Source organism: Dethiothermospora halolimnae, from assembly GCF_037577855.1.
Classification (GTDB): domain Bacteria; phylum Bacillota; class Clostridia; order Tissierellales; family VENL01; genus Dethiothermospora; species Dethiothermospora halolimnae.
Window position 1 is genome coordinate 1 of sequence record NZ_JBAKFX010000032.1, and the last position, 47011, is coordinate 47011.

Consider the following 47011-nt stretch of genomic DNA (forward strand, 5'->3'; position numbering starts at 1 on the left):
CCTCTATTTACATCTGCCTACAGGTACAAAATCCATGTATGTAGAGGCTCCATGTCAATGGCGAATCGGGAACGAAGAAATTATACCTTTTTCAAATTAAATGCGACAACTTACTTGACAAACACCGAGATGTAGCTTTATCAGAATCAACGGTTAACCTATCTCCACTTATCTCGACTTTTATTTCTTTATTAGGAGATACTACATAATTTAATGTATTACTCTTTATTTTATTTAATATTGTTTTTATATCAACATCATCTACACCTTCTTGAGCTAAAAGCTCATGGGTTACAGCAATACTTAATATCCTACTGATACTCTCATTAAAAGCTTTTTTAACAGTATCATCATCTATTCGTCTAGATTGCAATCTTAAAAGACTTGCTATTGTTTGAAGATTATTCTTCACTCTATGGTGTATTTCTTTTATTGCTACAGATTTAAGTATCAATTCTTTTTCCTTTTCTCTAGCTTCTGTTATATCCTTTATTAGCATGTTCACCCCAACTACTTTTTCTTTTCTCTTCATTATCGCATATTTTATCTGTAAAGATAACCTTCCTATTTTAACTTCAGACATTTCATAAGAAGCTTCTTTGATTATTTTATCAAAAGGTGTTTTATCTAATACTAAATTATCAAACCTCATTCCTCTAATAGCATCTTGATATCCTAACTTTTTATATAGTGCCTTGGCTCCTGGGTTTACATAGGTTGCTATTCCTTCTTTATCAAATATAATAATGGCCTCATTTAGATAACTTATTATATTTTTTGTTTCTTCCATAGATACCAAAGTCTTAGTAAGTTCTTCAGTAGTTTGAGATAATATTTCCATTTGACGATTCTTTTTAATATTATCAGTTAAATCTTGTTCCATTATTAATACTCCGATTACCTCTTCCTTATCGTTTTTTATTGGTATGGTACTTTGTACTACTTTCTTATTTTCTTGGGTTATAGCCTTTAAATCTCTAGTAGGTATTCCTGTATTTAATGTTCTAAGGGTTGCAGGTTCATTTTCTCTTAAAGCCAGTTGACCAATAATTGATTCTTTGTACATAGATTTATTATTCGATGGTTTGCTCTGGGCTAGTACTACAGCCATATTAGAATCTTTAGTTAGGCAATCTAAAAAAATATCCGCACCTACAAGATCTGCTATATGAGGTAAGACTTCCTTTATTTTTTCCAACTTTTGAATGTCCGATATTGATAAGTTGGTATGTTCCTTACACATAGTTTGAAACATTTTTATCTCTCCTATAAAAACTTATTTATCTTAACTATTATTTATTATTATTGCCTCCGCAACATTCTTCATTGGACACCTTTTATCCATACTGATTTTTCTTATCTTATTATATGCTTCTTCTTCTGTCATTCCATCTTTTATAAGAATTCCTTTGGCCTTTTCAATTAACTTTCTATTGCTTAATTTTTCTTTACTCTCTTCTGCTTCTTTTTTCATCTTCTCTATCTCTTCACTTTTTGAGATAGCTACTTCAATAGAAGGTAAAAGAGTTCTTTCATTTATCGGTTTTACAACATAACCCATAACTCCCATTTGTTTTGCACTTTCTATAAATTCTTTGGTACTATAGGCTGTTAATAAAACAACACATTTAGCCAAATTTTCTTCTTTTATCACCTTTGTTGCTTTCAAGCCATTGAGTAAGGGCATTTTTATATCCATTAAAACTAGGTCTGGATTAAACTTGCGACATAACTCTATTGCATCAAAACCATCTGAAGCTTTTCCTACCACTTTGTAGCCAGCTTCTTCTAATATTTCACAAATATCCATTCTAGTAATAGGCTCATCTTCGGCTATTACTATAGTCTTTTCCATCATTTTTCCTCCCTTAAGGTATATATTGATATAATATTTTAAAATACTAAATATTAAGTTTACTTTTCTTCTAATAATGCTCTTATATTATTTATGCCTTCATTATTGATAGAACTTACTTCAAACATTTTTTTCACACCAGCCATCCTTAAATATTTAATAGCTTGATTAACATCTTTGTTTTCACAATCTATTTTAGTTACAATCCCTACCACCGGCTTATTAAACATTGATGCAAAGCCCGGTGGAAATACTAGCTGATCACTGGTTGAGTCTTGAACTAAACCTATAATATCACAATCAGATGAAGATACTATTAGTGCATTATAAAATCTTCTATTCTCTATATATTCCCCTGGGGTGTCTAGTACTCCATTTTTATACTCTATAGCTTGGGTTTTTTTATATTTTATATTTTTTTTATTAAGTGATTGGGTTAATGTAGTTTTTCCACATCCAGTTTTTCCTATCAGAATAATCTTTTTCATAATTTCCTCCTAAGATCTAGTTATACTAGTAGATGTAAAGGATAATATATTTCCTAAGGTATTTAAAACTTCCTTTAATGCTGATTCAACACTTGATACATCTCCTATTATAACAACTGACCCACTAAATCTATCGAGAAATCCTATTTCCACATCAGCAGTTTTCGTGGCAATATCTGATGCTATAATCGATGCTTCACTGGGAGTAATAGTCAGTATCCCTATAGCATCACTATATTCATCGCTAAGTCCTAACTTACCATATATATTAGGGTCTGGATTGGCTATTAAGTGGGCCAATGTAACCTGTTTTCCAGGTACATACTCCTGAACAACCCTCTGTTTTTCCTCTTGTATCATAGTATCAATCCTTTATTGAGTATAATTGCTACAAAAAAAGCCTACAAGAAGATACAAATAATCCTCTTGCAGGCTCCGTTGCCTATATATTTCGTGCACCCCGTTGTGCAATCTCTTACTTTATGTTAATATTATATCAAAATATATCTGATCTTGCAATAATAAATTTTACTTAACTTGCTCTAAAGAATATCCCTCTTCAGTTAACAAGTTAATAATACCATTTTCCCCAATTAAATGACCTGCTCCAACTACTATAAAGTATGTGCTATCATTTTCGTCTTTTAAGTATTTTATGACTGTATCTGTCATATGTCTATCTCTGTCTTTCCAGAATACCGTATTATATTCCTTTGTAAATTCATCACTATTGTCGTCTTTATCAGCTCCAAGAGCTTTCTCAAACTCCTCTACATTACCATTTTTCCAAGTCTTTAATAAGCTTTTTAGAGCTTTAACTGTTTCATTTTCATTTGTATCTTTTTCTTGCTCTTCTTTATTTGTATCTTTGTTATCTTCACTTTCTTCTACAGTTCCCTTTTCCAGTCCATTTAACAACTCTAAAAGTTGATGTTCCTGTAGTTCTGGTGAAAGGCTGTTAAACATATCAAACTGAAATTTAGCTCCTTCGATTTCTTTTATATCTTTATTTTCCATAGCTCTTGTTAAGAAATACATATCTACTCCCATAACAGCTTGTAACTCTCCACCTTCAGTTATATTCATGCCACTTAATGCAAGGGTTACATACCATGGCTTAAGGTAATCAAACTGATTGGGATTCATGCCAAACTCTTCAAGTACATTATTTAATTTTTTATATGTCTCCTCTGATACATGATCCTTTATAGTAGTTCCATCTTTATATATACCAACTTCCGCTAAATAGCTTTGTACTGCACTTTGATCTAGTATATTTGCCTCAACTCCAAGATATTCAGCCTCTTTGTATGCTTTTTCAATTTTAGTACTCAAAGGATAAATATCACTATTAGCTAAATGAATTGAACCTAATAGATAAACTTCACTGTTATCATCATATATCCTATACATTATTCCTTTAGAGGCTCTACCAGTTTCTCTTATTATCTTTTCATATACCCTTTTAGCTAATGCTATAGCTTCTTCTCTAGTACAAATAGCTTTAGGGGCTAATATTTCTTCTGACTTTCCATTTAAAATATTTTTCCCATTAAGGTATGTAATGGCACTAATAGCTTCATTAGAAACATTATCTATATCTTTAAATTTTAGCTCATGTTCTATATCTAAAGATAAATCAGGTTGAGCTGCCTTTATTGTATTATAAAAACCTTTAACCATCTCTTCTCTTGTAATATTATCTTTAGGTAAGAACTTATTATCTTCTACCCTGTCAATTATTTTAACACTATATGCCTTTGATACATCAACACTTTCTGTATCATTAAATGGCTTCTCTTTTACAACCTGTATTTCTTTATTAGTTAATTTCTCATAAAGTTTAACTAATAAACTTACAAATTCTTCCCTTGTAATACTTTTCTTTAAACTTTCATAAGAACCTTTGGGTATCATCTTATATGAATCTGCCCATTTAACATCATTAATTGCCCAAGTGCTTGCCTTTTGTATTTCCTGTGCTTTATTGATACCATCTTCATTATTTCCATAAGCCATACTACCAAAACTTCCAAAGATTATACCAACAATAAGTAAATAAGATAGTAACTTTGATTTCATTCTCATATAAATCCCTCCATTTTTATCTATTGTATACCTCGAAAAGCTATGTATACTTTAGCATTTATTTTTCATATTGTCAATTATTTCTCAATTAAACAATAAAAAATAATTAAGGTATAAATTTATTTAAATAAATTTATACCTTAATTATCAGTTTTTACTCTATGGTTAACTTCTAGTTGATTATAGAATTTTATTCTTTATTGGTAGATTTGTATTCTCCTAACTTATCATTATGAACCCTGTCTATTAAATCCAAAACCTTTTCTTTTATAATATCTCTAGTTTCTCTAAAACCTTCTATTGGTCCTCCTGATGGGTCTTCAAGACCCCAATCTTCTTGATGTTTACAAGGTACATATGGGCAAGTTACTCCACATCCCATTGTAATTAATATATCTATTTCCTCAGGAATATCTGTTAAAAGTTTAGGATAGTGTTTTGACATATCCACCTCAGCCTCTTCCATGACTTTCACAGCTTTAGGTTTTACTTCTGGATAGTCCTCTGTGCCTGCTGAATATACTTCTAAAACATCACTTCCTAATCTTTTAGCCCATCCTTCTGCCATCTGGGACCTGCAAGAATTATGGATACACACAAATGCTACTTTTTTCTTCATTTATATCTCTCCCTTATCTTTTATTTGGAAACCAATGTTTCGTGTTGTTTGCTATTTTAACAAGGGTTAACATAAGAGGTACTTCCACTAATACTCCTACAACGGTGGCTAGAGCAGCTCCTGATTGTAACCCAAACAGTGATATAGCTACAGCAACAGCTAGTTCAAAGAAATTACTTGCACCTATCATTGCCCCTGGAGCCGCTATATTATGGGGTAACTTCCATAACTTTGACCATCCATATGCAAGAAAAAATATGAAAACTGTTTGTATTATAAGAGGTACTGCAATAAGCACTATATGGAGGGGATTATTTAATATAACCTCTCCTTGGAATGAGAATATTGTTATTAGTGTTAATAACAGTCCTATTATAGTTACATTATCAAATTTCTTTAAAAATACATTTTCAAAATAATCTATGCCTTTACTTTTAACTATATATTTTCTTGATAAATATCCTCCTATAAAGGGTATCACTACAAATAATACAACTGAAAGAAACAAAGTATTGTATGGTACAGTAACATTACTTACACCTAATAATAGTGCAACTATTGGAGTAAATGCAAATAATAATATTATATCGTTTACTGCAACTTGTACCAATGTATATGCAGGATCTCCTTTAGTTAAATGACTCCATACAAATACCATTGCTGTACATGGTGCTGCCCCAAGCAATACTGCCCCCGCTAAATAATCCGATGCTAAATCCTCTGGTATTAAATTTTTAAATACTATTTTAAGGAAAAATGCTGATATTAAATACATTGTAAAGGGTTTTATTAACCAATTAGTAACACAAGTTATTGTAAGTCCCTTTGGTTTTTTAGTAGCCTCTACTATACTTGAAAAGTCTATCTTTAACATCATTGGATAAATCATAAACCATATAAGTATTGCCACCGGTATAGACACTTTAGCATACTCAAATCTACTTAACATTTCAGGAAACTCAGGAATAAACTGTCCAATGGCTACCCCTATAACTATACATAAAGCTACCCACAATGTTAAATATCTACCGAAAAAATCTAATCCTCCACTTTGTTTTTTACCTTCTTGTGTCATTTTCTTTTCCTCCTTATTTGTTTTTTATACTGCAACTACTTTTTACATTATTGCAAATACAGTTCTCCTTATAAGATGTTAACTTTTTAATAAAATTAACTATTTCTTGGGACGTATCATTATTTATTGAATAAATTACCCACTTCCCACTTTTCTTTGAGTTTACCAGACCTGCGTGTTGCAATATCTTCATATGATGGGATATTGTCGGTTGGGTCAAATTTAACCCTTCCATAATATCACAGGCACATAATTCCCCACATGAGAGCATATCTAATATAAGCAATCTATTTTTATCAGATAATGCCTTAAATATTTCTATCTCTTTATCCAAATTAATCCCTCCATTTAGTTTATATAGATACATATCGATATGTCTATTCGTAGAATAATATAAATATCGATGACTGTCAATATATTATTTGTTAAAGTTAGGTTAAATATAACAAAGCCTTTAAATCATTATCCATATTATTCTTTGACCCATTAAAATTCCCACGACAATCAGATAAGATAAAAAAAATATACATATCAAATAATTCAATGGTGAAATGCCATTTTTTAAAACTTTAATTTTTAGGTTTTGGTAATTACACTTGTTTAATGGCAACTTTTAAGTAATTTTGTACAAGAAAGCTATACACTGAATTAGACAAAATAAAAAATCACCGTTGTTATCTCGGTGATTTTTTGTCTAAAGATTTAGAATTATTGATAAATCTTTAAGTATTTTGGGTTTATATTTAGCGGTATTTGGAATAATAATTAGCCCTTTAACTTATATGCATCTAGGTTTATAGTTCTCCTACATTGTGAAGCGACATAATTATCATGAGTTACAATAATAACTGTTTTTCCCTGCTTATTTAGTTTTTTTAGTAATGAAATTACTAAGTCTCGATTTTGTTCATCTAGTGAACCAGTTGGTTCATCTGCTAATATTAAATCACTCTCTTGTAATATTAATCTCATAATAGCGACCCTTTGCTGTTCTCCACCACTAAGTTGATATATTTTCTTTTTCTTAAGATTTGTAAACCCAAAATCCGAAATCAAATTATTTATCCGTTTATTTTTTTCTCTTTTGTTCAATTTTTTATAAGTTAAGGCTAGTTTTAAATTCCATAATACAGTTTCGTCGTCAACGAGACCATAGTTTTGGAATAAATAGCCTATTTTATTTCTACGTAACAACATTGCTTTTTTAGAGTTAATTTGTGGGTTTTTATGATTATAAATATATAGATTTCCTTCATCTTTTCGAGAAATAAGACCTATGATATTTAACAGAGAGGTTTTACCACTACCACTAGCACCTACAATGGCAATCATTTCTCCTTCTTTTACTGATATATTAATATCAGATAAAACTGTTACTTTTCCAAATGATTTAGTTATATCTTCTAGCTTTAATAATTCCATTCTTTACGCTCCTTTTACAATTTCACCAACATCTTTATTTATAATTTTCTTATAAAAATAAATAAGAAATATAAAATCTACTGTTATAATTATTAAATATATATACATATTATATTTAAAAAAGTAGACTGGCGCAGCAAATAGTAATAATAAAACAGAAATCAATATATTGTTTTTAAGTGAAGCAACAATATTAAATCCCATTATATACTCTATGCTATGTTTTTTTCGATTAATCATTATGTCAATATAATTTGAAATATATAACATAAATAGTACCGTTACTAGAAATAAAATAGCAAATACCATAGATTGATACATAATAAACTGGTAATTATGAATTGTGGTCATAAAAGGAGTTAATAAAGTTGATGCACTTAACAATTTATTTAATCCATATTGACTTAGTTTTTTAGAAAAATCATTTCTATCATTTAAATCAAAACTTATTTTCCCATTTCCTAATAAATTCAGGTAATAAGTACTTCCCAAGTTACCATTATCCACTATAATGATAGAATCCTTCAACTCAGTTTCTGTCCCAAGTAATTTGTAACTTTGATTGTCTGAAATATAAATAATATCAATATTATTTATTTTATTCTCAACGTTAGTTGAGATTTTATTGAATTTATTGTAATTTAATAAATCTTCATACTGCTTTATATAGTAATTTTTAATTTCAGCTTCTCTATCTTTATATTTTTGTGGCACCAATATAGATGGTTTCTTTATATCCAAGCTATCTATATAATTTTGTTGAATATCTTTCAATTGCATAAATTTATTTATATATCTTTCATTTAAAACAATGTAGTTTTCTTTATAGGAATTTAATACACTCTCTTTTGTTAAATTAAAATCCTCTATGTAAGAATCAGTTATGTTTGGATCTATCAGTAATGCTTTGCTTTCTCTATCATAAAAATTATATAGTTCCTTAGCATTTTTTCCAACATTCTCTAGTAAGTTTGGATTATTATAAATTTTATCATACTCATCTACGTTAAATCCATTAGATGTAAAATAACCATCTAATTTTTTATATTTTTTAACATATTCCATACTGCTTTTATAATTTTCATAGTTTGTTATAAATGTCGAAACAGAAATAGTAACAGCTAGTATTAAAATAAACTTTGTGATTTTTAATGTATAATTTAACTTGTCAGAGTATATCTTATTTTTTATAATAGAACTTATATCTATAAATTTAATACTAATTTTAGTAATAAAGAGCATACCTATATTTACAAAAATGGCGCAAACTAAAAATAAAAACAAACCAATAAAATAAAGAATAATAACTTTATCCATAATATAAAGATAAATAAAGTGTATAGCCATAATTATCAGTGCAATTAACACTTCTAATATCAAAAACTCTTTGAACACATCTAGTATCATTCGAGAAGATGAGTAGCCAAGTATTTTCTTTATTGCATTTTCTTTATTTCTCATAAATGTATATATAAACAATATTAGTTGAGTTAATAAAACTAATGTTATTATATTTAAAAAGTTATATTTTATAATTTGTGTATACTCTATTTGGCTTTCTTTATAATCTATTATATTTATTTCTAAGTTTGTAGCAATATTCATAATTTTTTTTCGTGATAAATCAGTATAAAACACACCAGTGCTATCTATAAAGTCTGCTTTAGTTAAACTATAGTACTCAAAAATTTTATTCTTTTTATTAGATTCCATTTTGGGAATATCATTAACTTGACTATGGTATATTTCATATACAAACTCATCATTTTTTGCTATAGGTATTTTAATAATCTGTAAGCATCTAGTATCATTTTTCAGATAATTTCTTTGAAAATACTCATAAAATTTCTTTAGTGAATTTCCATTGGCATGCTCTATTTGATATGACTCCAGATTAGAGTCTCCCACATTATTCAATGCGTAAATATCATAAATCGATTGATTGAATACAAAAGATAGTAATAGCAATTGACCTAATAAAAAAATAATTAAAAACTTTTTCATAACGCCTCCATTTTTTATCAAAAAAAGAATTGGATTTATAGATCATGTATTTTTAATTAAAATTCAAACTAATTCCTTCTGTAAAAGTCATAATGTGATGTTTCATTAGCATACCACTTTCTATCTGCTTGCTTATAAGCTCTGTCGTTTTTCCACCCACTAGTATATTTATTTCCTCCTACTTTAACAGTAGCTTTTACTTTATACAATCTGCCGTCATCAGGTCTGCGATCAAAGATTTTTGAATATACTTTAGTATCAGTTTGTCCACCATCGTATATCAAATCACCACCTGCAAGTTTTTTAGCAAAAACAAGTGTAGAGGATAAAATCATTACCATAGAAATACTAAGTATAGCAGTTCTTTTGAAATTTTTCATTTAAAGCCTCCTTTAAATAGTTACTTGTAATACTATAATCCAATTCTTTTTTGACCTTAGTATAATATTAGAATTAAATTTATGTAAAACTAATTCTTAATAAAAGTAATAATATCATTTAAAATAGTGAAAGTCAAGCACTTTTTATAATATATGGATTTTAATACTTTAGTTGCCAGTAAGAAAATCACATGTGTAAAAAGTTTTTATTATACATATTTTACCGCCAGTGGGTTCAAGAGACTCATATATCCTAAAAAACAATACACTTCCTCTCCCCATAATATTTTTATAATGTGAACATTAGAATTCTTCCACTTTGTTACTGCCACCTTCAAGCTATTAACCCGGCAACATGCCGCAGAAACATAAAGGTCACTGACATTATGCCAGTGACCTTCCAATCTCAAAAGCTTTTTCTTTTAATTTTTTATTTTCCGATACACTATCTTTTTCAAAACATTTAGTTGCTATAAGTCGCAAATGTTTTTTCAGTCCCATAGGTTTTAATGCTTTTTCTAGATACCTAAAATATCTTCTAAAAAATATATTAAATGGAGCTGCTTGTGTATACAACATAACAAGTTTTTTATCCCCAAATCGTGGTCTATGATTCTTATCAGTTAATGGAAAAAACCTGTCTAATAACAATTTTACTTGACCTGATACCTGATAGATATATACAGGGGAGCCTATAACGACCACATCAGCATCTTTAATATCAGCATATACTTCAACCATATCGTCTTTAATACAACATACACCATTTTCCCTACAATACAAACATCCTTGACAACCTTTTATATTCATATCATTTAAGTAATATATTTTTATTTCTGCTCCTTCTTTCTTAGAGCCATTTATAACTTCATTTACTAATTCACTTGTATTCCCTTTTCTCCTAGGACTACCTACAAAAGCAACTATCTTCTTCATAACTTCATCCTTTCCATAAAATCTATTATTCTATTTTCAAAAGAATTTCTTTTACTGTTTTCAGCGATATAGATAAATCTGTTATGTCATTATCCTCTAAGTCTAATAACTTACTTTTCAGATTATTAGTAACTGATTCTTTATGTTTTTCAATAAGTTCTTTTCCCTTTTTAGTTAATTTAATATTTATATACCTTTTGTCCTCTTCATTTCTTATTTTCTTTATCAGCTTTTTATTTATTAACTTTCTTACTATAGGGGTCATATTAGGTTTGGAAATGCATAACTGTTTACCAATTTCCGATATTGACAATTGCTCTGAATCCTCAATAAGAAAAAGGACTTGAAAATGGGATTGGGATAAGCCAATATTTTCATTATATTTATCAGGTCTTATTAATTTCTTACTAAACACAGGTAATATAGAAAATAAGCTATCCACAACTGATTCAAAATCTTTATTCTCCATACTTTCACCTCAGCAAATTAATATAACACATATAATAGTTATGATATCATAACTATTATATGTGTTATATTATAGAATCTTTTATAGAAAGTCAACTATTATAAAGAATAAAGGCAACTTTATTGCCTCTTTGTTCTGTGCAGAGTGCAAGGAGCAGGGAGTTGGTGAACCCATAAATATTTTATTAAAATACGGGCCTTTTAAAACCTTCTCCTAAAATTTCAGCAGTATCTATAATAGACATAAAGGACTTTTTATCAACATCATCAAGTATTTTTTTAACTTGAGCCAACTGTCTAGTTGATACCACGCAGTAAATTATCTTTCTTTTCTTTCTCGTATATGCTCCTGCCCCATCTATAAATGTGACACCTCTCTTTATTTTCTTCATTAGCGCTTTTGATACTTCCTCCTCTTTTTTGGTGACAATTAAAAGGAGTTTCTTCTTATCAAAGCCTACCATAATCTTATTCATAACAGTTGTGGCTATAAATATACTTATGAGAGTATATATTGCCAACACATAGCTATCAAAGGTAGCATTTAATAATACAATAACAGCATTTAACATAAAAAATACTGAAGAAACACTTATTTCGAAACGCTTTTTTAAAATAATAGCTACTATGTCAGTACCTCCTGTTGATGCTCTATTTCTAAAAATAAGTCCACTACCGATGCCATTAAATAATCCTCCATAGATAGCCGATGCCAAAGTATCATTTACTCTAATTGTTGTACTAAGAGACTCTGTAAGTATTAAGAAAAAGGATAAACTTGCCATACCTATAATACTTACAAATGCAAAATCTTTATCAATCTTTTTAAGACCTATTAAAAAAATAGGTATATTTAATAATAGTAAAAACCAACCCGATGGTAAACCAAGTAAATATTGAAAAACTATAGCTAACCCCGATACTCCAGCTGCTAAAAGGTTATGGGGTATAATAAATAAATTTATTCCCAATGCTATAATAAACGAACCTACAATTATTAAAAAGATCCTTGATAGGTTTTCCTTAGATAAAATTTTTTTAGTCATTTAAGCCCCCCCAATTTAATAAGTATATCCTATAATATTACACCCTATTATTCCTTTACCCAACAAAAGTTCTATTAAAATCTCTATTAAGGGTTTCACTAAAAGATAATTTCCATTAAAATATAGATATGTTTATATGAAAGTTTGTTATGGACACTATAAATATAATTTAATATAGAGAGTGTATTCTATTTTCAAGGAGGTAAAAAATGATTAAACGTACATTAGAACAAATTCAAAATATGGTTATGGGCCATGGACTTAAAGCAAAGGATAAAAATATTTCTATTAACGGAGTTTCCATAGACACTAGAACTATTAAAAAAAATCAACTTTTTATTCCTATTAAGGGTGAACGATTTAATGGACATAAATTTATACAAAGTGCAATTGATAATGGTGCCATAGCATCATTATGGTGTGAATCCGAACCAAAACCTGATGTTGATATTCCATTAATATTTGTTAAAAACACAGTTGATGCTATTCAAAGATTATCAAAAAAATATAGAAATCAACTGTCTACTAAAATCATAGGTATAACTGGAAGTAACGGAAAGACTTCTACTAAAGATATATTATCAAGTATATTAAAAACCAAGTATAAAACCCACAAGACTTATGGCAATTTAAATAATCATTTGGGGGTTCCATTAACTTTATTATCAATGGATGAAGATACCGAAATGGCTGTCATTGAAATGGGAATGTCCAGTTTAGGTGAAATTGAAGTATTGACTAATATAGCTACTCCCGATGCTGCTATTATAACTAATATAGGTGAAGCACATCTTCAAGACTTAAAATCAAAGGAAAATATTATTAAAGCAAAATTAGAGATTGTTAAGGGTTTAAAAAGAGATGGGCTGTTTGTATACAATGGTGATGACCCAAGACTATCTTCTGCCGTAGACCAACTAAATTTAAAACAGAAAACAAGAACCTTTGGAGAAAATTCCTCTAATGATTATGTACTTAAGGCTATTTCCATTGATTATAAGGGCCTTTCCTTTGAGATCCCTAGTCAAATGTCTCCAACACTTTTTCTACCTATGCTAGGTAGTCATCAAATATATAACGCAACAGCAGCTATTGCTGTGGCTAAACATTTTGGTATATCTTTTGGTTCAATAAAAGAAGGACTTAAAAATGTTAATTTAACTAAAATGAGAAGTGAACTTATCCATGGAGATGGTTTTGACATACTAAATGATTCATATAATGCTAATCCTCCCAGTACAAAAGCGGCCCTTGATACCATATATCCTTTAAATAATTATAAACAAAAAATAGTGGTTTTTGGTGATATGCTAGAATTGGGAGACCAGGAAATCCATATGCATGAAGAGATTGGCGATATAATAGACTTAGATAAAATAGATTATTTTTTTACAATAGGTACCCTTGCAAAATATGCTGCAAAGAAAGCCCAAACTAAAACAGATAAGAATATAATCTTATCTTTTACTAATAAAAATAAATTAGTTGAAAGTATTAAGGATGTTTTAAAAGATAACTCCCTTATCTTATTAAAGGGATCTAGAGGGCTGGCTTTAGAAGAAGTAGCCGAAGCTTTATTAAATAAAAAAAATTAATATGACTTTATATACAAAATATTTTTGTCAGTATAACTAAAAAAAGTATCAAATTTCATCTCCCTTTAGTGGAACACTAATATGGGAGGTGATTTTTTGATAAATAATGATATCAACGAAAATGGATTAGGTAATTTAGAACTTGCCCACCTTTCTTCCGAAGAATTAAAGAAAATTAAAGCTATTGAAAATGAAATAAATAAAAACTATCATGGAGATAAGGTTGCTTTAATGGCCCTTAACGCAAATAAAAAATTAAAATAGAACATTTAGAACAAAAAGCGCCGTTGGCGCTTTTTTGTTCTATGCAGAATACAAGGTACAGGGAGTTGGTGACCTATAGTATATCTAGGAGTCTAAGCTATTAAATCTTTTATCTCAGTTTCATTTCTTCCCCTATGATATTATTCCATGTATTAAATATTGGTCTTATTATTTGAGGCCCTACTTTAGATATAATTACTAGTCTTGAAGTATCCTTTTCTTCATTTACCCTTTTAAAGTCAACTAACTTATTTACTACATCAACTTGGTTCCAGCCATCTTCTAATCTAAAAAAACCTTTTATTCTATATGTGTCCTTCTTTATATTATCTAGAAATTTATTTAGGTCTTCTTTTTTAACGGTTCCATCAAATGTTAAATTTAAAGTCTTCGGTTTATTTTCTGGTGTATTAGTTGTATCTTCAGACCCAATCATACCTGTTTCTAATAAATCTTCATCTAAAAAATTATAATCTATCTTTCCAAAGGCTGATGTTTGTATTTTAACCCTATTATTTATTTCTTTTATTTTTTCTTTAATTCTATTAGCAGTATCATTATCGATTAAATCAGTCTTATTTATTATAACTAAGTGACAATGCTTAAGTTGTCTTTCCACTGTTTCTATGTCATCTAACTGTTCTAAAAAATTAACTCCATCAACTAGACAAATAGCTCCTTTATATTCATATAAATCTCCCTTTGTTACTTCGATTCCCTCTAGGATTTCCCCTATATTAGAAGGGTCTGCCAAACCAGAACTCTCTACAAATAAATATTCAATATCCCTATCTGCCATTTCATTCATAGCCTCAACAAAGGATATCTTAAGACATGAACAAAATATGGATCCTCTATTTAGTTCAACTAATTCCATTCCATCTTTTTTTATAATCTCCCCATCTATACCAATTTTACCAAACTCATTTTGAATGATTCCAATTTTCTTTCCTTCTAAATCTTTTAATACATTAGTTAAAAACGTAGTCTTTCCAGATCCTAAAAATCCAGTTAAAATATATAACTTTATTTTTTCTTTCATTTTTATCCCTCCATTTTTAAGATTGGTTTAGTTGGGGATTATGAATCCCTCAAAAGCTAAAAGAGACTTCGAGTTTCCAACAATTAAGTTTGATTACGAAACTCATAATTAAGTAACTTCCAGTAATAAATTAAAATTAGCATATTAGAAAATTCTAATATGCTAATTCCCTTATATAATATTCCATTGTATAGTCATTGTCAACCCTGTTTATATTGTCCACTGATTATGGATAATACCTACTAAATACCACTCATCATTATATTTTTCATATACTAATCTTAGACTTTGCCAATCCATTCCCTTATACTCCTCTTCAAAATAAGGAAAATAATATTCTACCACTATGGGATTATCGTATATTTTAAATTGATTTTCAAGCATATTTCCAGAGCTTAAAACTTTGTTATATCCAATTTCATCAGCTTCAGCAAAATCCTTATTGTATATAAACTCACTATAATAATCTCTAGGAGTAAGCTTTATCTCATTTCCCTTCCCATCATAATGGCCCCAAAGATAACTTTTATCATTTTTAAAGAAATTTTTCATCTCCTCTTTACTAAATACTATGTCATCATCAACGGATACATGGGTATATGGTGTAAATCTAACTCCCTTTTCTGGATGAACATACTTGGCTAGTTTTTCAAATTCTTTATTTTTAATAAAATTAATAACCTCATTGGACTTTGCACTTATTATTTCCTTTGCCTCTTCAGGAGGAATAATATCTACAGTTTCATTTTCCTTATTCTCCTCTTCTTTATTTTCTTTTTCATCATTATTTTTCTCTTTGTTTTCTTCTTTATCATTATTTTCGTTATCTTGCTGATTATCTTGATCCTTTTCTTCTATAACATCTTTATTATTTTCTTCATCCATGTTATTACCATTACTACAGCCTACCAAAACTGAAAAAACTAAAACAACTATGACTATTAGTATCTTCTTCTTATTAATAATATCTCTCCTCTCTTAAATAATTATCTTAACCCTTTGGTATCAATTTATCTCTTATTAATTTAAATACCACAATTTATCTATACTAATCATTTCCTATTTTTTCTAATAAAATAATATATTATATCCCCAATTACTCCAACTATAATACTTCCTATAGTTATATTGAAAAAGGAGACTCCCCCTACTAACCCTGAAAGCTTATATCCCTTGCTTATAAAATTGATCATAAGACCAAAACCAATTATTACTCCTAAAGTGGCTATTATTGGTGTTATTTTTCCTCCATAATAACCTGATAAGCAAATACCAACTGATGGGATTAAAGCTAGAATTAAAAGAGTAACTCCTTCTTCTGTTATATCAACTTCACTTAACTTTAAGTCAGAAAAAATCATGTACAGAGCTATAATAATGCCTGCTATTACAAAAAATAATGATATAAATATTTTTAACCAGTTTTTATCTTTCTTTTTTGGCATATCTTTAAATAAAATATTATCTCTCCTTTATTAATCCTTCTTATCAGTTATCACCATATGTTGTTTCTCCACATCCGATAGAGCTTTAAATACTTCAATTATAATTTCATTTGAAATTTCTTTACTTTTTCTGTTATAAAAAGATATAGCATGTTTTTCCCGTTTGTTTGCTTCTATAAGCAAGAGTTGGTCTGTATTATGTTTTGTATAATCTGGTTTACGCAACTTTGGTAGTTCTTTAAATCCACCTAATCTTTTATGTATCTTTGCATGCATAAACTCTATATTACTTAAGTCCTTTAACATCTTTTTAACCTTTTTATCTTTAGCTAATTTACTAGCTTCCCTATAGAATTCACCATTAAATACTTCTAATTTCATAGCTTTATCTAATATTTTTAAGCTTTCAGCATTTAATTTATCTTCATCTACATCATATATGTCCTTTTTTTTATCTATATAAATAATATCTACCCCACAAAAAGGGCAGTTTATTATATTTTCTTTTTTATTCTCATTAATAAAAGTTGAATTATTTAAATTGTAACTATTAGCTGTTATATTCATTCCACATATTAAACATTTTGTATTATCCATGATTATATCCCCCTATTCTATTTTATACCTTTACTAAAGTATATTATAACATAGTGGTAATAGTGAAAACAAAATGAAATGTATAAGGTGCAGAGAACAGGGAGTTGGAATTCCCATGAATATATGTGGGGCTTCAAAGACTGTATTTTTCAATAGGCTATAGGATTATGAATCCCCCAGCAACAACAAAAGTTATTAATCCTCCCGTAACTAATAAAAAAAGTTTGGATATATATCCAAACTTTTTTTATTATACTTCAACAGTTTCTAATACTAAAATATCTTCTTCAAAGCTAATATCTAATTCATTTAAAAGATCTGACTTACTTTTACCTACACTATGGGGTACTTCTAATATAGCTAGTTTATAACCATCTTTAACCTTTTGTTTTGCTTTATCCCTAAACCAATCTACATATATACATATTCTACTATTTAAATTAAAACCTCTAGAACAAAATACTTCTGTTTGCTCTAAATCTTCTAATTCATCAATTGTCTTTACAGAACTATTTGTTAGGATCTTTTCTATTTTTTCTTCAACATCTCTGTATGCTATTAAAAATACTGTATATTTATTAGACATGTTAATTTCCCCCTTTGTTATTATATTAACTATTTATACTATAATATCATACTTAACAGAAAGAACAAAGGTACTTTTGGTGCTTCTTTATTCTGTGCAGGGAGCAGAGATTGGTAATAATCTGGGGGATTACGAATCCCCCAGTAACTAATGTGGGTAAATTGGTAATAAAAAAAAGATTAGCTAAAAGCTAATCTTTCTCCCTGCTCTCTGTACCCTGTACTCTGCACTACAATTGGTGCCCAGAGGCGGAATCGAACCACCGACACGGGGATTTTCAGTCCCCTGCTCTACCGACTGAGCTATCTGGGCAAATGTGGTGGGCCTTCAGGGATTCGAACCCCAGACCTACCGGTTATGAGCCGGGCGCTCTAACCAACTGAGCTAAAGGCCCACATTTTAATATATTGGCTGGGACGGCAGGACTCGAACCTACGCATGCTAGAGTCAAAGTCTAGTGCCTTACCGACTTGGCGACGTCCCAATACTTTTCTAACGACCTTTATTATCTTAGCACAGACATATAATTTTGTCAACACTTTTCAACAAAATATTAACCGTATATTTTCTTATGATTAATAAAACAATAAATAGTATGAATGAGTTTAACTCTTTTAAACTTAACTATTAAATAACTATTATAGTTCCATAGCTAGGAGGGCAATGTTATGCAAGATGATCATAAAAAGCAACAGGAAGATATGAAAAAACATTTAGAAGAAAAATTATATAGTAGAAACTTTACTAAATTTGGTCTAGATATGAACCCAGTTGTATCAATAATAGCTGGATTAATTATTTTAGGATTCTCAATGTATGCCCTTAGTGATTTAGATAGGGCAAATAAAGTATTTGATGCTATAAAAACCTTTATTGTTTCCAAAGGATCTTGGTTATTTATATTATCTAGTAACTTTTTTATAATAACCTGCTTATTCTTTGCCTTTTCAAGATTAGGAAGTGTAAAGATAGGTGGAGTTCATGCTGAGCCTGAGTTTTCAAACTTTGCATGGTATTCTATGCTTATATCCGCCGGCATGGGTATAGGTCTAATGTTTTGGGCAGTTGGAGAACCTTTATATCATGCTGTAGACACCCCACCTATTTTTGAAAGCAATAATTCAGTAACCCAAGCTATGTCCACAACCTTCTTCCACTGGGGAGTCCATCCTTGGGGAATATATGCCCTTTTATCCCTAGCATTATCATTTTTTGCATATAATAAGGGACTTCCCCTTTCACTAAGATCAGTATTTTATCCTATATTGAAGGATAGAATTTTTGGTGTTATAGGGGATATTATTGATGTTTTGGCCGTTGTTGCTTGTCTATTTGGTTTAGCTACTTCCCTTGGTTTAGGTGCCCAACAGATAAATAGTGGTTTAAATTATTTAACTGGAATAGATATTAGTGTTACAGTCCAAGTAATATTAATTGCCATTATAACCTTTATGGCCACACTATCGGTTGTTTCTGGCATAGATAAAGGGGTTAAGTTTTTATCTGAGTTAAATATAAAAATAGCTTTTGTTTTTATGGTAGCAGTATTATTCCTTGGTCCTACCCTATATATATTAAAGGTTTTTGCTAACTCTTTAGGATTATATTTTAATGACTTTATTAAGTCCTCTTTCTTTATATCATTAAATGATAGCACTTGGCAGGGAGATTGGTCTATATTTTACTTATCTTGGTGGATATCCTGGTCTCCATTTGTTGGAATGTTTATAGCTAGGGTTTCTAAAGGAAGAACTGTAAGGGAATTCGTATTGGCAGTATTAATAGTTCCTTCTCTGCTCTCTTTTATTTGGCTTTCAGTATTTGGAGGTACTGCAATACATATAAATAATATAACCGACGGAAATTTATTTCAAGTGGTAAATGATAATTTGCCAATAGCATTATTTGAAATGATAAACAATTTAAATATACCTTTGATATCAGGTGTCATTAAAGTTATATTATCCCTTCTGGGAACAGTTTTAGTAATATCCTTCTTTGTTACATCAAGTGATTCTGGCTCATTGGTTGTTGATAATATTACCTCTGGGGGAAAACTTGATTCCCCAGTACCCCAAAGAGTATTCTGGGCATGTATGGAGGGACTTGTGGCGGCTATATTACTATTAATAGGTGGAAAGAAAGCCCTCTCTGCATTACAAACCGCCGTTATTAGTACAGGGCTACCCTTTGCCATAATTCTTACTATGATAAGTATTATGTTATTTGAAAGTGTTCATCACTCTTATAAAAAACAAACTAACATTAAGAGAATTAGGGAAATAAAGAAATACTATAAAAAAGTTATAGAAAGTAATGAGAAAGATAAAGAATAGGTGTATATTTTACAACTCATAGCATCGACAAAGTAAGCAAAAATGGTAGTCATCCCGCAGGATTTGTGAAAATATAGAATAAGGGAGAAAATCGCTTGAATTCCACTGTCTGAGCGTAGCGAGTTTGGAATTCTATTTTCGACCGTTTCTCTATATTTTCCAAATCCGAGGACTGGCGGACATTTTTGCTTACTTTGTCTAAATGCGGTTGAAAGGCAGACTGAGGTGTATATTTTACACCTATTTTTTATTTATATAAATTATATTGTTTAAGAGATAAAAAAAAGCGTATAAATAAGATAACTGCTTAATTAACTATATTTAAAAGTATTTATGTGTAAAATAAAAGAATATACATCAAAGTAAAGGAGATGAACTAATTGAGATTACCATTTAAGATAGCTTTTAGATTTCTAAAGTCCAATAAAGCACAAACTATATTTATTATATTGGGGATTGCCGTAGGGGTCTCGGTCCAAATCTTTATAGGTTCATTAATTCAGGGCCTTCAAAAAAGTTTAGTAGATAAAACAATAGGTAACTCGTCCCAAGTAACCATTACAAATAAAAAGGATAAAGGATTAATAGATAACTATAATGATATAATTAAAGAAATTAAAAATAGTGAGGATGAAATTACTGCAATATCATCAAGTGTTACTTCATCAGCTTTTCTAAAAAATAATAAGGATTCTTATTCAATATTACTTAGGGGCTTTAACTTAAATCAAAATAATAAAATATATGATTTTAAGGATAAGCTAGTTAAGGGAAAGCTTCCTAAAGATAAAAATGAAGTGGCTATAGGTATTGATTTAATAGAAAAATTAAATATAAATTTAAATGATAACATTAGTATATTTACTCCTTCAGGAAAAAACCATAACTTAAGTATCGTTGGTATATATGACTTTAATGTAGCTAATATAAACGAATCTTGGCTTATAACATCATTGGAAACCTCCCAAGAAGTTTTTAATTTAGGAAATAAGGTTACTTCCATAGAAATGCAGGTAGATGACGTTTTCCTGGCGGATACAGTAGCAAATAATATAAAGGATATACTTACTAGAGAAGATATAAAAATAACAAACTGGAAGGAACAAAATCAGGAGCTTCTAAGTGGATTATCAGGTCAAAGTATGTCTAGTTATTTAATACAAGTATTTGTATTATTATCAGTTGTACTAGGTATAGCAAGTGTATTGGCAATTAGTGTAGTTCAAAAGTCAAAACAGATAGGAATATTAAAAGCCATGGGCATAAAAGATAAGACTTCAAGTTTTGTTTTCCTTTATCAGGGATTGATACTCGGGGTAATAGGGTCTTTAGCTGGAATTTTATTAGGCTTAGGGCTATCCTTTGCTTTTACTAAGTTTGCCACTAACCCAGATGACACTCCTATAGTAGAATTATATATAAACTATAATTTCATTATATTCTCTGGATTAGTTGCTATTTTATCAGCTACTTTAGCAGCTTTAATACCTGCTTTTAAATCATCAAAATTAAATCCTATAGAGGTGATTAGAAATGGATAATATCGTAACTTTAAAAAATATAAATAAATATTACGGAAAACAGGTTAAAAATCAAGTTTTATATGATTTGAATCTAGATATTAAATATAATTCCTTTAACTCGATAATCGGTTCCTCCGGTAGTGGCAAAAGTACACTATTAAATATAATTGGAACTCTAGATAATCCTAATAGTGGTGATGTTTATATAGATGGAATCAAAACAAATACTATGGGTAAAAATAAACTAGCTGAGTTAAGAAATAAAACCATAGGTTTCATATTTCAGTTCCATCACTTATTACCAGAATTCACTGTGCTTGAAAATGTTTTGATGCCCCATTTAATAAAGGACACTAAGCCTAGTAAAGAGGTTACTAAGCGGGCCAACCATCTTCTTGATCTTGTGGGACTCTCTGAGGTGAAAAATAATAAATCCACAGAACTCTCTGGAGGACAACAGCAAAGGACAGCAATAGCTAGGGCTCTTATCAATAAGCCAAAGTTAGTACTAGCAGATGAACCCACAGGTAATCTAGATTCTGTTACCTCTGAAAAGGTATATGATTTATTAAAAAAAGTACAAAAAGATTTTGAAACCACTTTCATAATTATAACCCATGATAAAAAAATAGCCGAAAGAACCGATAGAATCATAGAAATAAAGGATGGAAAAATCAAATAAGGGGAAAAACTATAATTTTTCTCCTTCCTTTTTTCCTAAACTCTATTAAGAATATATATCTGAAAACTCTATGTTTATTCTTTCAACTTTTTTATTGTTACCTTCAACTTTATTTTCTTCGCTATTTATGTGAACCTTATCATCAACTAGTTTAGCTGGAAGTTTTATTATAAACTTAGCTCCTTTACCATACTCACTTTCTACACTAATTTTGCCACCATGGGATTCTACTATTGTTTTAACAAGTGATAATCCTATTCCACTCCCCTCTTTTTTTCTTGTCAATAGGGAATCAACTTGCCTAAATCTATCAAATACTTTATCTAGCATATCCGAGGGTATACCTCTACCATCATCTTCTACCGTGATAATAACATAATCCCTCTCATCATATACATTGACCATTATATTACCATTATCCTCTGAAAATTTTATTGCATTGGATAATAGATTTAAAACCACCCGCTCTATTTTTTCTATATCCACAGCAATTATTTTTTCCTCTGTATCAGTGTCAAATATAATATTTAAACCATTGTTTTCTGCATGTTCAGAAACAGATAAGGTTATATCTTCAATAATACTTACAATGTTATAATTTTTATATTCTATATTCATAAAACCAGAATCAAACTTTGTAATATCTATTAAGTTGTTCATTAGCTTTAAAAGCCTATAACAATTTTGTCTAATCATTTTCATCGTTTTATTAGTTTTTTTATATTCAGGACAGTCTCTTATAGGTTTATGAACTGCTTCAAATAGTTGAATCCCACCTAATATAATATTTAGAGGTGTTTTTAGTTCATGGGATATATTGGCAAAAAATTCAGTTTTCAACTTATCATACTCAACAGTGTTTTCTAGCAACTGTCTATTTTCCTCCAATAGTTGTTTTAATTTTCTTTCTGACTCTTTTCTCTCTGTTATGTTTCTTATAATTGCCAAGAAAGCTGTCCTTCCATTATAATTCAATTGACTACTGGTAACTTCTACTTCAACCATTTCTCCTTTCAATGTCATACCCTTTATTTCTGTTGGTGGAATAGACTTATTTGATTTAATAGAAGTGACTTTATTCCTATGTGTTTTTATCTGTTCTTTATCAACAAAATCATATATATTTTTTCCAATTAAATCATAGGAATCCTTAGCTTGAAACAACTTAGCGGCGGATGTATTAGCATATGCTATTTCATTGTCTACATGAATAATAATAGAGTCTGGAGATAGCTCCACCAGTTTAGTATAGGCTTCTTCCATCGTGGTACTTATCTTTTTATATTTACTTTTTTCTATTAAGTCGTTTATGACTAATGTCATAATAATCAAGGCTACTGTAGAAAATATCAGTATTGCAGAATATATTTCTATAGCAAGAATTGTTGATAATTTAAATATAAACTTTCCTATTATTGCATTAAATATCATTAATCCACAAAACGGGATTATCATTTTTTTGATATTAATAGTATCTATATCTTTTTTAGTATTATTTGTCTTATGTAAAAAAGAACCCAACAAATAGGGTAATAATATTCCTAATAGTACTGCTTTCCAAGCTATTACCCCTCCTAAATGCCATTCAAATATTATTGGGAATGCTATTGAAATTAAACTATATTTCCATCCCAAAGTATAGGACACAAAATAAATTGGGGTCTCTATCAAATCAAAAAACCAATTATTATATCTAAAAGGTAATGATGTACTTAAAAGAGCTAAGCAGCCATGGGTTATTGCAGATATTAATAGTACATGTTTCTTATTCTTAGTTTTAGTGAAAGTAAAATCCTGCAACTTCACTGACAAATATATCACCGTAACAAAACTTGTAATATTAAAAAAAAATCCTATTAACATTATTCCCCCCCTTTTAACAGCCAATATATGACCCAATAGAACAAAACTATACATAATTTTATTATATCAGATTTTTATACTTTTTAGAAAAATTATATTTTTTTTGAAAAAGGACTCCTATTAAAAAGAGTCCCCTTTTTTATTTATCATAAATTTCCCTTCCCATTAATATTCCCATGACAGAAGCCATCATAAGACCTCGAGTCCATCCGCTAGAATCTCCAAGACAATGTAAGTTTTTAATATTAGTTTCTAATTTATCATTCATATTTATTCTATTACTATAAAATTTCACCTCAGGTCCATATAACAAAGTTTCTGAACTGGCAAAACCAGGAACAACCACATCCATAGCTTTAATGAAATTAAGTATATTAGTCATAGGCCTATAGGGTATAGCACTTGTTAAGTCCCCTGCAATAGCATCAGGTAATGTAGGGTTTACATTGGACCTCCCAAGTTCCTTTTCCCAGGTTCTTTTCCCGTCGAGTATATCACCATACCTCTGAACCAATATACTTCCATTTCCCAACATATTAACTGTTTCTGATATCTTCTTTCCATATTCGATAGGTTGATTAAATGGTTCTGTGAAATTATGGGAGCTAAGGATCGCTAAATTAGTATTATCGGACTTTAAGTCCTTATAAGAGTGTCCATTTACTATAGCTAGATCATTATCATAGTTTTCTTGACTCACAAATCCACCGGGATTTTGACAAAACGTTCTAACTTTATCCTTATAGGGTGCTGGATATCCTATAAGCTTAGATTCATACAACACATTATTGACTTTTTCCATAACTTCGTTTCTAACTTCAACTCTAACTCCTATATCTACTGTCCCAGATTTATGATTAATATTATGCCTTATACACATATCCTTAAGCCAGTTTGCCCCCTTTCTTCCAGTGGCTATAACTATTTTTTCTCCATATACTCTTTCGATACTATTTTTAGTTTTAAGGTCAGAGATAATAACTCCCTTTGATATATCATTTTCAATAATTATATCTTTTGCTAGGGTATTAAACTTAATATCTACTCCAGATTCTATTAGATATTTTTCTATTTTATAGTAGATATCTTGGGCTTTCTCTGTACCAAGATGTCTAATAGGGCAGTCTACTAACTTTAATCCTGCCTGTATTGCTTTTCTTCGTATATCTTTAATTTCTTTATTATTTTCTATTCCTTCAATCTTTTCATCTGCTCCAAACTCTAAATATATCCTATCAGCATATTCTATAAACTCCATAGATTTATCATAGCCTATAAGACTAGGTAAATCCCCTCCAACTTCATAACTTAAAGATAGTTTCCCATCTGAAAAAGCTCCAGCTCCAGAAAATCCAGTTGTTATATCACAATAAGGTTTACATTGTACACATTTCTTTGTTTTTTCCTTAGGACAATGTCTTTTTTCTATGTTATTTCCCTTTTCAATCATTAATATTTTTTTGTCAGAATTTTTCTTAACTAATTCAAGTGCAGTGAATATTCCCGACGGGCCGGCTCCAATTATTATTACATCATACTTCATAAAATCAACTCCTCGTTGTAAGTTTTACGAATTATTATTAATTTAAACTCTATGTAGTTCATGTTTATCCGAACTTTTTAGTGTATCCATTAATTATTGTACAACATTTTGCTGATTTTGACTAGATTTTTCGCAAAAAAAGGATTAGCTAAAGCTAATCCCTTTTACACTATAACGGCTTATTACCTACATCCTTTAAATCTTTAACTATTAACTATCTATTTAATTCCATAAAAATCTTTTCTGGAGTTGCTGGAAGTTCCCTTACTCTAACTCCACATGCATTATATATGGCATCGGTTATAGCAGGTGGCACCGTGTTAACCACAACTTCTCCAACTGACTTTGCTCCATATGGTCCTGTTTCATCATATCCATCTAATATCTCAACTGTAATGTTAGTAATATCTTTTCTCATAGGTATCTTATATTCCATAAGATTATCGGTCATAAGTCTTCCTTCCTTAGAATATTTAACATCTTCTATAAGAGCAAGACCCATCCCCTGCATTAAACCTCCCTCTGCCTGTATTCTAACAAGCTTAGGGTTTATAGCTGTTCCACAGTCAACCACACCAACATAGTCGACAACTTCAGTTTTACCAGTTTCTAGATCCACTTCCACTTCAGCAAAGCCAGCCATATATGGTGGTGCTGCTTTTTTAGGAACAAAGGAACCGGTTACACTAAGCTGGGTATGGGGAGCATCATATGTCATCTTTCTAGAAAATTCACTTAGACTCATGGATTCATTGTTATCAATTCTTTTTATCTTATCGTTTTCAAGTACTAAGTTTTTACTATTGGTATCTAAATACTTAGCTCCATACTCTAATATTTCATTAAGCATTTTTTCTGCAGCATCTATTACTGCATTCCCTGTGGTGTATGTTGTACTTGATGCATATGCTCCACTATCATAAGGGGTTAAATCAGTATCAGAAGAATAAACATTTATACTCTCCATTTTTACACCTAATGTTTCCCCAGCAATTTGAGCTAATATGGTATCACTGCCTGTCCCTATATCAGTGGCTCCAATTAATAGTGTAAAGAATCCATCATCGTTTAATTTAAGGGTAGCAGAAGCCATATCTATATTTGGAAGTCCTGACCCCTGTTGTGAAAGCGCCATTCCCACTCCTCTGACTTTATTATCACTTATTTTTTTATATGGAAACTTGTTATCCCAATCAATAAGTTCTTTTCCCTTCTTCACACATTCTTCAAGGAGACAACTATCCATATAAATTGGATCATCTCCTGCCCATTTTGTTGTCATGTTAATTAACTTAGTAGTTTCTCCCTTTTTAATCATATTCATTTCCCTAATCTTAGTAGGGTCTATATTTAACTCGTGGGCAAGTTCGTTTATTGCAGATTCTAGGGCATATACCCCTTGGGTAACTCCAAATCCTCTAAATGCCCCTCCAGGAACATGGTTTGTATATACTGCTGTACCTCTAAACCTAGAAGCCTCTACTTTATTATATAGTGTTAAAACCTTTTTACCTGTGGCTCCCACAACGGTAAGGGCATGGGAACCATATGCTCCCTTATCAGATATTGCTCTTAAGTCTATTGCTTTTATTTTTCCATCTTTATCTGCACCTAATGTAACATCTAATTTCATTTCATGTCTAGAGTTAGTACCTCTAAATACTTCTTTTCTAGAGTAAACTATCTTGGCTGGTTTCCCGGTCTTTAATGTAACTAAAGCTGGATAAAATTCTGAATTGGCAGTTTGCTTAGCACCAAAACCTCCCCCTATCCTAGGTTTAATAACCCTTATCTTGCTAGTTGGTATATCTAGAGCATTGGCAAGTAATCTCCTAACATGGAATGGTATCTGGGTTGATGACACCACAACTAACCTTCCATAGATATCCATATATGTGTATGTTCTTTGAGTTTCCATCATAGCTTGAGCTTGGGCTTGGGATCTATAGCTTCTTTTTATTACAACATCACTTCTTTCTAAAGCTTCATTCATATCCCCTAATTCAAGCTTAGCTTCACAAGCTATGTTCCTATCTTTATCAAATCCTATATCAGCATGACAAAATATATCATCTTCAGGATGTACTTTTATTTCATTGTCTATAGCATTTTCAAGATCTAACACCGGTTCTAAAACTTCATACTTAACCTTTATAAGTTTCATTGCCTTATTTGCAGTTTTCTCGTCCACAGCCGCTATTATTGCCACATCATCTCCAACATGACGTACATACTCATCTAATAAGAACTTATCATATGCAGAGAGTTCTGGGTAACATTGACCTGCTCTAGTAAAAGGTTTTCTTATTACGTTTTTATGGGTAAATATACATTCTACCCCTGGAACTTTTTCTGCTATGGATGTATTTATGTCTACTATCTTTGCAAAGGCATGGGGACTTCTTAAAACTTTTACCACTAAAGCATCTTTAGATGCTAAATCATCAGTGTACGCAGCCTTTCCAGTAACTAACCCCATACCATCTATTTTTGAAATGGACTTATTTACAATCTTCATCTTTTTTCCCCTCCAAGTATTTCTTTATAGCTCTAAGTTGACCCACATAGCCTGTACATCTACATAGATTACCACTTAAATAATGAAGTATTTCCTCATCTGTTGGATTTTCTACACATTTTTCTAAATATAATATGCTCATTATGGTTCCAGGACTACAATATCCACATTGGTCAACTCCCTCATCGACCAAATATTTTGCTACAACTTTAGCCTCTTCTTCCACTCCTTTTATTGTAGTTATTTCATGACCATCTGCCCTTGGAGCCAATATAGTACATGCCAATACTGCTTTTCCATCTAGATGTATTGTACATACACCACATACTCCTGTATCGCAACCTTTTCTAACTTCTAAATATCCATTTCGTCTTAATGCTTCCACTAAATATTCATCGGGAGAAACATCAAGTATTTTCTTTTTTCCATTTATTTTTACATTAATTTTCATCTTTTATTACCTCCATAATACATCTCTTAACTAGAGTCTTGGATACTCCCTTTCTGTATTCTTTAGAACCCCTTTTATTAGTTCCAAATTCTATTTCATCGGTTAAAATTTCACAGGCCTTTTCTAAAGTCTCCTCTGTTACTTTATGTCCATTTAAATACTTCATAGTTCTATATGCTAATATCCCTCTACCAGGTCTAGCTCCAACCGCTATTTTATATTTATCATCTAGTTTAGAGACAGCAACATTTAGTATGGCATAATCACCATTCGAGTTTCTCATTGATTTAAATGTGGCTTTTCTATTATCCTTTTCTATGATTATCTTCTCTAATATATCCCTTTCCTTAGAACCCTCTTCTAAGAATTTTTTAAGGGTTATAACTCCTTGTTTATATAGTTTTACCTTAGTATTAAGGGCAAGTAACCCTGTTATTAAATCAGAAAATCCGTATCTTGAATATACAGTGGCGCCTACTGTAACAATATTTCTAAATTGAACTCCCACTATTTCTCTAACCGACTTTGATAATGTATTATTGAAATATTTACTTAAAAGACCTGATCTTTCTATATCTCCAAAGGTAGTCATGGCACCGATTTCAATATTATTATCATCTTCTTTTATATAATTAAGGTCTATTTTCGATAAATCAATAGCCAAGGCTATATTTTTTGAGCCCATCTTTATAAAAGCTCCTCCACCGAAAACAGTGGTGTTTTTTTTAGATATCAAGTATTCATATGCTTCATCAATGTTTTGAGGAAAAACATACTCCTTTATATTTATCAACCTACGTCACTCCTTTTTATAAAATAAAAAAGGTCAGCACAAAAAGATATAAAAATCCTTTGCACTGACCCATTAAAGCCTAACATAAAAGTTATCCTTAATAATTGCCAGATAAAATATTTAATTTTATTACAGTATCCTATTGAAACAGCTTATATAAATATATATCTGTCCCAACCTTATACTAACACTTATATCATTGATAAAAGTATAACACAACAAGTTAACGTTTTCAAGTTTATCCTTACAAGAAAGATAAAGTGAGATTATCTTTATCCTTTAAGGAATTAGATTCTACATCTATTAGAGAAACTTTACTATTAATTACCTTTTCTATTTTTTCTTCAAGATCCCGCTTGTTTTCTTTGTAGAAAAGCTCTCTATTATATTCTACCAATGTATTATTTTTTTTATTACTTATTATGCTTTTCTCAAACAAAGTCAAAACCCCTTCTGCTTTTATTTCTATATTGTTACCTTGGATAAATGCCCTAATATTCCTAGGTCCTTTTCCTGAATACTCCTTTATAAAATGTGCAACCTGCCCCTTTATATTTTGTTCTAATTTATTTTTTTCTCCTTTATCTAATAGCATTGAATTATTTACAACCGATTCATTTAATTTATTTTTAAGTATATCCGATGCTATAGCTTCTATATTTTCAATAAGTTCTTCTGTATTTATTGGCTTTACCACATACTTAACGATTCCTATATCCACAGCTTTTAAAATAGTCTCACTATCGGATAGTGCTGATAAAATTATTATAGAACAATCATATCCCTTATCCCTTATAAGTTTTATCATTTCAAGGCCATCCATAATTGGCATTTTTAAATCTGTTATAACTATATCTGGTTTGTATTTACTAAACTCTTCAAACCCTTCTTTTCCATTTTTAGCTGTGTAAAGTTTTCCTACCCTTCTTTTTATAAATCGAGCTAGTTCTTCCCTAGCAGAATCTTCGTCCTCTACCAAAAGTACCTTTAAGTTATAAAGCAAATTGTTATTATCATCCATATCATTCATTCCCCCTTGGAATTTCTATTTTCATAGATAAACCATCTTTTATATTTTGGGCGGATAGTTCTCCATCCATATTATTTTCAATAATCATTTTAGTCATATAAAGACCAAGACCTGTTCCCTTTGTTTTGTCTTTTGTAGTAAAATACATATCAAATATTTTGTCCTTTATACTATTATCTATTCCCCCTCCATTATCATTGATTTTAATTGCAACCATATTCTCTTCTTCATAAATATATATTCTTATACTTTTTTTCTTTATATTATTAGATACTAGGGCATCTATAGAGTTGTTTATCACATTAAATATTGCCTGTGAAAATTGGTTTGGATATCCATATCCCTCTGTCATCTCTATTTTTTCAAACTTTACGTTGATGTCTTTTATTTTTAGTTTTTCTTCAATCAAATCTAAAACTGCACTAATTTTTTCATAAACAATAAAAGATTCTTTTTGGTTTTTAGGACTTAAAAAATATCTAAAATCATCTATAGTTTGGGACATATTCTCTATTAACCTTCTAGACTTTCCAATAGTTTTATTTAAGTACTTATCATCTAAGTCATTATATCTATAGGCATCTTCTATATTTGATAATATAAGTCCTAAACTATTTAATGGCTGTCTCCATTGATGGGCTATATTGGCTATCATTTCACCCATGGCTGCTAGTCTGGCTTGATAAATAATAATGGCTTCCTTTCTTTTATTTTCAGCCATTTCCTCTTTAAGTCTATTATTTTTAGAGGTTAAATATAATATAAATATAATTATAGAAAGTATTAAACATATAGTCAAAAAAATTATAATATTATTAACTAACTTTCTTTTTTTAGTATTAACAATTTTTTCATAATCGAATATAAATTTATCCATATTAATATTTTCATCTACAAACCCTAAGTTTATCAATATTTTATTCATCTTATTCCATCTATGGGGATTTACATTTCCAAGTTCCACAACAGGATATAGTGTGGCTTCCATCACTTTTGTAGCCTGAAATTTATTATAGTCAACCAATTCGTTATATAATTCCCTGTTGCTTCCAAATTTTTCTGTAATTTTTAGAGCGGTCTCTTCAGGATGCTCTAAGGCATACTCCCATCCCTTCATACTTGCTTTTCTAAACTTTTCCACTATTTCGGGTCTTATACTTGCGAATTCCTCTGTGGTAAAAAGAGAGTCTCCATAAAAATCTATTCCATAGTCTATTGGTTTTACTTTCTTTAATTTAATCCCATTTTTCTTTGCATTAAAGGATATAGTTCCAAGGTATTCTGGAACTATATCATATTTTCCCGAAGTAAGGTCTTTTATAGTAAAATCAACATTTTCTTTAAGCAGATTCGAATTTTCATATTTAATTCCTTCGTTTGTAAGCATAGCTTGAAGTTCTATATCCAACAAATCATTCTTCCTTCTAGCTGTATTTAATCTAGTAAAGTCTATGACTGTTTTATAAGGAGTTTCTTCTAACATATAAAATTCTACAGGACTTCTTTGGAAGATAGAAGCCACAACTGCTAAATCAGCTCCCTCATCTTGAGCTAATAATATGTTAGAGGCGCCTATTCCAAAATCTGCTCTCCCCTCTGATACTTCCTTTGTTGCCGATAGTATTTCCCCATCCTCTGTAAATCCATCCTTTATATCTACATTTAATCCTTCATCTTTATAATAACCAAGCCATTTAGCCATATAATATCCAGCAAATTGAAATTGAGGATTCCATCTAAGCTGTAATGTTATATCACTATCATTTTTACTATACACAGGATTGCTAGATGAAACAAATAGTATAATTATTATGGTAGCTATTGATATATATCTAGTAACTATCCTATCCATTATAATCTTCTCCTTATCTCATTATATATAATATTTTACCACTTTATATTGTTAATGCATTGGTAAACATGAACAAAGGTGCCGTTGGTACTCCTTTGTTCAGTGCAGGGTGCAAGGTTCAGAGAGCAGGAGATGTGAACCACAAATATATGGTTCTTACTATACAAATCTCAAAATTTTTCACAACTTCTATTTAACTTGATGTGACTTTATTATATCCACTTAATTTTTTATAAAAAAGGTAACCTCACAATTCATTAGAAGGTTACCTTTTTTATTTTTATATTTAGCTATATATATCGGAAAACTCAATATTTATCTTTTCTATACAGTTATTATTATCTATCTCATACTCATTATTTATTTCATCTTCTTTTTCATCTAAAATTTCTATAGGCATTTTAATTATAAACTCACTTCCCTTACCTAATTTACTATCTACTGATATTTTACCCCCATGCAATTCTACTAAAGACTTAACCAAAGAAAGACCTATACCACTTCCTTGCCTATTTCGTTTTAAGGTTTTATCAATTTGATGATACATTTCAAAAACATCATTTAGACGATCCTCGGGAATTCCTACACCTGTATCTTTAACTGAAATATTTATATTGTTATCTATCTTATTAATAATAACCTCTATCTTACCCCCTGAATCAGTAAACTTAATGGCATTAGATAGTAAGTTTAAAACTATTCTTTCAATTTTATCCGAATCGCAAGCTGTTACTATCTCTTCTTCAACGGTATCGAATATAACATTTATTCCCTTGTTTTCTGCATAATTAGCAACTGATAGTGTTATATTTTCTATAACACTTACTATATTTACATTCTTCTTTTGAAGCTTAAAATATCCAGAATCTATTTTAGTACTATCCACTAAATTATTAACTAATCTTATTAATCTATAACAATTTTGTTTAATAACCTTTGAATATTTTTTGACATTATTATCATCACTTTTATGGGAATTTACATATAACATCAATAATTGTACAGAACCTAATATAACATTTATTGGTGTTTTGAGCTCATGGGATATATTGGCAAAAAATTCACTTTTCAGTTTACTTATTTCCATAGCCTCCATAAGCCTTTTTTTACTTTTTTCTGCATTTTTTCTATCGGACATATCCCTAGCTACACATAGTAAAGCTATCCCGTTTTTATTTATAAGGGGGACTCCTGCAAACTCCATATCTATTACTGTATTATCTGACCTTATAACTTTTTTTTCAAAAAACTCCACTTCTTTTTTTTCTTTTACTACCTTTCTCACCTTTTCTGAAGATATTTCCTTATAATCAGGATGTACCTTCATGAAATCCCCATGGTATTTTCCTATTATATCATTAGGACTATTGGCACCTACATATTCAGCCCATTTTTTATTGGCATACTCAATTTTACCTTGATTTATAACAGCTACTCCCTCCGGTAGAAGCTCTAATAATTTTTCATATTCTTCCCTAGTTTCAATCAATTCTCTCTCATTTTCCTTATCTTTAGTTATGTCTTTTATAACTACTAACATTTCCCCTTCCTCAACCAATAATGGTGTTATAGTTAATTGTATATCTATAATCTCACCATTAATCCTAACAGCTTTCATCTCAATGTTTTTAGAAACAATACCTTTTTTAGCCTTTATAATTGCATTATCTAGCTTTCTATAATAACCAGAATGTAAAAAATCATAGACTGACATATTTTTAAATGTATCATTTCTTTTAGCCCCTAATATATTTGTAAAAGTTTCATTTGAGAATGTGATAATATCATTTCTCAAGACACAAACTCCATTTGGTAAAAGTTCAATCAGATTACGGTGATAATCTTTGTTTTCAATTATTTTATTTATAGTCTTTTTAAAGCCTTCCTTTATATTACATCTATACATTAAACAGAAAGATATTAATTTGAAAAATTCTGAAATTATATAACTTGATTTTAAGTCAAAGGATAAAAGCATAGGTGTTATTAGATAGAATATTTTAAAGAATAAATAAAAGTATATTAGATTGACTATGTTTGACGGAAAATATCTTTTATATTTATTGACTAGCAATAAATTTACCAATAAAATTATTGAAACTACGTATCTACTGTTTGTATTGAACAAACTCTCGCCTATATTTTCGACATAACATATAGGATATATTTTAAAGACAACTATGCTAAATAAAAATATAGTAAATATTATGCTGTTAAAATAAACTATTTTTTCAAATTCAACTTTTTTATTGGTTAATAATATAGAAATCAGCAGAGCTATACCTTCAAAATACCAAGATAGATTCATTATCTGTTTTGAAAAATTTGGATTTTTATCATAGGATACCATGTGTAAGAAAATTAAAACCGATAAAAAACCATATGAAACACCAATAAAAATAAATCCACTATTGTATTTATGTTTATATATGTTGCAAGTGAGTATGGCAAAATTAACAGCTATTACCAAGCAACCCCCTTCCACTATACTATGGAAAATATAATAACTTCTGGTACTTAGATAAAGAACAATAACAGAAAATATCCAAATAAATAGAATTTTTTGAACCTTAGACGTAAAAAAGATTCCCCTGTTATTGTTATGCGTTTGTACCCCTAACATTTTAACTCCCCCATTCGATAAAAAAACTTTCTTTTCAGTAATATTATTCTACTCAAACTAAAAAATTCCTTTAAATATTATTGTCGAATTTTGTAAAAATATACTTTTATTGAATAACTTAATCTTTTAGAACATATATATGTATAAACTTTTTTATATCAGGAGGTTATTTTGAAAAATCAAGTTTATAATACTTTAGTCATAGCCCATAGAGGTGGTATGTATTTATATCCCGAGAATACCATGATGGCCTTTGATAATTCAGTAAAATTAGGAGTTGATGCTTTAGAACTAGATATACATATTACAAAGGATGACATTTTAGTTATTAATCATGATAATACTATTAATAGAACAAGCAATGGTAAGGGTTTTATCAGTAATTTTACATATAAAGAACTATTAAATTATAATTTTGGTTATAGATTTAAAAATATCCACGGTAAATATCCCTATAGAGATAAATATATTCCCATTCCAAAGCTAAAGGATTTATTTATAAAACATAATAATATGAATATGCTAATAGACATAAAAAATAATGGAACTTTAGGATATAAGGCTAGTAAGCAATTAAAAAAATTAATTTATAGGTATAACATGAAAGATAAAGTAGTAATAGGAAGTTTTAATAATGATACAATATATTATTTTAGAGAAATCACAAAAAATAACATCAATACATCGGCATCAACCAATGAAACCTTAAAATTCATTATATTCAATAAGCTATTTTTGAATTCATTTAATACTATCGTGTATTCAACACTTCAAATTCCCTATAAAAAAGGCTGTCTATCACTAGATAAAAAATCTATTATTAATTCCGCCCACAGGAAAAATATAAAAGTATACTATTGGACTATTAACGATAGAAAGGAAATGAAAAAATTAATTAAATTAGGTAGTGATGGTATTATAACCGATAGACCGGATATATTAATTAGTATTCTAAAAAAAATCTAAGTTAAGAAGGCTAAGACTTAATATATCCATCTCCATATAAATATATTTAGAGGTTGATGTATTTTGACTTTATATAAAATAAAAGAAGGAATAGATTGTTTTTTGTAGAATAACTTATATTAATAAATTAACTTATTTTAAAGGAGGGCTATTATGGAAGGAAGCTGGCAATGTCCTAAATGTGGCAACCATGGTTATGAAACTGACCAATTTCAAGCAACTGGAGGAACCCTTTCGAAATTATTTGATGTTCAAAATAAGAAGTTTACAACTGTAACATGTACTAAATGTAAATTTACAGAACTATATAGAGCTAGCTCTAGTGAATTAAGCAATATATTTGATTTCTTCTTTGGAGGATAAAAAGATACCACTTGTAAGTGGTATTCTTTTATCTTGTACTCTGCACATTGCTCCTCAATCAGTTGTTGGGGAATTCGTAATCCCACAACCAATTATCTAATACTTTATTCCACACTTCTATAAGCTTGTCCTAATATTATCTAAAATATATATCGACTTTTTCAAACCCCATATTCCCCAACATATTTTTCACTAATTTTTCCGTATGTTTATTGGCCTCATCTAAGAAACCATCTTCTATTAACTCATCTTTTATTTTTTCTTTTTCCAATGATAGTACCCCTAAGAGGTCATCATATTTCAGTTTATTAAATAAACCTGAATCTTCATCATACATCTCCGCTTCTTTCTCATTGATTACATTATCTAATATTTTAGCTTCATTCATTTTTATCGTTATATTTTTGTCATCTTTTATGGATATATCTATATCTTCTAAATCTACCCCCGCTTTAACATATCCTGAATACACTAGTAAAAAAGATTTACTAGTAAAGGGAATATTTATTCCTTTAAACTTTTTAACATCTTCGTATTTAGCTACATTTTTATAATTATATTTTATAGTGGATAATTCTGATATATTAAGTATTTCCTTTTCAACAATATCAGAACCTATAGTTTCCTCATCCTTTACCATATCTCCAAATGCAATAATTGATAATCCTACTACTAATGTCATTAAAATAACAATTAAAATATTTCTTTTACTTTTTATAATTTTCATTTTCTTCACCCCTTTAAAATCCATGTAATATCCTGTATGTCTAAGTAGTTTTCACTTTATTCATGTCTAATTTTATTATAATTATATATTATTAGTACTTATTTTAAAAGGGTAAAAAACAAAGTCACCTTTGGTACTTCTTTGTCTTGTGCAGAGTGCAAAGAACAGGGTGCAGGGATTTGCTGGTACAATATTATAGGGGAGAACTCAAATTGTTGAATCCTCCCCTATAAAAACCCTACAAGCTTTCCATTCCCATATTCAATGCCTTTATGTTTATATCTATAAATCTTTCCTTAACCGTTTCTTTTATAATTTCTTCCCAATTAATATCTGTTAATCCCATTGCCTTAATTAACGCACCTAACAAAACTACATTCATTACCTTTGGGTTTCCTAGCTCTTCTGCCATATCTGCAGCATTTAATATTGTTGTATCTACTTTATCTTTTATTCTCTCTATTACTCCTTCTGGATATTCACTTTTTCCAGTAAGTATAGGTGCCGATGGTATCCTATAATTATTAATAACCATTTTTCCATTGGGATCTAAATATTCAATACGTCTTAGGGCTTCCATAACTTCAAAGGATACTAATATATTAGCTTCACCTTTCCCTATAATTGGGGAATTTACTTTATCACCATACCTTATCTGTGTGGTAACACTGCCTCCTCTTTGAGACATACCATGAATTTCAGACATTTTGACGTCATATCCCGACTCTATTAATCCCGTTGATAGTATTTTACTAGCGAGGATTGTTCCCTGTCCTCCTACTCCAACTAATAATATGCTTTTTGTCTCTACCATATTACTCACCCACCTTTTCTATTGCATCCACAGGACAGACTTGCATACAGATTTCACATCCTACACACTGGACCTTATCAATTACTACACTATTACTTTTTTTGTCAAAGTGTAAAGCAGGACAACCTGTTTTTATACACTTTTTACATCCGATGCATTTATCCTTATCAACTTTACAAAGACCTACATAGTCTCCAAATTCCTCTTTGTCAAGTTCTGAATGTCTTTTTAAAACACAGGGCCACCTTGTAACTATAACCGATGGCTCATCAAGACTAAGGGCCCAATCCAATGTACCTTTAACTTCTTCTAATTTAAGGGGATTTACCACCTTTACGTTATCTATTCCAATGGCATTACACAACCTAGGTATATCAACTTCTTTTGTTGGCATTCCCTGTAGGGTATAGCCAGTCCCGGGATTATCTTGATGTCCAGTCATACCAGTGGTTCTATTATCAAGTATAATTGTTACTGTATTACTTCTGTTATATGCAATATCTAATAAACTATTCATTCCCGTATGGAAAAAAGTAGAGTCCCCTATAACTGCCACTGCCCTCATATCATCATTATATCTATTTAAAGCTTTTTGAGCTCCATGACCGGCGCTTACACTGGCTCCCATACATATAATTGTGTCAACTGCATTTAATGGGTCTGCAACCCCTAAACCATAACATCCAATATCACCTGTAACTATTATATTTTTCTTTTTAGCTAGTTCATAAAATAATCCCCTATGGGGGCATCCCGCACAAAGAGATGGAGGTCTTGGAACTATATCTGATGTATCACAATCTATAACATCTCTCTTATCATCTAATAAAACTTCCCTTATTATATCTGCATTTAATTCTCCTATATTAGGAATTTTATCCTTTCCTATACATTCTATCCCTTCTGCCTTTATTTGCTCTTCTATATATGGCTCCACTTCTTCGATTACATATAGTTTATCAACTTCAGATGCAAATTTTCTGATCTTTTTCATTGGTAATGGAAATGTAAAGCCTAATTTTAAATAGGATGCACTATCTCCAAATACTTCTTTAGCATGTTGATATGCCACACCGGAAGATATAATACCTATTTTTTTATCATTCCATTCAAAATAATTTAAATCAGTTTCATCTGCAAATTCTCTAAGTTTATCTAGTCTTTTCTCGATTTCAACCCTCATACCTCTAGCAAATGCCGGTGTAGTGGCATATTTCTTTGGATTTTTTATATAGGGTTTTTTATCAACTTCTTCCCTATTATAAAATTCAACTACACCCTTACTATGACATATTCTTGTGGTCATTCTTAACATTACTATGGTTCCAAATCTTTCACTTATATCTATAGCAGATTTAACCATATCTTTAGCCTCTTGACTGTCACTGGGCTCAACCATAGGAATTTTTGCAAATTTTGCATAGTTTCTATTGTCCTGTTCATTCTGGGATGAATGTATTCCCGGTTCATCTGCTGAAACTAAAACTATACCACCATTAGATCCTGTATAAGCAAATGAGAACAATGGATCTGCTGCCACATTTACTCCTACCTGTTTCATTGCAGCAAGAGCCCTTGCTCCTACTATAGATGCTCCTATAGCGGACTCTAGGGCAACCTTTTCATTTGGAGCCCACTCTGCTGTTATATGCTCTTTATATGGTCCAATATTTTCTAATATCTCTGTACTAGGTGTTCCTGGATAAGCTGCTGAAAAGGTTATCCCAGCTTCAAAAGCTCCCCTTGCAACAGCTTCATTACCTGTTAATAATTTCTTCATAACTTTCCCCCCAACAATAAAAGTGTGAGCACTTTTAAATTTCAAATTTTAAATTATAAATTAAAACCTTAAAACATGGACAACATAAGTAGCTTCGACTTCAGTCGAAGGTTATGTTATATTTAAAAATAAAATTATATTTTTTCTCACTATATGAAATATTCTATATATTTCGTTAATTTTCCTGCTAATAAATCATATTTATATGTTTATATGATAGGTAGATTTTATATATACTCCCCCGTAGCATGGAATTCATTCCACGCTTTTCTTCTTTACCCTTTCTTATTTAATTCCATGCCCTATCCCCCTATGTAATATTATTTTACAACTATAGGAAGTAATATCTCCTTATCTATTCTTTATTCTTTAATTTAAAGTTTTTTTCTTTAAACTCTACAATAGCCTCCGATATGGCTTGTACATATTTTTCTTTTCCTTCTTGTGAAGTTAATGTCTTAACATCTTCTGGATTACTTAAATACCCCAATTCAATTAATACCGATGTAGCTTCAGTGTTTTTCAGTACATAAAGTTCCTTTTCATCTTCATATTTTAATCCCCTAATTTCAGTAAAATCCAACCTTCCCACATTATTTACAATACTTTGGGCAAGCCTTTCATCCTCTGTATCTTTAAACCTACACCAGACCTCCATGCCCCTTATTAATGGAGATTTTTCATAGTAATTTCCGTGAATTGATACGAATAAATCTGCATTTGAATTATTTGATATTTCACTTCTTCCTTTTAGAGACTCAGGTTGCTTCTTCCAAGGTATATAGTCCTCTGTCCTAGTATATATAACCTTTATCCCTTTATCTTCTAGCTTTTGTCCAACCTGAAGAGATATGTCTAGTGCTATATCTTTTTCAAAAATACCAAGTTCTTTATTTTCAGTACCCCCGTCATATCCACCATGTCCAGGATCTATAACCACAGTAAATAAATCCTCTAGAGGCTTTTCATTGGCAACAACCACAGCCTCATCATCTGGAATAAACCTACTTATTAAAAATCCAATTAATAATATAAACAATGATACAAAAACATAAAAGCGCTTTTTAAACCTAACTTTTTTTCTTCTTTTTCTCTTTACTTTTATTGTTCCCCGTTGATATTGATCTCTTCCCATTTAATCACCACCCGTAATTTAGAGAATAGTTAATAGATAATAAAGAATAGATAAGGAGATTTTACTCCCTATGGTCGTAAAATTTAATAGAAACAAAGTGGCCTATGGCCACTTTGCACCATATCTATTCTTTATTATCTATTCTTTATTCTTTAATTTTAGTTCTTTATCTGAAAGTTTTATTTCCATATTCTCTATAAAATCATCAAAAAGTGCCACATACCTGTAGGCTATATCATTAAATAAGTCCACCACATTATCTTCATCATATGTAAATGAAGTTATTTTTCTATCCTGTATCATATTAAACCACATATATTCTTGGCTTATTAGACCTGCTTTAAATGCTTCTTCTATTATTTTTATAGGATTATCAGTGTCAATATTTTTCTTATGCTTTAAATATGTCTTCATTATTTTCAGTGACAATTCATAGGTAAACTCAAACCTTAAAATAGTTGCATCCACAACTAGATCATATGATTCAGGCTCCATCGCAACACATTCTTTTAACTTATTGAAGGCCTTTTTCAAATCCTCCAATGTATATCTTAAGTTCTTCATAAAAAGTGTCCCACCCTTTTAGTTTTAATTTATAGGTTTTATTATCTATATTGTACCGGGGAATGAATTCCCCTCTACTTAATTCAATTGACAGTTGACAATGGACAATTAAAATTCATTTTATCCATCTCTGTCATACTATCAGCTCCTAATCACATCTTTTAAAATCCTGTATAATCATTTGTGGACTAACTTTTCCGTTGTATTCATTGATTTCTGGATTGAAAGCCAGATCTACAGCATTAGGTTCATTCATCTTATTGTAGTCTTCTGCCATTGAAAAACCTATACCATTTAAGTATATATTATTTTTCTTCCCACTAAACTTAAGATGTTTTTTGGTTTTTCCACATCCTTTAGTTCTATTATTGTTAACTGTCACATCTTTTATCATAAATAATGGTTTGGGATTTCCCATGCCATAGGGTTCTAGTTTTGATACCTGTTCTATTAGATTAATGGTTAAATCTTCAGGTTTAATTTCTGCTATTATATCTAATTTAGGAACAAATATATTAGGGTCTTCACTTTTTATCTCCTTAGCCCTATTATTAAGTCTTTCCCTCAATTCATCTAACTTATCCTTTTCTATTGAAAAACCACATGCCATCTCATGTCCACCAAATCCTATAAATAAATCGGACATAGATACCAATTCATCATATATATTTATCCCCTTAATACTTCTCCCACTTCCCTTTAAATATCCTTCATCACTTTCAGTTACAACAAGGGTAGGTTTATAGAATAAATCCTTTATTCTTCCAGCTATTATTCCTATTACCCCCTCGGATACACCATCTGCCCTAAGAACTAAAAAGTCATAGTCCATATATTTCTCTTTAACTAGATGCTCACAATACTTTTGTCCCTCTTCCTGTACATTTTGCCTCTCTTTATTCAATTTATATAGTATATTTCCTAGCTTAATTGCATTATCCTTATCCTTTTCTAATAGTAGTTTTACCCCTAACTTAGCATCCTCAAGTCTACCAGCTGCATTAAAACATGGACCCAATATAAATCCTATTCGACCAGATGTTATTTCTTTATCCTTAAGACCTACAATTTCCCTTAGTACAGATAAGCCCAATCTTCTATTTGAGTTTATTATTTTAAATCCATATTTAACTAGTGTTCTATTTTCGTCCACCAATGGAACTATATCAGCTATAGTCCCAAGGGTTACTAAATCTAGAGCATTGGTAAGTAATCCCTTTGGTAAGTTTAAGGTTCTTTGTAAGGCCTGGGCCAACTTAAATGAAACTCCACATCCACATAACTCTTTAAATGGATACTGGTCGTCTTCCTGCTTAACATTTATAATTAAACATTCTGGAAGTTTTTCTGGAGGATTATGGTGGTCAGTAACTATAATATCAATGCCAATTTCCTTAGCATATTCCACTTCACTAAAGGAACTAATTCCATTATCAACGGTTATTATTAAATCTCCGTCCATTTCTTCTTTAACATACTTTATCGCTTCCTTATTGAGTCCGTATCCTTCTGAAAACCTGTTAGGTATATAATAATCTATATTATCGGTTACATTTCTAAAAAACTCCACTAAAAGGGATGTGGATGTTACTCCGTCCACATCATAATCACCAAATATAACTATTTTTTTATTATTATCTAAATAATACTTTATTTTTTCTACAACCTTGTCCATATTTTTCATTATAAAGGGATCATATGTCTTTTTAGGTTTGTCACTTAAAAACTCCTCTATTTCCCCTTCATCGGTAATTCCCTTTGCTAGTAATATATTTTCTATAACACTTAGCCCCTCTTTACTCTGTCCAATATAATTCCAAATCTTATCCATAGCTGCCTCCTACCTATTTCAATAACTTTTATGATTATAAATTTACTTCTGATTTATTTTAAATTTATTATATCATAGATAAGAGAAATTAAATATCTGTCTACCTATAAGATAAGGAACCATTATATATATTTTTTGCAGTTTTTCATTTTATTTTAAATATTCTTATAATTTCTAATTTGTTATAATGCTCTTTTATATTTTAAATTTATTTCATCTTTTTATGCAGTAACATTTTTGTAATTTATAACAAAATCCAATAACGTTCTATTCTATCTCCATCTACCATTATTTCTTTTTCAAAAATGCCACCATTTGCAATTATTGTTTTTTTACTTGCAATATTATCGAAGTCACAAGTCACGAGAACCTTATCTAATCCATTCTGTTTGCAATTGATAAGATTTTGTCTAAGCATTTCTCTAGCATAACCCTTTCTTCTTTCCGAAGGTCTAACGGAAAAACCAATATGACCTCCCCAAACACTTAAAATAGAATGATTAATATGATGCCTAAAATCAATAATACCGATAATTTTATTATCATTTAGTCTTATTGCAATATAAGTATTAGAACATACTTTATCTTTTGGACAAGTTTCTTCATTTTCAACCATGTTAATTCCATAAATCCATTCTTCTACTGAAGAACATTCCCTCAAGTCACCACAGCCAGCCATACTATCACCGCAGTCTAAAAACTCTTGACGATATTCCATAATATCCTTAGCATATTTCAAAGTAGGTTTTATCAATTTAATTTGAGTCAAATACAACACCTCCATAACTTTAATTTTCATATTCTATAAATAATATTCTACATTATGCGAAACTACCAATCTTTATCCCTTTTAATCTTCTATTACACAAAATCAGCCATTAGATGAAACAACTTCAATAAGATTACCTTCAGGGTCAGCAACATAGGCTTCTCGTAATCCATATGGCTTAGTATGAGGCTTGCTAACAGCTTCTGCACCTGCTTTTATTAAGCGTTCATATTCCGTGTCAACATCTTCATATTTGGGAACCCCAAAAGACAACTGCATAGTACCATTTAATCCCTCGGGATAAGAAATCGGTATTGATGATAAGTTTTCCCTTTCACCTCTTGTGCACAAATTAAAGTAAAACCCGTCTTCTGTTACAAATCCAGCAAAACCATCCATATCAACATTTTGCTTCATATTCATTACATCTCTATAGAATTTAACCATTACATCTAAATTTTCCACAAAGAAACCAATTGCTCCTAATTTCATCTTAACTCCTCCTCTAATATATCTTCTCAGTGTTTTGTAATATTTTATAACTGTGTCATAACGTATCAAAGGCTATTTTTTGAATTATAAATTTGTACTTTTTCTATTTTTAAGTAAATAATATTATCTTTTTTCTAACGTTTTAATTAAAGACGTTCTTGAGCCTTAGCGAGACCTCGCTTAGTGAAAGAATATGCTCTGGCTTCTTCAAAGCCTTGCCCCTAATTTAGTCAAAAAGAACTTTAATTGTGTGTTATGTGCAGTGGTATTAACTTATAACCATATAAATAAAGATGTAACAATCTGCTTTGATTACAATCCCAAATCCTTTATAAAGTAATTGAAACAATTACTTCCTTTGACATAATCTCAAAACCTAAGCTTTCTGCTAAACTAACAGATGGCCGATTTTCAATATCAACTAAGTAGATTGGTAGAATCTCTTTTTCTAAACACCAATTAATGCACTTTTTTACAACTTGTTTGCCATAACCTAACTTTCTATACTCAGAATCTGTGTAAACAGCAATATTTCCTCCTGAAAAATCTACATCAGATATTTTTGCTGAACTAACAATCCTATCTTTTTTTATTACAACAAACTTTCTACCTTCTTTAATTTCTTCTTTTTTCTTGGTCCATATTAACATCTTTTCTTCTTCATCCTTGTTCTTAATTAAATTCATGAGTATAGATTGAGTGAGGGGTACTGCTTGTACGCTATCATGATCAGAATGATTATAATCATTTTTCAAAGTTAACCGATACATTTGCCTAACACTATAATCGTCAAGTCTTGAGTTGAAAAATTCCTGAGAAACCTCTACTACATCATCTAAATCTATAATATTTCTTCCATAAATAAACTTTCTGAAATCATTATAAAACTCTGGAGCAATTGAAAAAATAACTTTATCTTTTAAAATAGTGCCAATTAGCTTATAAACGAACTTATGATTCAGTGGAATGTTTCTCTGATTTGAAGAAAACACTCTTTTCCCTTCCTCTAATTCTTTTTGCCCGATCCCAAGATAGTCATTATAGTAACTCTCAAAATCAATCATCAATAACTTTTCCCCTTTCAATCTACATTTTTATAGATGATTTTTATTTTATGATTATTGTACCATGTTATACAATGTTCCGAGTGTTCATGACGTCCGTCAACTCTCATGAATCCTGTCCAAGATAAGAATACTTTGTTATATTATGTTGACCACGGGAAATTCCAATAGTCCTATTATTCCTTTTAGAGTTTCCATTATTTGTAAGCAGTGATGCATTGAACCGTATCTTTATTCTCTATTACTATGTTCTTAAATCCAATTCTTTGTAAAAAACATGTCATCGTTTCATCTGTTCTGTACTTCTTCATATGATATTGTATTTTATATTTTTCTGAAAAAATAAATATTTTACCATCTTGTTTCAATGTTCGATATATTTCTGAAAATGCCTTTTCAAAATCATCCCAAAAATAATGTGAACGTACCGCTAAAATAATATCAAAATGATTTTCTAAAAATGGAAGTTTCATGACACTACCTTGAATAATATATGCTTTTCCATCATTGATAAGAAAGGAATTCTTTCTTTTAGCAACATTTACTGAATCTATAGAACGATCAATACCTACAACATGCTCTAATTTATTATTTTTTAACAGACTAAATATAGTTTCTCCACCCCCACATCCGATATCCAAGGCATATCCATCTGGAGAATTGATTTTTTCTAGTAGCCACTTATTTAATCCTGAATCTATATGATTCATAATTTTAACCATAATTCTCCCCAGTATACCCGATGGGTTCCCTGATTGCTTAACTAGCTTTTCAATTATTCCCATATATACTATCCTCCATAATTAAATGATATGTTGTAAATATCGTGTTATACTCTGTTATCATCAGAGACAAGGCTATCTGGCACTATTCAAGAGTATCATGTGCAGTTTGAAAAATATACTCAGTTTCTTCATCATCTTCACCGCCTCCTGATATAAACTGCCATATTCTCATATCTGCCCTTTTGAAAATAGCAAATTTAGGAACATTATTTTCTATCATAAAGGGAATTATTAAACATTGAAATGGTGCTCTTGCCATATGTACCATCCTCCACAAATTTCTGTTTGTATTTACTTTTAAATTTAACCAAAGGCTATAAAGACCTTTTCATATTGATATGTTACATAACTACTTAATTTCCCACAGTCGCTTTTTTGTCCAATGTTATTGGATTAGCGATTCTCTATATCGGTAAAATTTCATTATATCACTTTTTTACTCATTACATTATACCATATTATTCTATAATCACGGGAATCGCATGAAGATTTATTCAAACCAAAACTTTCATCCGAAAATTTTTAAAAGCGACTAGCGTCGTATAAATATGAGATAAGATGTTAACTAATTTTGAAAAGAAGTATAATGTCTAACCT

General features: G+C 30.1%; 45 protein-coding genes and 3 tRNA genes. 7 read left to right on the plus strand and 41 right to left on the minus strand.

Annotation, left to right across the window (positions count from 1 at the left end; genetic code table 11):
- Positions 1-91: 91 nt before the first annotated feature.
- From V6137_RS12820 to V6137_RS12885, 14 genes are all read right to left on the minus strand, one after another.
- Positions 92-1255 carry a sensor histidine kinase gene (locus tag V6137_RS12820; RefSeq protein ID WP_425448344.1) on the minus strand — a complete coding sequence of 388 codons (1164 nt, stop codon included), beginning with the start codon at positions 1253-1255 and terminating at the stop codon, positions 92-94.
- A 30-nt stretch (positions 1256-1285) separates the two neighbouring features.
- Complete coding sequence (locus tag V6137_RS12825) at positions 1286-1855, minus strand: ANTAR domain-containing response regulator (protein ID WP_425448345.1); 570 nt, start codon at positions 1853-1855, stop codon at positions 1286-1288.
- A 59-nt stretch (positions 1856-1914) separates the two neighbouring features.
- Positions 1915-2343 carry a EutP/PduV family microcompartment system protein gene (locus V6137_RS12830; RefSeq protein ID WP_425448346.1) on the minus strand — a complete coding sequence of 143 codons (429 nt, stop codon included), beginning with the start codon at positions 2341-2343 and terminating at the stop codon, positions 1915-1917.
- 9 nt (positions 2344-2352) lie between these two features.
- Positions 2353-2703: an ethanolamine utilization microcompartment protein EutS gene (gene eutS / locus V6137_RS12835; RefSeq protein WP_425448347.1), complete on the minus strand. Its 351-nt coding sequence runs from the start codon at positions 2701-2703 to the stop codon at positions 2353-2355.
- Positions 2704-2871: 168 nt separating this feature from the next.
- Positions 2872-4431 (minus strand): TraB/GumN family protein, encoded by a 1560-nt coding sequence (locus V6137_RS12840; protein WP_425448348.1) that lies wholly within the window; start codon positions 4429-4431, stop codon positions 2872-2874.
- A gap of 190 nt (positions 4432-4621) precedes the next feature.
- A complete protein-coding gene (locus tag V6137_RS12845) occupies positions 4622-5050 on the minus strand; it encodes an arsenate reductase ArsC (RefSeq protein ID WP_425448349.1) in 429 nt (142 codons plus the stop codon).
- 13 nt (positions 5051-5063) lie between these two features.
- A complete protein-coding gene (gene arsB, locus V6137_RS12850) occupies positions 5064-6125 on the minus strand; it encodes an ACR3 family arsenite efflux transporter (protein WP_425448350.1) in 1062 nt (353 codons plus the stop codon).
- Between the two features lie 13 nt (positions 6126-6138).
- Entirely contained in the window at positions 6139-6459 is a 321-nt protein-coding gene (locus tag V6137_RS12855) for an ArsR/SmtB family transcription factor (protein ID WP_425448351.1), read from the minus strand.
- A gap of 431 nt (positions 6460-6890) precedes the next feature.
- Positions 6891-7547 (minus strand): putative bacteriocin export ABC transporter, encoded by a 657-nt coding sequence (locus V6137_RS12860; RefSeq protein WP_425448352.1) that lies wholly within the window; start codon positions 7545-7547, stop codon positions 6891-6893.
- 3 nt (positions 7548-7550) lie between these two features.
- Entirely contained in the window at positions 7551-9551 is a 2001-nt protein-coding gene (locus V6137_RS12865; RefSeq protein ID WP_425448353.1) for a hypothetical protein, read from the minus strand.
- Between the two features lie 68 nt (positions 9552-9619).
- Positions 9620-9931: a hypothetical protein gene (locus V6137_RS12870; RefSeq protein ID WP_425448354.1), complete on the minus strand. Its 312-nt coding sequence runs from the start codon at positions 9929-9931 to the stop codon at positions 9620-9622.
- Between the two features lie 384 nt (positions 9932-10315).
- Entirely contained in the window at positions 10316-10867 is a 552-nt protein-coding gene (locus V6137_RS12875) for a flavodoxin family protein (RefSeq protein ID WP_425448355.1), read from the minus strand.
- 25 nt (positions 10868-10892) lie between these two features.
- Positions 10893-11336, minus strand: a complete 444-nt coding sequence (locus tag V6137_RS12880) for a MarR family transcriptional regulator (protein WP_425448356.1) — start codon at positions 11334-11336, stop codon at positions 10893-10895.
- A gap of 184 nt (positions 11337-11520) precedes the next feature.
- Complete coding sequence (locus V6137_RS12885; protein ID WP_425448357.1) at positions 11521-12381, minus strand: YitT family protein; 861 nt, start codon at positions 12379-12381, stop codon at positions 11521-11523.
- A 209-nt stretch (positions 12382-12590) separates the two neighbouring features.
- Here V6137_RS12885 and V6137_RS12890 point away from each other — a divergent pair, with 209 nt between their 5' ends.
- Positions 12591-13976, plus strand: coding sequence for a UDP-N-acetylmuramoyl-tripeptide--D-alanyl-D-alanine ligase (locus V6137_RS12890; protein WP_425448358.1), 1386 nt, complete (start codon positions 12591-12593; stop codon positions 13974-13976).
- Between the two features lie 96 nt (positions 13977-14072).
- A complete protein-coding gene (locus V6137_RS12895; RefSeq protein ID WP_425448359.1) occupies positions 14073-14240 on the plus strand; it encodes a hypothetical protein in 168 nt (55 codons plus the stop codon).
- Positions 14241-14349: 109 nt separating this feature from the next.
- Here V6137_RS12895 and V6137_RS12900 read toward each other — a convergent pair whose 3' ends face one another.
- The 8 genes from V6137_RS12900 to V6137_RS12935 all read right to left on the minus strand — a co-directional run bounded on the left by V6137_RS12900 (position 14350) and on the right by V6137_RS12935 (position 18394).
- Positions 14350-15282, minus strand: coding sequence for a CobW family GTP-binding protein (locus V6137_RS12900; protein WP_425448360.1), 933 nt, complete (start codon positions 15280-15282; stop codon positions 14350-14352).
- Between the two features lie 210 nt (positions 15283-15492).
- Positions 15493-16167, minus strand: a complete 675-nt coding sequence (locus tag V6137_RS12905) for a hypothetical protein (RefSeq protein WP_425448361.1) — start codon at positions 16165-16167, stop codon at positions 15493-15495.
- 167 nt (positions 16168-16334) lie between these two features.
- On the minus strand, positions 16335-16727 hold the full coding sequence (locus V6137_RS12910; RefSeq protein ID WP_425448362.1) for a hypothetical protein: 393 nt from the start codon (positions 16725-16727) through the stop codon (positions 16335-16337).
- Positions 16728-16757: 30 nt separating this feature from the next.
- Positions 16758-17324 carry a ferritin family protein gene (locus V6137_RS12915; protein ID WP_425448363.1) on the minus strand — a complete coding sequence of 189 codons (567 nt, stop codon included), beginning with the start codon at positions 17322-17324 and terminating at the stop codon, positions 16758-16760.
- Between the two features lie 250 nt (positions 17325-17574).
- The gene (locus V6137_RS12920) at positions 17575-17910 is read right to left on the minus strand and encodes a hypothetical protein (RefSeq protein WP_425448364.1); all 336 of its coding nucleotides are present in this window, start codon (positions 17908-17910) and stop codon (positions 17575-17577) included.
- Positions 17911-18146: 236 nt separating this feature from the next.
- Positions 18147-18222, minus strand: a tRNA-Phe gene (locus V6137_RS12925).
- Positions 18223-18227: 5 nt separating this feature from the next.
- Positions 18228-18304 (minus strand) — tRNA-Ile (locus V6137_RS12930).
- 14 nt (positions 18305-18318) lie between these two features.
- Positions 18319-18394 (minus strand) — tRNA-Gln (locus V6137_RS12935).
- 184 nt (positions 18395-18578) lie between these two features.
- Here V6137_RS12935 and V6137_RS12940 point away from each other — a divergent pair.
- From V6137_RS12940 to V6137_RS12950, 3 genes are all read left to right on the plus strand, one after another.
- On the plus strand, positions 18579-20246 hold the full coding sequence (locus tag V6137_RS12940) for a BCCT family transporter (RefSeq protein WP_425448365.1): 1668 nt from the start codon (positions 18579-18581) through the stop codon (positions 20244-20246).
- A 380-nt stretch (positions 20247-20626) separates the two neighbouring features.
- Complete coding sequence (locus V6137_RS12945; RefSeq protein WP_425448366.1) at positions 20627-21787, plus strand: ABC transporter permease; 1161 nt, start codon at positions 20627-20629, stop codon at positions 21785-21787.
- Positions 21780-22451, plus strand: coding sequence for an ABC transporter ATP-binding protein (locus V6137_RS12950; protein WP_425448367.1), 672 nt, complete (start codon positions 21780-21782; stop codon positions 22449-22451). The genes V6137_RS12945 and V6137_RS12950 overlap by 8 nt, the downstream gene beginning before the upstream one ends.
- Positions 22452-22496: 45 nt before the next feature.
- On the opposite strand, the gene V6137_RS12955 is transcribed toward V6137_RS12950, so the two are convergent.
- From V6137_RS12955 to V6137_RS12990, 8 genes are all read right to left on the minus strand, one after another.
- Positions 22497-24314, minus strand: coding sequence for a PAS domain-containing sensor histidine kinase (locus V6137_RS12955; RefSeq protein WP_425448368.1), 1818 nt, complete (start codon positions 24312-24314; stop codon positions 22497-22499).
- Between the two features lie 139 nt (positions 24315-24453).
- Positions 24454-25857, minus strand: coding sequence for an NAD(P)/FAD-dependent oxidoreductase (locus tag V6137_RS12960; RefSeq protein WP_425448369.1), 1404 nt, complete (start codon positions 25855-25857; stop codon positions 24454-24456).
- Between the two features lie 214 nt (positions 25858-26071).
- The gene (locus tag V6137_RS12965) at positions 26072-28375 is read right to left on the minus strand and encodes a xanthine dehydrogenase family protein molybdopterin-binding subunit (RefSeq protein ID WP_425448370.1); all 2304 of its coding nucleotides are present in this window, start codon (positions 28373-28375) and stop codon (positions 26072-26074) included.
- Positions 28359-28826, minus strand: a complete 468-nt coding sequence (locus V6137_RS12970; protein ID WP_425448371.1) for a (2Fe-2S)-binding protein — start codon at positions 28824-28826, stop codon at positions 28359-28361. Before V6137_RS12970 ends, V6137_RS12965 begins: the two co-directional genes overlap by 17 nt.
- Positions 28816-29619 (minus strand): FAD binding domain-containing protein, encoded by an 804-nt coding sequence (locus V6137_RS12975; protein WP_425448372.1) that lies wholly within the window; start codon positions 29617-29619, stop codon positions 28816-28818. Before V6137_RS12975 ends, V6137_RS12970 begins: the two co-directional genes overlap by 11 nt.
- Positions 29620-29863: 244 nt before the next feature.
- Positions 29864-30640, minus strand: a complete 777-nt coding sequence (locus tag V6137_RS12980) for a Na-translocating system protein MpsC family protein (protein WP_425448373.1) — start codon at positions 30638-30640, stop codon at positions 29864-29866.
- A 1-nt stretch (position 30641) separates the two neighbouring features.
- Complete coding sequence (locus V6137_RS12985) at positions 30642-32501, minus strand: ABC transporter substrate-binding protein (protein WP_425448374.1); 1860 nt, start codon at positions 32499-32501, stop codon at positions 30642-30644.
- A gap of 286 nt (positions 32502-32787) precedes the next feature.
- The gene (locus V6137_RS12990) at positions 32788-35124 is read right to left on the minus strand and encodes an ATP-binding protein (protein WP_425448375.1); all 2337 of its coding nucleotides are present in this window, start codon (positions 35122-35124) and stop codon (positions 32788-32790) included.
- 171 nt (positions 35125-35295) lie between these two features.
- Here V6137_RS12990 and V6137_RS12995 point away from each other — a divergent pair, with 171 nt between their 5' ends.
- Together V6137_RS12995 and V6137_RS13000 are read left to right on the plus strand one after the other, a co-directional pair.
- Positions 35296-36090, plus strand: coding sequence for a glycerophosphodiester phosphodiesterase family protein (locus tag V6137_RS12995; RefSeq protein WP_425448376.1), 795 nt, complete (start codon positions 35296-35298; stop codon positions 36088-36090).
- Between the two features lie 153 nt (positions 36091-36243).
- Positions 36244-36453 carry a zinc ribbon domain-containing protein gene (locus V6137_RS13000; protein WP_425448377.1) on the plus strand — a complete coding sequence of 70 codons (210 nt, stop codon included), beginning with the start codon at positions 36244-36246 and terminating at the stop codon, positions 36451-36453.
- A 136-nt stretch (positions 36454-36589) separates the two neighbouring features.
- On the opposite strand, the gene V6137_RS13005 is transcribed toward V6137_RS13000, so the two are convergent.
- The 11 genes from V6137_RS13005 to V6137_RS13055 all read right to left on the minus strand — a co-directional run bounded on the left by V6137_RS13005 (position 36590) and on the right by V6137_RS13055 (position 46673).
- Positions 36590-37180 carry a DUF4230 domain-containing protein gene (locus V6137_RS13005; RefSeq protein ID WP_425448378.1) on the minus strand — a complete coding sequence of 197 codons (591 nt, stop codon included), beginning with the start codon at positions 37178-37180 and terminating at the stop codon, positions 36590-36592.
- Positions 37181-37418: 238 nt separating this feature from the next.
- Positions 37419-37994, minus strand: coding sequence for an indolepyruvate oxidoreductase subunit beta (locus V6137_RS13010; RefSeq protein ID WP_425448379.1), 576 nt, complete (start codon positions 37992-37994; stop codon positions 37419-37421).
- A 1-nt stretch (position 37995) separates the two neighbouring features.
- Positions 37996-39774 carry an indolepyruvate ferredoxin oxidoreductase subunit alpha gene (iorA, locus tag V6137_RS13015; RefSeq protein WP_425448380.1) on the minus strand — a complete coding sequence of 593 codons (1779 nt, stop codon included), beginning with the start codon at positions 39772-39774 and terminating at the stop codon, positions 37996-37998.
- A 355-nt stretch (positions 39775-40129) separates the two neighbouring features.
- Entirely contained in the window at positions 40130-40909 is a 780-nt protein-coding gene (locus V6137_RS13020) for an N-acetylmuramoyl-L-alanine amidase family protein (protein WP_425448381.1), read from the minus strand.
- Between the two features lie 138 nt (positions 40910-41047).
- Complete coding sequence (locus V6137_RS13025) at positions 41048-41473, minus strand: HI0074 family nucleotidyltransferase substrate-binding subunit (protein ID WP_425448382.1); 426 nt, start codon at positions 41471-41473, stop codon at positions 41048-41050.
- Between the two features lie 148 nt (positions 41474-41621).
- Positions 41622-43304: a single-stranded-DNA-specific exonuclease RecJ gene (recJ, locus tag V6137_RS13030; RefSeq protein ID WP_425448383.1), complete on the minus strand. Its 1683-nt coding sequence runs from the start codon at positions 43302-43304 to the stop codon at positions 41622-41624.
- A gap of 244 nt (positions 43305-43548) precedes the next feature.
- Positions 43549-44073, minus strand: coding sequence for a GNAT family N-acetyltransferase (locus V6137_RS13035; protein ID WP_425448384.1), 525 nt, complete (start codon positions 44071-44073; stop codon positions 43549-43551).
- Positions 44074-44175: 102 nt separating this feature from the next.
- Positions 44176-44634 (minus strand): VOC family protein, encoded by a 459-nt coding sequence (locus V6137_RS13040; RefSeq protein WP_425448385.1) that lies wholly within the window; start codon positions 44632-44634, stop codon positions 44176-44178.
- A 260-nt stretch (positions 44635-44894) separates the two neighbouring features.
- The gene (locus V6137_RS13045; protein WP_425448388.1) at positions 44895-45629 is read right to left on the minus strand and encodes a GNAT family N-acetyltransferase; all 735 of its coding nucleotides are present in this window, start codon (positions 45627-45629) and stop codon (positions 44895-44897) included.
- Between the two features lie 197 nt (positions 45630-45826).
- Positions 45827-46414 carry a class I SAM-dependent methyltransferase gene (locus V6137_RS13050; protein WP_425448386.1) on the minus strand — a complete coding sequence of 196 codons (588 nt, stop codon included), beginning with the start codon at positions 46412-46414 and terminating at the stop codon, positions 45827-45829.
- Positions 46415-46496: 82 nt separating this feature from the next.
- Positions 46497-46673 carry an NUDIX hydrolase gene (locus tag V6137_RS13055; protein ID WP_425448387.1) on the minus strand — a complete coding sequence of 59 codons (177 nt, stop codon included), beginning with the start codon at positions 46671-46673 and terminating at the stop codon, positions 46497-46499.
- Positions 46674-47011 lie beyond the last annotated feature (338 nt).

Coding starts and splice junctions, on each gene's coding strand:
- V6137_RS13000 (WP_425448377.1), top strand. CDS start 36,244: ATGGAAGGAAGCTGGCAATGTCCTAAATGTGGCAACCATGGTTATGAA.
- V6137_RS12900 (WP_425448360.1), bottom strand. CDS start 15,282: ATGAAAGAAAAAATAAAGTTATATATTTTAACTGGATTTTTAGGATCT.
- V6137_RS12910 (WP_425448362.1), bottom strand. CDS start 16,727: ATGCCAAAAAAGAAAGATAAAAACTGGTTAAAAATATTTATATCATTA.
- V6137_RS12915 (WP_425448363.1), bottom strand. CDS start 17,324: ATGGATAATACAAAATGTTTAATATGTGGAATGAATATAACAGCTAAT.
- eutS (WP_425448347.1), bottom strand. CDS start 2,703: ATGATACAAGAGGAAAAACAGAGGGTTGTTCAGGAGTATGTACCTGGA.
- V6137_RS13045 (WP_425448388.1), bottom strand. CDS start 45,629: ATGATTGATTTTGAGAGTTACTATAATGACTATCTTGGGATCGGGCAA.
- V6137_RS12860 (WP_425448352.1), bottom strand. CDS start 7,547: ATGGAATTATTAAAGCTAGAAGATATAACTAAATCATTTGGAAAAGTA.
- V6137_RS13025 (WP_425448382.1), bottom strand. CDS start 41,473: ATGAAGAACTTAAGATATACATTGGAGGATTTGAAAAAGGCCTTCAAT.
- iorA (WP_425448380.1), bottom strand. CDS start 39,774: ATGAAGAAATTATTAACAGGTAATGAAGCTGTTGCAAGGGGAGCTTTT.
- V6137_RS12955 (WP_425448368.1), bottom strand. CDS start 24,314: ATGTTAATAGGATTTTTTTTTAATATTACAAGTTTTGTTACGGTGATA.
- V6137_RS13055 (WP_425448387.1), bottom strand. CDS start 46,673: ATGGCAAGAGCACCATTTCAATGTTTAATAATTCCCTTTATGATAGAA.
- V6137_RS12965 (WP_425448370.1), bottom strand. CDS start 28,375: ATGAAGATTGTAAATAAGTCCATTTCAAAAATAGATGGTATGGGGTTA.
- V6137_RS12830 (WP_425448346.1), bottom strand. CDS start 2,343: ATGAAAAAGATTATTCTGATAGGAAAAACTGGATGTGGAAAAACTACA.
- V6137_RS12845 (WP_425448349.1), bottom strand. CDS start 5,050: ATGAAGAAAAAAGTAGCATTTGTGTGTATCCATAATTCTTGCAGGTCC.
- V6137_RS12885 (WP_425448357.1), bottom strand. CDS start 12,381: ATGACTAAAAAAATTTTATCTAAGGAAAACCTATCAAGGATCTTTTTA.
- V6137_RS12840 (WP_425448348.1), bottom strand. CDS start 4,431: ATGAGAATGAAATCAAAGTTACTATCTTATTTACTTATTGTTGGTATA.
- arsB (WP_425448350.1), bottom strand. CDS start 6,125: ATGACACAAGAAGGTAAAAAACAAAGTGGAGGATTAGATTTTTTCGGT.
- recJ (WP_425448383.1), bottom strand. CDS start 43,304: ATGGATAAGATTTGGAATTATATTGGACAGAGTAAAGAGGGGCTAAGT.
- V6137_RS12825 (WP_425448345.1), bottom strand. CDS start 1,855: ATGGAAAAGACTATAGTAATAGCCGAAGATGAGCCTATTACTAGAATG.
- V6137_RS12870 (WP_425448354.1), bottom strand. CDS start 9,931: ATGAAAAATTTCAAAAGAACTGCTATACTTAGTATTTCTATGGTAATG.
- V6137_RS12875 (WP_425448355.1), bottom strand. CDS start 10,867: ATGAAGAAGATAGTTGCTTTTGTAGGTAGTCCTAGGAGAAAAGGGAAT.
- V6137_RS12990 (WP_425448375.1), bottom strand. CDS start 35,124: ATGTTAGGGGTACAAACGCATAACAATAACAGGGGAATCTTTTTTACG.
- V6137_RS13010 (WP_425448379.1), bottom strand. CDS start 37,994: ATGGTAGAGACAAAAAGCATATTATTAGTTGGAGTAGGAGGACAGGGA.
- V6137_RS12980 (WP_425448373.1), bottom strand. CDS start 30,640: ATGGATGATAATAACAATTTGCTTTATAACTTAAAGGTACTTTTGGTA.
- V6137_RS12905 (WP_425448361.1), bottom strand. CDS start 16,167: ATGGATGAAGAAAATAATAAAGATGTTATAGAAGAAAAGGATCAAGAT.
- V6137_RS12820 (WP_425448344.1), bottom strand. CDS start 1,255: ATGTTTCAAACTATGTGTAAGGAACATACCAACTTATCAATATCGGAC.
- V6137_RS12970 (WP_425448371.1), bottom strand. CDS start 28,826: ATGAAAATTAATGTAAAAATAAATGGAAAAAAGAAAATACTTGATGTT.
- V6137_RS12880 (WP_425448356.1), bottom strand. CDS start 11,336: ATGGAGAATAAAGATTTTGAATCAGTTGTGGATAGCTTATTTTCTATA.
- V6137_RS12985 (WP_425448374.1), bottom strand. CDS start 32,501: ATGGATAGGATAGTTACTAGATATATATCAATAGCTACCATAATAATT.
- V6137_RS13020 (WP_425448381.1), bottom strand. CDS start 40,909: ATGGGAAGAGATCAATATCAACGGGGAACAATAAAAGTAAAGAGAAAA.
- V6137_RS12950 (WP_425448367.1), top strand. CDS start 21,780: ATGGATAATATCGTAACTTTAAAAAATATAAATAAATATTACGGAAAA.
- V6137_RS12940 (WP_425448365.1), top strand. CDS start 18,579: ATGCAAGATGATCATAAAAAGCAACAGGAAGATATGAAAAAACATTTA.
- V6137_RS12890 (WP_425448358.1), top strand. CDS start 12,591: ATGATTAAACGTACATTAGAACAAATTCAAAATATGGTTATGGGCCAT.
- V6137_RS12960 (WP_425448369.1), bottom strand. CDS start 25,857: ATGAAGTATGATGTAATAATAATTGGAGCCGGCCCGTCGGGAATATTC.
- V6137_RS13005 (WP_425448378.1), bottom strand. CDS start 37,180: ATGAAAATTATAAAAAGTAAAAGAAATATTTTAATTGTTATTTTAATG.
- V6137_RS13050 (WP_425448386.1), bottom strand. CDS start 46,414: ATGGGAATAATTGAAAAGCTAGTTAAGCAATCAGGGAACCCATCGGGT.
- V6137_RS12920 (WP_425448364.1), bottom strand. CDS start 17,910: ATGTCTAATAAATATACAGTATTTTTAATAGCATACAGAGATGTTGAA.
- V6137_RS12865 (WP_425448353.1), bottom strand. CDS start 9,551: ATGAAAAAGTTTTTAATTATTTTTTTATTAGGTCAATTGCTATTACTA.